The 57,671-nt window shown below is 39.0% G+C and carries 41 protein-coding genes (2 of these 41 cut by a window edge); 30 read left to right on the top strand and 11 right to left on the bottom strand.

Translation table 11 applies throughout. From position 1 onward, the window contains the following. Positions 1-138: the start of a 1-deoxy-D-xylulose-5-phosphate synthase gene (gene dxs / locus NF867_RS09660; protein WP_252587632.1), read on the bottom strand. It extends 1,791 nt beyond the left edge of the window; only the first 138 of its 1,929 coding nucleotides appear in the window; it begins with the start codon at positions 136-138; the stop codon falls past the left edge of the window. A 226-nt stretch (positions 139-364) separates the two neighbouring features. Here dxs and NF867_RS09665 point away from each other — a divergent pair, with 226 nt between their 5' ends. From NF867_RS09665 to NF867_RS09675, 3 genes are all read left to right on the top strand, one after another. Next, complete coding sequence (locus NF867_RS09665; protein ID WP_252587633.1) at positions 365-1,132, top strand: segregation and condensation protein A; 768 nt, start codon at positions 365-367, stop codon at positions 1,130-1,132. Between the two features lie 200 nt (positions 1,133-1,332). Continuing rightward, a complete protein-coding gene (glyA, locus tag NF867_RS09670) occupies positions 1,333-2,604 on the top strand; it encodes a serine hydroxymethyltransferase (protein WP_252587634.1) in 1,272 nt (423 codons plus the stop codon). A 254-nt stretch (positions 2,605-2,858) separates the two neighbouring features. Beyond that, positions 2,859-4,097 (top strand): S8 family peptidase, encoded by a 1,239-nt coding sequence (locus NF867_RS09675; RefSeq protein ID WP_252587635.1) that lies wholly within the window; start codon positions 2,859-2,861, stop codon positions 4,095-4,097. A 274-nt stretch (positions 4,098-4,371) separates the two neighbouring features. On the opposite strand, the gene NF867_RS09680 is transcribed toward NF867_RS09675, so the two are convergent. Together NF867_RS09680 and rlmN are read right to left on the bottom strand one after the other, a co-directional pair. Beyond that, complete coding sequence (locus tag NF867_RS09680) at positions 4,372-5,070, bottom strand: ComF family protein (RefSeq protein WP_252587636.1); 699 nt, start codon at positions 5,068-5,070, stop codon at positions 4,372-4,374. A 62-nt stretch (positions 5,071-5,132) separates the two neighbouring features. Beyond that, entirely contained in the window at positions 5,133-6,197 is a 1,065-nt protein-coding gene (rlmN, locus tag NF867_RS09685) for a dual-specificity RNA methyltransferase RlmN (protein WP_252587637.1), read from the bottom strand. Between the two features lie 127 nt (positions 6,198-6,324). Between rlmN and NF867_RS09690 the strand changes: the two genes are divergently transcribed. The 19 genes from NF867_RS09690 (at position 6,325) to NF867_RS09780 (ending at position 32,123) form a co-directional block, all read left to right on the top strand. Beyond that, positions 6,325-7,479, top strand: a complete 1,155-nt coding sequence (locus tag NF867_RS09690; RefSeq protein WP_252587638.1) for an amidohydrolase family protein — start codon at positions 6,325-6,327, stop codon at positions 7,477-7,479. A 35-nt stretch (positions 7,480-7,514) separates the two neighbouring features. Further along, complete coding sequence (idi, locus tag NF867_RS09695; protein ID WP_252587639.1) at positions 7,515-8,030, top strand: isopentenyl-diphosphate Delta-isomerase; 516 nt, start codon at positions 7,515-7,517, stop codon at positions 8,028-8,030. A 16-nt stretch (positions 8,031-8,046) separates the two neighbouring features. Next, positions 8,047-8,334: an acylphosphatase gene (locus NF867_RS09700; RefSeq protein ID WP_252587640.1), complete on the top strand. Its 288-nt coding sequence runs from the start codon at positions 8,047-8,049 to the stop codon at positions 8,332-8,334. Positions 8,335-8,349: 15 nt separating this feature from the next. Further along, positions 8,350-9,807 (top strand): lipopolysaccharide biosynthesis protein, encoded by a 1,458-nt coding sequence (locus tag NF867_RS09705; RefSeq protein WP_252587641.1) that lies wholly within the window; start codon positions 8,350-8,352, stop codon positions 9,805-9,807. Between the two features lie 26 nt (positions 9,808-9,833). Next, positions 9,834-10,268, top strand: a complete 435-nt coding sequence (dut, locus tag NF867_RS09710; RefSeq protein ID WP_252587642.1) for a dUTP diphosphatase — start codon at positions 9,834-9,836, stop codon at positions 10,266-10,268. A gap of 100 nt (positions 10,269-10,368) precedes the next feature. After that, positions 10,369-12,069, top strand: coding sequence for a tetratricopeptide repeat protein (locus tag NF867_RS09715; protein ID WP_252587643.1), 1,701 nt, complete (start codon positions 10,369-10,371; stop codon positions 12,067-12,069). Then, complete coding sequence (gene lolB1 / locus NF867_RS09720) at positions 12,047-12,838, top strand: lipoprotein insertase outer membrane protein LolB1 (protein WP_252587644.1); 792 nt, start codon at positions 12,047-12,049, stop codon at positions 12,836-12,838. Before NF867_RS09715 ends, lolB1 begins: the two co-directional genes overlap by 23 nt. A 60-nt stretch (positions 12,839-12,898) precedes the next feature. After that, positions 12,899-14,143, top strand: coding sequence for a murein hydrolase activator EnvC family protein (locus NF867_RS09725; protein ID WP_252587645.1), 1,245 nt, complete (start codon positions 12,899-12,901; stop codon positions 14,141-14,143). Positions 14,144-14,267: 124 nt separating this feature from the next. Continuing rightward, positions 14,268-14,486, top strand: a complete 219-nt coding sequence (locus NF867_RS09730; protein WP_252587646.1) for a Sec-independent protein translocase subunit TatA/TatB — start codon at positions 14,268-14,270, stop codon at positions 14,484-14,486. 52 nt (positions 14,487-14,538) lie between these two features. Beyond that, complete coding sequence (gene gatA / locus NF867_RS09735) at positions 14,539-15,978, top strand: Asp-tRNA(Asn)/Glu-tRNA(Gln) amidotransferase subunit GatA (RefSeq protein ID WP_252587647.1); 1,440 nt, start codon at positions 14,539-14,541, stop codon at positions 15,976-15,978. Positions 15,979-16,172: 194 nt separating this feature from the next. After that, a complete protein-coding gene (locus tag NF867_RS09740) occupies positions 16,173-17,624 on the top strand; it encodes a lytic transglycosylase domain-containing protein (RefSeq protein WP_252587648.1) in 1,452 nt (483 codons plus the stop codon). A gap of 230 nt (positions 17,625-17,854) precedes the next feature. Next, positions 17,855-20,134, top strand: coding sequence for an NADP-dependent malic enzyme (locus tag NF867_RS09745; RefSeq protein WP_252587649.1), 2,280 nt, complete (start codon positions 17,855-17,857; stop codon positions 20,132-20,134). Positions 20,135-20,329: 195 nt separating this feature from the next. Further along, positions 20,330-20,929 (top strand): Holliday junction branch migration protein RuvA, encoded by a 600-nt coding sequence (gene ruvA, locus NF867_RS09750; protein WP_252587650.1) that lies wholly within the window; start codon positions 20,330-20,332, stop codon positions 20,927-20,929. Positions 20,930-21,035: 106 nt separating this feature from the next. Next, positions 21,036-28,010, top strand: a complete 6,975-nt coding sequence (gene sov, locus NF867_RS09755; protein ID WP_252587651.1) for a T9SS outer membrane translocon Sov/SprA — start codon at positions 21,036-21,038, stop codon at positions 28,008-28,010. 53 nt (positions 28,011-28,063) lie between these two features. Continuing rightward, positions 28,064-28,444: a glycine cleavage system protein GcvH gene (gcvH, locus tag NF867_RS09760; RefSeq protein WP_252587652.1), complete on the top strand. Its 381-nt coding sequence runs from the start codon at positions 28,064-28,066 to the stop codon at positions 28,442-28,444. Beyond that, positions 28,437-28,844 (top strand): VanZ family protein, encoded by a 408-nt coding sequence (locus NF867_RS09765; RefSeq protein WP_341870042.1) that lies wholly within the window; start codon positions 28,437-28,439, stop codon positions 28,842-28,844. The genes gcvH and NF867_RS09765 overlap by 8 nt, the downstream gene beginning before the upstream one ends. A gap of 238 nt (positions 28,845-29,082) precedes the next feature. Then, positions 29,083-29,301, top strand: coding sequence for a FeoA family protein (locus NF867_RS09770; protein ID WP_252587654.1), 219 nt, complete (start codon positions 29,083-29,085; stop codon positions 29,299-29,301). A gap of 12 nt (positions 29,302-29,313) precedes the next feature. Beyond that, entirely contained in the window at positions 29,314-31,428 is a 2,115-nt protein-coding gene (feoB, locus tag NF867_RS09775; protein WP_252587655.1) for a ferrous iron transport protein B, read from the top strand. 68 nt (positions 31,429-31,496) lie between these two features. Next, positions 31,497-32,123 (top strand): SprT-like domain-containing protein, encoded by a 627-nt coding sequence (locus tag NF867_RS09780; protein WP_256471386.1) that lies wholly within the window; start codon positions 31,497-31,499, stop codon positions 32,121-32,123. A 1-nt stretch (position 32,124) separates the two neighbouring features. Here the strand turns inward: NF867_RS09780 and NF867_RS09785 are convergent, their stop codons facing one another. Beyond that, the gene (locus tag NF867_RS09785) at positions 32,125-33,057 is read right to left on the bottom strand and encodes a nuclear transport factor 2 family protein (RefSeq protein ID WP_252587656.1); all 933 of its coding nucleotides are present in this window, start codon (positions 33,055-33,057) and stop codon (positions 32,125-32,127) included. 104 nt (positions 33,058-33,161) lie between these two features. Between NF867_RS09785 and NF867_RS09790 the strand changes: the two genes are divergently transcribed. Then, on the top strand, positions 33,162-33,848 hold the full coding sequence (locus tag NF867_RS09790; protein ID WP_252587657.1) for a hypothetical protein: 687 nt from the start codon (positions 33,162-33,164) through the stop codon (positions 33,846-33,848). Here the strand turns inward: NF867_RS09790 and cysS are convergent. The 5 genes from cysS to mutL form a co-directional block, all read right to left on the bottom strand. Continuing rightward, positions 33,845-35,305, bottom strand: a complete 1,461-nt coding sequence (gene cysS, locus NF867_RS09795) for a cysteine--tRNA ligase (protein WP_252587658.1) — start codon at positions 35,303-35,305, stop codon at positions 33,845-33,847. The genes NF867_RS09790 and cysS overlap by 4 nt on opposite strands. Before the next feature lie 142 nt (positions 35,306-35,447). After that, on the bottom strand, positions 35,448-36,560 hold the full coding sequence (locus NF867_RS09800; RefSeq protein ID WP_252587659.1) for an endonuclease/exonuclease/phosphatase family protein: 1,113 nt from the start codon (positions 36,558-36,560) through the stop codon (positions 35,448-35,450). Then, a complete protein-coding gene (locus NF867_RS09805) occupies positions 36,557-37,450 on the bottom strand; it encodes a rhomboid family protein (protein WP_252587660.1) in 894 nt (297 codons plus the stop codon). The genes NF867_RS09800 and NF867_RS09805 overlap by 4 nt, the downstream gene beginning before the upstream one ends. Positions 37,451-37,452: 2 nt before the next feature. Next, positions 37,453-38,139 (bottom strand): rhomboid family intramembrane serine protease, encoded by a 687-nt coding sequence (locus tag NF867_RS09810; protein ID WP_252587661.1) that lies wholly within the window; start codon positions 38,137-38,139, stop codon positions 37,453-37,455. A gap of 120 nt (positions 38,140-38,259) precedes the next feature. Continuing rightward, a complete protein-coding gene (gene mutL, locus NF867_RS09815) occupies positions 38,260-40,125 on the bottom strand; it encodes a DNA mismatch repair endonuclease MutL (RefSeq protein WP_252587662.1) in 1,866 nt (621 codons plus the stop codon). 260 nt (positions 40,126-40,385) lie between these two features. On the opposite strand from mutL, the gene NF867_RS09820 reads away from it, so the two are divergent. Further along, complete coding sequence (locus NF867_RS09820) at positions 40,386-43,325, top strand: serine hydrolase domain-containing protein (RefSeq protein WP_252587663.1); 2,940 nt, start codon at positions 40,386-40,388, stop codon at positions 43,323-43,325. A gap of 143 nt (positions 43,326-43,468) precedes the next feature. Next, positions 43,469-44,617 carry an N-acetyl-alpha-D-glucosaminyl L-malate synthase BshA gene (gene bshA / locus NF867_RS09825; RefSeq protein WP_252587664.1) on the top strand — a complete coding sequence of 383 codons (1,149 nt, stop codon included), beginning with the start codon at positions 43,469-43,471 and terminating at the stop codon, positions 44,615-44,617. Between the two features lie 69 nt (positions 44,618-44,686). Here the strand turns inward: bshA and NF867_RS09830 are convergent, their stop codons facing one another. Continuing rightward, positions 44,687-46,414, bottom strand: a complete 1,728-nt coding sequence (locus tag NF867_RS09830) for a pseudouridine synthase (protein ID WP_252587665.1) — start codon at positions 46,412-46,414, stop codon at positions 44,687-44,689. Between the two features lie 357 nt (positions 46,415-46,771). Here NF867_RS09830 and NF867_RS09835 point away from each other — a divergent pair, with 357 nt between their 5' ends. The 3 genes from NF867_RS09835 (at position 46,772) to NF867_RS09845 (ending at position 49,827) form a co-directional block, all read left to right on the top strand. Then, positions 46,772-47,698 carry a lytic transglycosylase domain-containing protein gene (locus NF867_RS09835; protein ID WP_252587666.1) on the top strand — a complete coding sequence of 309 codons (927 nt, stop codon included), beginning with the start codon at positions 46,772-46,774 and terminating at the stop codon, positions 47,696-47,698. 208 nt (positions 47,699-47,906) lie between these two features. Further along, a complete protein-coding gene (locus tag NF867_RS09840) occupies positions 47,907-48,662 on the top strand; it encodes a lytic transglycosylase domain-containing protein (protein WP_252587667.1) in 756 nt (251 codons plus the stop codon). Between the two features lie 91 nt (positions 48,663-48,753). Then, a complete protein-coding gene (locus NF867_RS09845; protein ID WP_252587668.1) occupies positions 48,754-49,827 on the top strand; it encodes an alkane 1-monooxygenase in 1,074 nt (357 codons plus the stop codon). Between the two features lie 167 nt (positions 49,828-49,994). Here NF867_RS09845 and NF867_RS09850 read toward each other — a convergent pair whose 3' ends face one another. Then, positions 49,995-52,604, bottom strand: a complete 2,610-nt coding sequence (locus NF867_RS09850; RefSeq protein WP_252587669.1) for a TonB-dependent receptor — start codon at positions 52,602-52,604, stop codon at positions 49,995-49,997. A 551-nt stretch (positions 52,605-53,155) separates the two neighbouring features. Between NF867_RS09850 and uvrA the strand changes: the two genes are divergently transcribed. Both uvrA and NF867_RS09860 read left to right on the top strand, forming a co-directional pair. Further along, entirely contained in the window at positions 53,156-55,999 is a 2,844-nt protein-coding gene (gene uvrA, locus NF867_RS09855; protein WP_252587670.1) for an excinuclease ABC subunit UvrA, read from the top strand. A gap of 1,231 nt (positions 56,000-57,230) precedes the next feature. Then, positions 57,231-57,671, top strand: partial view of a tyrosine-type recombinase/integrase gene (locus NF867_RS09860; RefSeq protein WP_252587671.1) — the beginning only. 1,170 nt of this gene lie beyond the right edge of the window; only the first 441 of its 1,611 coding nucleotides appear in the window; the start codon lies at positions 57,231-57,233; its stop codon lies beyond the right edge, outside the window.

A 57,671-nucleotide genomic window follows, 5' to 3' on the forward strand; every position in this document is an offset into this window, starting at 1 on the left:
GCCACCGTTTACCGAAACGATATCGATAATGTACTGTCTTAATTCTTTGCAAACTTCCTGAAGTTGCTCTTCCTTTAAATTTCTTAAGTCGGAAGGATAATTTATTGTTTTTAACAATGTTCCCGCTTCAACCTGCATTGTTCGATATTAAATAAACACTAGTTGTTTAAGCCAGCAAATATATGATTTAAACGCTACAAAAGAGCTTATGTTTCTGTAGGTAGTTGAAAATGACATTATAATAATCATAATCAAATTAATAAATACAAATACTTAATTACAAACTACTTATCCTCAATGGTTGAAAATTAGTCCATTGATAATTAATGTGGAACTGTATTTTTGCGACAAACCGATAAATGTTTTGAGTTTCGAGATAAAGTTAGCACAGTTTGAAGGTCCGTTTGATCTGCTCTTATTTTTTATTGAGCGGGATGAATTAGATATTCATGATATTCCTATTGCACGAATTACCAATGATTTCCTGGATTATATTCACGCCATGCAGGCGATGAACATAGAGTTAGCTAGTGAGTTTATATTGGTTGCTGCTACTTTAATGCGTATTAAAGCCAAGATGCTTATTCCTCGACCTGAATTGGATGAAGAGGGAAATGAAGTTGACCCTCGACTAGACCTTGTTCAACAGCTGTTGGAATATAAAAAATACAAGGCTGTTCTTAATGAGTTTCAATACCTCGAGGACGAACGACTTAAGCAGGAAAAGCGTGGAAATATAGCGCAGGAGCTCGAGCAGATTGCGAGCCAGGCGATGCCAGGTGAAGAATTACAATCATTAGATTTATACCGCTTGCTTACTGTTTATGAAAAGGTTTTGCAGCGTTTTGCCGCAGGTAACCAACAAGTAGTGCATACCGTTGTTCAGTATCCTTACTCGATAGAAGAACAAAAAGAAGCGGTAATGAAACTTTTTGAGAAAGAAAGCCGGGTGAGTTTCGAGGATGTTTTGGCGATAAGTAATGATAAAGTTCAGCTTGTTTACAGTTTTCTAGCTGTTTTGGAACTATTACAACAACAAATACTCGATATAAATATTGGTCTTGGTTTTAATAATTTTTGGCTCTCAACAAAAACAGATGTTGAAGAATCTGTAGAAGAAATGGAAAAATAATTTGAAGTCAGAAATTCAATATCCTTATCTGCCCTCAATACTTATTGGTATTCTATTAACAATCTTCCCGCTATCTTATTAATTCTAAAAAAGAGTTAGTAAATTCGCGGCTCCTGAAATTCAAAGTGGTAGCTATATGAATTCTATCTGAAATGAATAAATAAGCACCTACTTAAACATTCTAAACAAATTATTCTCGTATGAACAGAGATACCGTTCTATTTGATCTTATCGCTAAAGAAGCAAATCGCCAGGAAGAAGGCATCGAATTAATCGCCTCAGAAAATTTCACTAGCAAACAAGTAATGGAAGCTCAAGGCTCATGTTTAACAAACAAGTATGCCGAAGGGTTGCCAAATAAACGTTACTATGGAGGTTGTCAGGTTGTTGATCAAGTTGAGCAACTGGCTATTGATCGTGCAAAGGAGCTTTTCGGAGCTGCATGGGTGAATGTTCAGCCGCACTCAGGTGCTTCTGCAAATGCTGCAGTATTTCTAGCGTTATTGCAAGCTGGTGATAAGATTTTAGGTTTTGATCTGTCTCATGGAGGACATTTAACTCACGGATCTCCGGTAAACTTCTCTGGTCGTTTATATCAACCTAATTTTTATGGTGTTGAGAAAGAAACCGGTTTGATTGACTACAAGCAAATGGAAGAAGTTGCCATGCGTGAGAAACCAAAAATGATTATTTGTGGAGCTTCTGCTTACTCACGTGATTGGGATTATGTTAAAATCCGTCAGATAGCTGATCAGGTTGGAGCTTTAGTTTTAGCTGATATTTCTCATCCTGCAGGTTTAATTGCTAAAGGCTTATTAAACGATCCATTGAAACATTGTCATGTGGTTTCAACTACTACCCATAAAACTTTACGTGGTCCTCGTGGTGGTATGATAATGATGGGTCAGGATTTCGAGAATCCATGGGGACAAAAAACTCCAAAAGGTGAACTGAAAATGATGTCGGCAATTTTGGATGGCGCTGTTTTTCCTGGAACTCAGGGTGGTCCTTTGGAACACGTTATCGCCGGTAAAGCAGTTGCTTTTGGTGAGGCTTTAACAGACGATTATTTGAACTACATTACACAGGTTAAGAAAAATGCTAGCCGTATGGCGCAAGCATTTGTTGATCGTGGTTATCAGATTATTTCAGGAGGTACCGACAACCATTTAATGCTTATCGATTTGCGTAATAAGAATGTAACAGGTAAAGCTGCTGAAGCTGCTTTAGTTGCCGCCGATATTACCACCAATAAGAATATGGTTCCTTTCGACGATAAATCACCGTTTGTGACCTCAGGTTTCCGCGTGGGAACGGCAGCTGTAACTACTCGTGGGATGAAAGAAGAACACATGGACACAATTGTTGAGTTGATTGATCGCGTGCTAATGAACATTGATAATGAAGCGGAACTTAAAGGTGTGAAGAAAAAAGTAAACGCTTGGATGAATGACTTTCCTTTGTATAAGTAGTATTTATATAGATATATTGAAAATGGCAGTGATTTTATCGCTGCCATTTTTGGTTTAAAGGAATTGGGAGTCCTAGTATGAATTCAGTTTTCTTAAATTGAAATAATCTGTTATGTGGAGACAATTATTTTCTTATTGTTTAGTGAAAGTAATTATCAAGTACACTTAAGATAGATTGTAATAAAAGGCGCAATAAAGACCGATTAAGGCATATTTTTAATGTATTTTGTGTTATGAATTAAATAAAAACTAATATGAAAATAAAATTTACGCTCACTCAACTCTTTATCACCATTGCTCTTTTAAGCTTTACTTCTTTTATAGAAGGATGTTCGAAGAAGGAGGAGATTACAGGTGTCGCTACCGATCTTTTTCAAAAAATTCCTAAGCCATCAATAGACCTTTCTGCAAAACATCAAGGAGATGAAATTGCTGGTAGATATATCGTTTTGTTCGAAGATCCTTCGGTTACAATTGAATCTACCAATGAATCGTTAACGTATGAGCAGTCCACTGAAAAGTCAATTGAATTGGCGCGTCAACTTGTTGCTGAAACTGGATTAAAGGCAGCTAAAGTTGAAATGGCTTTTGGCTCTGTTTTAACGGGTTGTGTGCTTAGTGGCATTTCGAAGAGTGATCTTAAAATGCTTGAGGCCAGTAAGAAAGTTAAAATGGTTGAATCTGATAAGGTCATCGCCTTAAAACCAATGAAGATTAAGAAATGCCACACTGCGAGTGAATCTGTTCCATGGGGTGTTCAACGTATTGGAGGAAGTCGCAATGGTAAAGGTAAAACTGCATGGGTTTTAGACTCTGGAGTAGATCTAGGTCATACAGACTTATATGTCGATAAAGTTTTAGGGAAAAATTTTGTTGATGATGGTGCTGATGAACAAGACTATTTTGGACATGGAACACATGTAGCCGGTATAATTGGTGCGAAGAGGAATCATGTCGGCATTGTTGGAGTGGCTGCTGGTGCTAAAATAGTGCCGGTGCGGGTGCTCGACTTTGAAGGTATTGGGGTACTCTCATGGGTCATTGGAGCTGTAAATTATGTTGGGGCTAAGGCTAAAAAAGGAGAAGTTGCAAATTTAAGTTTAGTCACCCCTGCATCCAAATGTCTCGATTGTGCAGTTTTAAGAGCCTCTTCCAAAGGAATTAAGTTTGTTTTAGCTGCAGGTAATACCACTGAAGATGCCAATTTGTATTCTCCCGGTCGTGTGAATGGCTCCAATATTTATACTATCAGTGCTTGTGATCAAATGGATGGATTAGCATGGTTTTCTAATTATGGCAATCCACCAATTGATTTTGCTGCACCTGGGGTTGATATTCCTTCAACCTACCTTAATGGTGGATACGCGACTTTAAGTGGTACATCCATGGCCGCACCGCATGTAGCAGGTATTCTTTTATTGGGTTCAGTAAAAGCAAACGGAGTTGTTAGTAATGATGTGGATGGTGAGCCTGATAAAATAGCACATTGGTAATAGGAGTAATGTAATAAAGTGAGTCTGGAATTTTTAAAGAAAATTATCAAGGGAGGTTGAGAAAGATTAAATTAGCGGACTTAAAACCTCTGTAAAAAAAGAAAGCAAGATTAACTAAGTTAATCCCGCCTTCTATCTAAATTTACGCTCTCTTTGTCTTTTTACGCAGCCAACAGCAAAAGGTTACAAAAAAAATAAAAAATTTATAGTGTAGTTGTAACACACAGATTTACAGCCATAAAAACTGTTCAAACATTTAAAGTTTGAACAGTTTTTATTTTGCATAAGCAATTGCCGCCACGCTTATTCTTACTCCCTCAATTTTACTTAAGCATTCAATGCATGCTATTAGCGTAGATCCTGTAGTAATAACATCATCAACCAATAAAATATGTTTGCCTATTAAGGTTGTTGGATTGTTTACTTGAAAAATACTTTCAACGTTCTGATGCCGTTGGAATCTGCTTTTTCTTGTTTGGGTTTCATTAGAAGATTCTCTGCTTAAAGTATGGGTATCTATAGGAACTTGCATGCTTTCTGACAAACCTAATGCAAAACACTCACTTTGGTTATAGCCCCTGCTTTTTAATTTCTTTTTATGCAATGGGACTGGGATAATAATATCAGACGCGTTAAACGGGGCAGAGTATGAAAGCTGATAGCCATAAATCCGGCCTACTTTTCTTCCTACTTGCTCTTGGCCTTTATATTTAAGTTGATGCAGAAGATTTTGAACCTTACCTCCTTTCCTGAAATGAAAGCAAGCGCTTGCTCCCTCAATTAATGTTTTACCCCAAAATTGTTTGGCCACAGGATTTTCTTTATCCAAATGAAAATTGGTATAAGGCAAATGTTGTTGGCAATACAAACAAATGGTTTCCTCGCCTTTAAAAAGGTTATTGCCACATGCCTGACAAATTTCAGGGAATACCAATGATAAGAAATCATGGAAATATTCAATTAAAAAATTCATAAGTAGGAGGTAGATTATCCTAATTTAGAATTTTTAAAGAATAGTTTAGCTTCAGCTAAGGATTAGTTCTTGAGTTCTTGGCCCTCTTTTACTGCCAACTGTCCGCAAGCGGCGTCAATATCTTTACCCCTACTTCTACGAATATGTACGTTCACATTGTTCTTGCGCAAGTAATTTGCAAATGCTTCCAGTTTATCCTCTTCAGTGTTTACAAAATCAGCAAAAGCAATCGGGTTGTACTCAATGATATTTACTTTACAAGGAACATGCTTACAAAAAGCTGCCAGTTCTTTCGCATCTTGTAAACTGTCGTTAAAGTTGTTGAATACAATGTATTCGTAGGTTACAGGATTCTTGGTTTTTGCGAAGTAATACTTTAAAGCGTCTCGTAGCGCAATTAATGAGTTTTGCTCATTAATCGGCATAATTTCATTTCGTTTGATATCATTGGCAGCATGAAGAGATAAGGCCAGATTGAACTTAACGTTATCGTCGCCCAGCTTTTTGATCATTTTGGCAATGCCGGCGGTAGAAACTGTAATACGCTTTGCTGCCATATTCAATCCATCCTCGGCGGTTAAACGCTCAACTGATTTCATCATGCCACTGTAATTAAGCAAGGGTTCTCCCATGCCCATGTATACAATGTTGGATAAAGGAATGCCATAGTTCTCACGGGCCTGTTTGTCGATTAACACTACCTGATCATAAATTTCATCAGCATTCAGGTTGCGTTTACGGTCCATATAGCCTGTTGCACAAAACTTACAAGTTAAACTGCAGCCAACCTGAGATGAAACACATGCCGTCATCCGGTCTTCAGTAGGAATCAATACACCTTCAATAATGTTTCCATCATAAAGGGAGAAAGTGTTTTTTATGGTACGATCAGAGCTGATCTGTTGTTTATGAATTGTTACCGCGTTAATGGTGAAGTTTTGGTTGAGTTTTTCACGCAAATCTTTCGAAAGATTGGTCATTTCCTCAAAACTCCATGCAGATTTTTTCCAGAGCCATTCATAAACCTGTTTAGCCCTAAAAGCCTGCTCTCCCATTTCGGAAAACAATTTTTTTAAATCTTCATGCGAATAAGCGCGTATATCCTTCTTTACCAAAGCCTTTTCCATGGCGCAAAGATACGGTTTTTGTTAATTTCAGATTTTATATTTTGGATAAGGTTGTGAGATATAATAAATCATCGATCATAAACCTGAAATCCTCAATTTCTAAAATCTTCTGTTTTATCTTTGATCCATGCGAAAAATATCAGCCGATTGGATTTTTACATTGTCATTACCACCAATTAAGAATGGTGTTGTTGTTATTGATGATATGGGTAAGGTTTTAGATGTGCTGAGTTCTAAAGATGGATTGGAGAATGTAGAGGTTGTTTCAGGCGTTATTTGTCCGGGATTTATCAACGCCCATTGTCATTTGGAATTGTCTCATTTAAAAGGTAAGCTGCCACAAAAGACCGGTCTGGTTGACTTTATCCGTAATGTACAACAATTTAGGAATGCCTCTGAAGAGGAAGTTCTAAATGCTATTGAAATTGCCGAAAACGAGATGGTCGCTAACGGTATTGTAGGAGTGGGTGATATTTCGAATACTGCTAATACTTTTAATCAGAAGGCGAAGCATAGACTTAACTACCACACGTTTATTGAGGTTTTTGGTTTTAATCCAGATAACGCCGGGATAATTTATCATAAAGCTGAACAGTTGCTGCAGGTGGCTCCTCAAACTGCTTCAATTACGCCACATGCGCCTTATTCGGTATCGGCTAAACTCTTTAGTTTGATTGATCAGTCGAGTTTGCTTTCAATTCACAACCAGGAAACTATCCATGAAAATGCTTTTTACAAGGATAAATCAGGAGATTTTCTAAAACTTTACGAGGGCTTTAATTTAGATCTGTCTTTTTTTCAGCCACATGGAAACAACTCGATAAAAACATATTTGGAATGGATGGGTGAAAGTAAAAAGCTATTAGTGCACAATACTTACACTGACTCAAATGATGTTGATTTTGCGGAATCGATAAGTTATAATTTTTGGTGTTTATGCCCCAATGCTAATTTATATATAGAAAACAAGTTGCCGGATGTTTCCATGTTGATTAACAAAGGGGTTAAAATGGTACTGGGTACCGATAGTCTTGCTTCAAATTTTCAGTTGTCAATTTTGGAGGAAATGAAAACGATTTCTCTCCATTTTTCGTCAGTTGATTTAGAGCAATTATTAAAGTGGGCCTGTAGAAATGGCGCTGAGTTTTTTGGTTGGTCAGAATTGGGAAGGATAGAAAGAGATAAAAGTCCTGGATTAAACTTAATTGAAGGGTTTTCGATTGATGAATCAACCGGCAAAATATTCTTAAAGCCTCAATCAACCGTCAAAAAAATTTGTTAAGTAGATATTTGATAGACCTAAAATCTCAATTTGTAATGCAACCACAACTTTTATTAGTAGACGAAAATGATAATGTGATAGGTTATGGAGATAAACTTTCGGTGCATGAGCGAGGTGACTTACATCGGGCATTCTCAATTTTTGTTTTTAATGAGAAGAATGAACTTTTAATTCAACAGCGCGCACTGGAGAAGTATCATTCGGGAGGTTTGTGGACAAATACCTGTTGTAGCCATCCAGTTAAGGGTGAAGACCTTGAAATTACTCTTCATAAAAAATTGGAGCAAGAAATGGGTTTTGATTGCCCATTATCGTTTCAATATAAATTTATTTACAAAGCTGCATTTGATAATGGTTTAACGGAACACGAATTGGATCATGTTTTCGTTGGGAAATATAATGGAGCAGTGAAGCCAAATCCAGAAGAGGTTGCTGATTTCAAGTGGGTGTCAATTGATTGGCTTAGATCTGATGTACAGCTTTACCCCGAAAATTATACCGAATGGTTTAAAAAGATTATTCCTAATCTTTTGTCGTTTACAAGTGTGTAATTAAATCTGTTACAATATGAAAAATTTACGAATAACGGTTAAAGGAAAAGTTCAGGGCGTTTATTACCGTGCTTCGGCAAAAGAGGTAGCTGAACAACTTGGTCTTTACGGATTTGTAGAGAATCAGAAAGACGGTTCGGTTTATATTGAAGCAGAAGGACTAAATGAGCAACTTTACCAATTAGTTGAATGGTGTAAACAAGGTCCCTCAAAAGCGGTAGTTGAGAAAGTTGATATTTTAGAAGGTGAACTAAAAGATTTTAAAACTTTCGAAGTTCGAAAAAAGACTATTTTTGGCTTCTAAAATTTAAAAGCAGCTTTGTCAGTATTAAAAAAATTTGTTGGTCAAACGGCCATTTACGGTCTTAGCAATATTGCTACCCGCATCTTAAACTTCTTCTTAACTCCATTATATACCAAAATTTATTCACAGTCGGTGTATGGTATTTTTACCACACTATATAGCTGGGCTTCGATTATTAACGCTATTCTGGCTTTCGGAATGGAAACTACCTATTTCCGTTTTTTAGGTAAGGAAAAAGATAAAGACAAAGTTTATTCAAATTCGTTTTGGGGTGTTACTGCCGTGGCAATTGCTTTTTTGTTACTGGGTTTGTCATCATCTCAGTATATAGCCAATTGGCTTCAATCTGAAGGTTCCACAGTAAATTATCTTCCTTTTGTCCGTTATTTCATATGGATTTTAGCAATTGATGCCATTTGTGTAATTCCATTTGCTAAACTTAGAGCTGACGATAAGGCTACTCGCTATGCTCTGGTTAAAGTTGTAAATATTCTGACATTTATCGGTCTTAACCTTTTCTTTATTTTCATCGTTCCCATATTGTTAAAGAAACAGCTGCCAGGTTATCAGCTTTTTGTAAGCCTTGAAACTAATTGGGTTGGATATGTTTTTCTGGCTAATTTAATAGCAAGCATTCTCACATTCCTATTGTTATTGCCCGAAATTATAAAAGTGAGATTTAGCTTTAGTACAGAACTTTTAAGTACAATGCTAAGCTATAGCTGGCCAATTTTAATTGCCAACTTATCGTTTATTATTAACGAAAATCTGGATAAAATTTTACTCGACAGATACCTCTCCGCCAAAGAAGTGGGGATTTATGGCGCTTGCTGTAAGCTATCCATTTTTATGAATATTTTCATTCAGGCTTTTAGGTTGGGAGCTGAGCCATTTTTCTTTAGCCATGCTAAAAATGCCAATGCCCCGAAAACATATGCCACCATTATGCATTATTTTATTATAGTGGTTTGCCTTATAAATGTTGGGTTAATGGCCAATATTGATATTCTCAAACATTTTATTGGATCGAAGTTCTGGGTAGGACTTTCGGTAGTGCCAATTTTACTCTTCGCCTATGTATGTTTGGGAATTTATATGAATCTTTCAGTATGGTATAAATTGTCAGATCAAACTAAGTATGGATTATATATTTCTGCTGTTGGGGCGTTCCTAACAATTGTCTTAAATGTGTTGTTTATACCTAAATTCAGCTATATGGCCTCGGCTTGGACAAGCCTGATCGCTTATTTGTCGATGATGATCCTTTCCTATATTTTAGGACAAAAAAACTATCCCATCCCATATCAGTTGAAAGAGGCCCTAATTTATATTGCGCTTTCGGTACTTGTGGTTGTTGTTTTACAGTTAGGGTTTCATAACAATATTTTTATTGGAAATCTGCTTGTGATTCTCTTTATAGGTTTTGTAGTTATGAGAGAGAAAGATAATTTTAGAAGACTTATTAAAGCATAAATTAATTGTTAAAAGGAGATAAAAGCGTGCAAATTAAATTAATAAATCAATCGAACAATCCAACACCAGGTTACGAAACTGTTGCCTCAGCAGGCATGGACTTACGTGCATTTGTTGAAGAAAAAGTAATACTAAAACCATTCGAACGTAAACTAATTCCAACCGGATTATTTATGGAGTTGCCAGTTGGTTTTGAAGCTCAAGTTCGTCCTCGTAGTGGCTTGGCATTGAAGCATGGAATTACGGTTCTGAACTCTCCTGGAACAATTGATGCAGATTATCGTGGTGAAGTTAAAGTATTATTGATAAATTTATCTGATACAAACTTTGAAGTTAATAATGGCGATCGAATTGCTCAAATGATCATTGCCAAACATGAGCAAGCCGAATGGCTGGAGGTTGAAATTCTTTCATCTACCGAGCGTGGCGCTGGTGGCTACGGACATACAGGACTTCAATAATTTGCGACTCAGGCAATAGTCTGATTTTTATTACGTTATTGCTAAAATGATGGGTTTCGAGAAGAGAATTATTCTATCTATAGTAACTTTAACAGTGGCTATGAATGCTTCTTTTGGCCAAACGGTCAGAAAAGGTTCATCGCATCATAATGTGTCGGCCGCTGGCAGAGTGCTCACATCATCCGATAGTGCCAAAGTAAAATACTATTTCTTAAATGGATTACGTGAGAAAACATTAGGCGAGACCAATAATGCTATTCGTAATTTTCTCCTTTGCCTTGATATTGATAATACAAATGATGCCGCTTATTATGAGTTGGCATTGGCGTATCAGATCTTGGAGCAAAATGAATCGGCTATTATTGCTATTGAAAAGGCTATCCAGTATAATAAAGAACAATTATGGTATTATCAGCTTAAAGCCAGTTTGCAGCAACAGCTTGAAATGTTTGGCAAGGCTGCCGATACCTATTCAATGTTAATTAGCTTAAGCCCTAAAAACGAAGAGTTTTATTATAACCAGGCTAATGCTTTAATATTTGCCGATCGCATCGATGAAGCATTATCGGTTTATTATAGAATAGAAAAACTATTTGGCTACAGCGATGAATTAGTATTGCAACGGCAGCGTGTTTATTTGAAAAAGGGTGACCTTCATGATGCTGTAAAGGAGATGGAAGAACTCATCAAGCGCAACCCGGATGATATTAGGTATTATTTGATGACTGCTGAGTTATATGAGTCGAATAATTTATACGATAAAGCACTCGAAAAATATCAGCAAGCAATGAAAGTTGCTCCTGACAATGGTTATTTACATCTTGCTTTAGCTGATTATTATAAAGTAAAAGGAAATAAGACCGCTGTTTTTGAAGCCGTTAAACGGGCATTTGTGTCTGATGAAGTTGATTTTGAATCGAAAGTCAGAATACTTTATAATAATTACACCGATCCTAATCAGCAATCGGTTCGTAATGAAACGCTTATTCTTTCGAACATATTAATAGACAAATACCCGCATAATGCACAAGTGTATTCTATTCGTGCAGACTTAATGCTGATTCAGGATAAGAAAAAAGAAGCGTGTGTATTATATAAAAAGTCTCTAGAGAATGATAAAAGCAATTATGCGGTTTGGGAACAATTGGCTAGGGTACAACTAGGACTTGGTGACTTTAAGGAAGTTGTCGCTACTACAACCGTCGCTTTGGGCTATTTTCCGGATAAGGTTTTATTATACCTATTTGACGGAATAGCTAAGGCGCAAACCGGAAATAACAAAGGAGCTATTGAATCTTACACAAAAGGGCTTGTCTTGTCAAAGGATAGTAAGGAATTATCTGCTCAATTTTATGGCAATATAGGGGATTCGTATCATTCGATTGGGAATTATCCCGAGTCAGATAATGCTTATGAAAGCTCTCTTCTTCTAGATTATAATAATGCGTTAGTATTGAATAATTACGCATATTACTTAAGTTTGCGCGGAAAAGACCTATTGAAGGCCGAAAAGATGGCCCGTCGGGCAATTCAACTCGAGCCTAATAACACTTCATATGAGGATACCTATGGTTGGGTGTTGTACCGTTTAGAACGGTATCAGGAAGCGAAGATGTGGATCGAAAAAGCATTGAGCAATAATATGTCTAAAAGTGCCACCCTGGTTGAACATTATGGTGATGTGATGTTTAAACTTGGGAATAAAGATGAGGCTTTATCATACTGGAAGAAAGCTAAAGAATACGGAAGTAAATCAGAGTTGTTAGAAAAAAAAATAAATGATCAAGCCTTACACGAATAAATTTTTCGTTTTATTAACTGTTTTAGGGTTGTTTTCCACCGCCTGTCGCCCAAAAAAAGCAATTGTTGAAACAGGTCCATTAAATAAAAAAGAGCTTACAGAGCTTGAAAAGGCCAAGCTTAAATTTGAATACCAAACCGATAGTACTGAACTTTCATTCGATTATTTTAGTGGAAAGGCTAAGGCCGTAATTTCTACTGAAGGAAGAGAGGATAATGCTACCATTAATTTGCGGATAAAGAAAGATGAGATTATCTGGGCCTCAGTTTCAGCATTCGGTTTTGAAGCTGCCCGGGCCTATATCACTCCTGATAGTATTAAGGTATTGGTTCGTTTGGGCAAAAACTCATACATCAACAAAGGCTTTGACTATATCCAGCAAATGACTAATAAAAAGGTCGATTTTAAAACGCTGCAAGCAATTTTGGTGGGTAATAAAGTGAGAAACTTTGTTAATCCAAAGGATGATTTTAAAGTGGAAGATCTGTTTTATATTATTACTGGCGAAGATGAGGGGCTGAAGTATAAATTCAACTACAACAATCAATTCAAAACGGATAATTTTACTATCGATAATAGCTCTCCCGATCAGCATCTGATCGTTTCGTATGGTAACTACTCAACTTTTAATTCGCGTTTGGTGCCACTGGAATTATCTATATCTTCGCAAACGGGTGATAAAAAATTAGGAGTTTACTTACGATACAATAAAATTACGGTAAATGAACCCCTAGAGTTCCCTTTTTCTGTACCTAAACGATTTAATTAAATTGTTATAATGGAGTTGCTTTTTTCTAAGAAGAATTTTTATTGTGTTTTAATATGCCTCATGCTTGCTGGTGTGAGTACTGTTGCTTTTGGTCAATCAAGAGAAGAACTTGAAAAACGTAAAAAGCAGTTGAATCAGGATATTGAGTATACCAATAAAATTTTAAAACAAACTCAAGAGAAAAAAGCCGTTTCTCTAAAGGGGTTGCGTGTTTTGAATAGTCAGATTCAAACACGTGAAAAAGTAATTACTACTATTAATACCCAGATTAAAGTTATAAGCAATCAAATTGTTGAGAAGAATAGAAATATATCTTCATTGCAACAACAACTTGAGCTATTGAAGAAGGAGTATGCGGCCATGGTTTTGTTCGCCTTCCGTAATCAAAGTGCATATAACAAGCTTATGTTCATTTTTGCTGCCAATGACTTTAATCAAGCTTATAAGCGGATGAAATATCTGCAGCAGTTTGGTACCTATCGTAGAAAGCAAGCCGAATATATTGAGCGTACAAAACAAGCCTTAAATGTTAAGGTAATGGAACTCAATACCGATAAAAAGGATAAGAATACACTCTTAGGAGAAGAGCAAAAAGAAAAAGTGACGCTTACAAAAGAAAAGCAGAAGCAAACGCAGGTTGTTGGTCAATTGCAAAGTAGAGAGAAAAATTTAAGACAAGAGATTGCCAAAAAACAGCGAGAGGCCCAAAAACTAAATAAGGCAATACAAGATATTATTCGTCGCGAAATTGAGGCGGCTCGTAAAAAGGCAGAAGAAGAAGCTCGACGTAAGGCAGAGGCGGAAGCTAAAGCTAAAGGAACCACTGCTCCTACAGCTACGCCTAAAACAGCTTCCGGATCATCCGTTCTTTCTTCTACACCTGAAGGAGCAAAATTAACTGCTGACTTTGAAAGTAATCGTGGTCGTTTGCCATGGCCGGTTGAAAAAGGTATTATCGTGGAACGATTTGGTATTCATCCTCACCCTGTTTTAGAGAAAGTTGAAACCAATAATGACGGTGTTGATATTAAAACTAATCCAGGTGCCTCTGTAAGGGCTGTTTTTGGTGGTAAGGTAGTTGCGGTAACTGCGTTGTTTGGAGAGTATGCGATCTTGATCAATCATGGAGAGTACTTTACTGTTTATTCAAACTTGCGTTCAGTTTCAGTTTCCAAAGGACAGATGATAGGTGTTAAACAAGCTATAGGGACGGTTTCTACAGATGCAGATGGAAACTCCGAATTGAACTTCCAAGTGAGAAAAGGAGCAACTGCTTTAAATCCGGAGTATTGGTTAGCAAATTAGTAATGAAGATCTATTTGAAATTCATTGAATCTTCATAATGTGGCTTTACGTTTGTCTTATAGAAATGTCTAAAAATAAGGACGTAAAAGAATAATTGTAGTATATTTGCCAAAAAATTAAAGAGATGTTAAATCACAGTTTGTTGTTTTTGAACCTAGGTACAGGAGAGCTTATTCTTATCATGTTTGCTATACTATTATTGTTTGGTGGCAAAAAATTACCAGAATTAGCTCGTGGCTTGGGCAAAGGGATTCGTGAGTTTAAAGATGCTTCAAGTGGCATCAAGCAAGAGATTGAGGATAGTATGAATAATCCTGAACCTTCAAAAAAAGAACAAAACTAGTTTCTTCTTAAAGCTTTAATTCTCCCAGTTTAAAGATTATATTTTTTAGACCTTGCAATCTTACGATTCTTTAAAAGCTGTTCAGGCAGCTATTAGTGCCAATGCATTAACACTTGAACAGCTTGTAAATAATTATCTTAACCGTATTGAGGCAACTCAGCATTTGAATGCATTTGTTGAAGTATTTGCCAATGAAGCTATTGAAAAAGCTCAGCTAATTGACCAGAAAATTAAAAATGGTACAGCAGGCAAGCTTGCCGGAATGGTCATCGGAATAAAGGATAATATTTGTTTTAAAGATCATAAGGTTTCTGCCGCTTCTAAAATCTTAGACGGTTTCACTTCTATTTATTCTTCAACAGTTGTAGACCGATTATTGGCAGAAGATGCCATTATAATTGGCCGTTTAAACTGTGATGAATTTGCAATGGGAGGGTCTAACGAAACCTCTTTTTATGGACCGGTTTTAAATGCAGCCGACAATACGAAAGTTTCAGGTGGTTCATCAGGCGGTTCCGCAGTAGCTGTTCAGGCTGATCTTTGCCTTGCGGCATTAGGTACCGATACCGGAGGTTCTGTTCGCCAACCTGCCGCTTTTTGTGGAGTTGTGGGATTGAAACCAACTTATGGACGTGTATCGCGTCATGGAATTATTGCTTTTGCCTCTTCATTTGATCAGGTTGGTCCCATCACCAAATCTATCGATGATGCTGCCTTGATCCTGGAAGTAATTGCAGGAAAAGACGATTACGATGGAACCGCATCTTCTATTCCGGTGCCGTTGTATTCAAAAAAATTAGAGTTTAGCGGGAAAGCACGTATTGCTTACCTTGACGAAACCCTAAATAGTGAAGGCCTTGATCCGGAGGTAAAAGCATTGATGCAACGAAATATTGATCTTTTGCGAGCAGAAGGTCATGTTGTTGAAGCGGCTCATTTCCCTCTGTTGGATTATGTTGTTCCTACCTATTATATTTTAACAACAGCCGAGGCTTCATCAAACCTTGCCCGTTATGACGGGGTTCATTATGGCTATCGTAGCGATAAGGCCACTGATCTGGAATCCACGTATAAAAAATCACGAACTGAAGGCTTTGGGCTTGAGGTGAAACGCCGTATAATGCTGGGTACTTTTGTTTTAAGTGCCGGATATTATGACGCATATTATGCTAAAGCTCAAAAAGTCCGCAGGATGATACGTGATAACCTGAATGAGATTTTAGCTAAATACGATTTTATTATTCTTCCAAACGCCCCAATAACCGCATGGAATTTAGGTGAGAAACTTAAAGATCCGGTGGTAATGTATCTCGAAGATATATTTACTGTTCAGGCTTCGCTTGCAGGTTTACCTGCTATTTCTGTACCTGTTGGCGAACATTCAAATAATTTGCCTATAGGATTACAGCTGATCGGTAAAAGATTCGATGAGTCTGGATTGCTTTCTTTTTCAAAACTTCTTTTAAATATTAATAAAAAAAGCTTAATTTAAAATAGCTGATATTTAACAAGTTGAAGTTTATTGTTTGTTCAGTGACGATTTTTGTCAAAAGAGACGTAACAAACGGTTAACATTCATCGTTTTACAATTTGTTTTGTGCTTGAAATTTTTAAGCACTAGAGTGTGAACCATCTTTCGTTTTTTGCCTATGGCAATAAATGATGATAAAACAAATGAAATTACAGATGAAGAAAAATCTACTTTCACTCTGCTTTATTCTCTTGTCATCTGCTGTTTGGGCAAATGGTTTGACTCCAAAGCTGCTTAAAGTGTTAAAGTCATTGCATCCTGTCGGGCGTGATACTGGTGCTGTAGCTGAAACAATGGCATGTTCTACTATCGATACCTTATTTGTTCTACCTTCCGATCCTTCTGAAATTCCCTTTTTCGAAAATCATATTTATAAACTTCGCCTTGATTCTATTAAGAGCGAGATTCCTCTTGATTATAACGAACTCGTTCAAACTCACATTGATTTGTATGCCTTTAAAAGACGTGAGTTGGTTTCTAAAATGATGGGAATAGGTCGGTACTACTTTCCTATTTTCGAGAAATTTTTGAAGGAAGAGGGCTTGCCGCTTGACCTTAAGTATCTGCCAATAATTGAATCTACATTAAAACCAACAGCAGTTTCACGCGTGGGTGCTACCGGTTTATGGCAGTTCATGTATGGAACGGGGAAGTTTTATGATCTTGATGTTAACTATTATATTGATGAGCGTCGTGACCCTATTGCCTCAACCATAGCAGCTGTTCATTTTTTAAGTGATTTATTTGATAGATACAATGATTGGTTATTGGTTATTGCTGCCTACAATTGCGGGCCCGGAAATATAGATAAGGCTATTGCAAAGGCAGGAGGCAGTACTGATTTTTGGCAGATTAGACCTTTTTTGCCTCGTGAAACAGCCAATTACGTTCCGGCGTTTATTGCAGCTACTTATATTATGACATATGCTCCTCAGCATAATATTACTTTAACTGAAACTGATTTTAGTAATGAAACAGATACCGTAATGGTTGATAAAGCAATATCGTTGGCGAAAATTGCTACAGTATTAAATGTATCTAACGACGTACTCACTTTCTTAAATCCGAAATATCGTAAACATATAATTAATGCGACTGCTGATAGCCCGCAAGAGTTGATCCTTCCAAAGCAGTCAAAGGATTATTTCGCTTCTTTAAGCTCGGCTCAGTTTGAACAGTGTGTGATTAAATTGTCGAAAGCCTCAGTAGCGAACGAACGCTGGCAGGCGGATGACGAGTTTGTACGGTTACTTCAAAAAAGAAAAAAGAGCCATTCTATAAACTACTATAAGGTTAAACGTGGTGATAACTTAGGTTCCATTGCGACTAAGCATAAATGTTCTGTTGCCGATTTGAAAAAATGGAACGGTTTACGTTCAAGTAAAATTGCTTTTGGTCAACGGATAAAGATTTATTCTTCGAACAAAAACTATCTGTCGTCAACTAAATCAAAAGGAAGTTTAAAAACTTATAAAGTTAAGCCTGGAGATACATTATCGACTATCGCTGAGAAGTTTGACGGTATGACAGTTGAAAAACTGAAAAAGTTGAATAAGATAAATAATGCGAAAAGTATTCGACCTGGAACCACATTAAAGGTCGGTTAAGAATGTTTTCGAATAAGATATGAAATTTCAGGCCCATATAGGGCCTTTTTTTATGATCTGTCCATGAAATAAAATGATTGTCATACTTTTTAAATTAAATTATTATAAAGGATGTTAATTAAAGTCGATCGAAATTGAAAATTTTAAAAAAAATCGGATTATAAAATATAAATCTGTGATTTTTTAGCTTATTTTTTAATTTTGGCGATTCACCATAAAAACTGACTTAAATGAGTAAGACCACTCGTAAACAGGATGCGCTGGATTACCACGCAATTGGCCGTCCTGGAAAAGTAGAAGTAGTTCCTACGAAAGCCACAAACTCTCAACGCGATTTATCGTTGGCCTATTCACCAGGTGTGGCTGAGCCTTGTTTAAAAATTGCTGAGAATGTTGACGATGTTTATAAATATACTGCCAAAGGAAACCTTGTAGCCGTTATCAGTAATGGTACAGCCGTATTAGGTTTAGGAAACATTGGTCCGGAAGCCGGTAAGCCGGTAATGGAAGGAAAAGGAGTTCTCTTCAAGATCTTTGCCGATATCGATGTGTTTGATATTGAATTAAATGTAACTGACGTAGATGAATTTGTACGCACAGTAAAGGCTTTAGAGCCAACTTTCGGCGGAGTTAACCTTGAAGATATCAAAGCACCTGAGTGTTTCGAAATCGAGCGCCGCTTAAAAGAAGAACTGAATATTCCGGTAATGCATGATGATCAGCACGGGACAGCTATTATTTCGGCTGCAGCGCTATTGAATGCACTGGAATTACAAAATAAGAAGATTGAAGAGGTAAGAATCGTTGTTTGCGGAGCAGGTGCTGCGGCTATGTCGTGTACTCGCTTATATGCTTCGTTAGGAGCCCGGAAGGAAAACATCGTAATGACCGATTCAAAAGGAGCTATCCGTGCTGACCGTCCGGGATTGGATGATTCAAAGAAGGAGTTTGCCACTCAGCGTACAGATGTTAATACATTGGAAGAGGCTATGGTAAATGCTGATGTGTTCATTGGTTTGTCGACAGCTGGAACCGTTAGTCCTGAGATGTTGAAATCAATGGCCGCAAATGCGATTGTTTTCGCAATGGCCAACCCTGATCCGGAAATTGGCTATGAGCTGGCTCTTCAAACCCGTAATGATATCATTATGGCTACTGGTCGTTCTGATTATCCTAACCAAGTGAACAACGTTCTAGGTTTTCCATATATTTTCCGTGGAGCTTTAGACGTACTTGCCAATCAGATTAATGAAGAAATGAAACTGGCGGCCGTTGTGGCCATCGCTGAGTTAGCTAAAAAGCCAGTTCCGGAAGCTGTAAACCTAGCCTATAATCAAAGTAACATTGTTTTTGGAAAAGATTACATCATTCCGAAACCATTGGATATGCGCTTGATAACCCATGTGGCTCCTGCAGTAGCTAAAGCGGCTATAGCCTCGGGTGTGGCACGCAAACCAATTACTGATTGGGACGCTTATGTTGAGGGATTGAAGAAACGCTTAGGGCTTGATGATAAGTTAATGCGTAATGTCGCTCAGCGTGCTAAAATGCAGCCTAAACGAGTGGTATTTGCTGAAGCCGATAATTATAAAGTGTTAAAAGCAGCTCAGATAGTAAAGGATGAAGGCATTGCTATTCCAATTCTTTTAGGAAATCTTGATAAGATTAATTCAATTATTGAGGAGAATAATCTTGATTTAGGAGGAACTGTAATCATCGATCCAATTAAAGACGAGAATAAACTTCAAGAATATGCAGACATTATCTACAAGAAACGTCAACGCAGAGGAGTAAGCCTTAGCGATGCTCGCAAATTAGTGCGCGATCGTAATTACTTTGGATCTGTTATGGTTGAGTTGGGCGAAGCTGATGCGATGATCTCAGGTTTGACAAAAAGTTATAAGAACGTAGTAAAACCTGCCTTGGAGGTTATTGGAACTCGTCCTGGAGTTAATCGTGTTGCGGGTATGTACATGATGCTTTCGAAAAGAGGTCCTATTTTCTTTGCTGATGCAACAGTAAACCTGGATCCAACCGCACAACAAGTAGTTGATATTACATTATTAGTAAATGAAGCGGTTGAAGCATTAAACATTAAGCCTCGTATTGCATTGTTGTCATATTCGAACTTTGGCTCTAATGATGGCGTTTCAGCAGTGAAAATGCGTGATGCTTCAGCTATTCTCCGCGAAAAATATCCAAAATTATTAGTAGAGGGTGAAGTACAGGCAAACTTTGCAATGAATCCGGAATTGATGAAAGCCAACTTCCCATTCTCTCGTTTAGCTGATGAGGCTGCCAATACGCTTATTTTCCCTAATCTTGAGTCTGGTAATATTGCTTATAAATTGCTGCAAGAAGCAGGGGGAGCAGAAGCTGTTGGTCCGATTTTGTTAGGATTGAACAAGCCGGTACACATTCTTCAGCTTGATAGCTCTGTTCGTGAGATTGTTAACATGGTTACAGTTGCAGTTGTTGATGCACAAAGACACGGACAAAAGGTAAAATAATCAGTACTGATATATAATCCCGGTAGCTAATTGGGGCTCTTTTAAGTAAGAATCCCTAAATTAGCTACCGGTTTTGTTTTTATTCATTTCCGAAGTAACCTTTAAGCCTGTATTAAAGTATAATCAATATTCTTACTAAGTTAAGGTTCATGTAATTACCGTAAGTTTTGCGCGTTATTACTCCAATAAACTACTATGATTGCCTACATTCACGGAAAATTAGCATACAAATGTCCTACCTACGTAATTGTTGAAACAACAGGCGTAGGCTACCATATTCATATTTCCTTAAATACCTATTCTCAAATTGCAGATGTTGGTAATAATGGTTCTTCTCTCGTTAAACTTCATACCTATTTAAGTATTAAAGAAGATGCTCATACATTGTATGGTTTTGCTGATGAGGGAGAAAAACGACTTTTTATTCATTTGATCTCTGTTTCAGGCATTGGGCCAAATACTGCCCGAATGATGTTGTCGTCTATTACTCCGGTTGAAATTGAAAAGGCAATCGTAAACGGAGACGTTCCCCAAATTCAGCGGATAAAAGGTATAGGTCCAAAATCGGCTCAGCGTTTGGTGCTGGAACTGCAGGATAAGTTGAAAAAAGAAGTGGGCAATTCGCTGATTCAGCTTCCACAAAATAATGGAGTGCGAGATGAGGCATTAACTGCTTTAGTGATGCTTGGGTTTGCGAAGGCTTCTGCCGAAAAGGTAATAGATAATCTATTGAGAAAAGCCGATGGAGAGCTATCAGTGGAGGGTCTGATTAAAGAGTCATTAAAAAATCTTTGATAAATTTTTAAATTAACGGCTTCTAATTCAATACTAAACTAATTTGGTACGTAAACATTTACTGTGTGTTTTAATATTTTTTCTGTATTGGGCTTCATCTGCTATTATGTGCTCTAAATCCTGGGCGCAAAATGCTCAGCAGCTGCAAAAAAGCACCGATACAGTTAAACTACGTTACCCTATTAAACAGCAGGGAGATGCACTTAATCGTTACAATAATATCATTGGGCTTAAAGATCCTTCGAATGTTGTACGCAGGGTGGAGTATGATCCCGTAACGAATACATATGAGGTTATTGAAACCATTGGCGGAAGAATCTATCGCTTGCCTCAAAAATTAACATTTGAAGAGTTTAAAAAATATTCATTAGAGGAAGCAAAAAAGAATTATTGGCTTCAAAAGGCAGGGCAATCAAATGAAATTGTTCAGAATCGGGGCCTATTGCCTAAACTGAATTTCCAAAGTAAAGCGTTAAACGACCTTTTTGGTGGCAGTTATATCGACATTCGTCCTCAGGGCTTTGCCGAAGTAAGTCTTTCTACTCGTTTCAATAAAAATGAAAACCCCTTGTTCAATACTCGTCAACGTAAACAAACCAGTTTGGACTTTGATGAGCGGCTTCAAATTAACCTGATGGGGCAAATAGGTGAAAAGTTGAAAATCAACACCAATTTTAATACACAGGCACAATTTGATTTTGAAAATCAACTGAAATTTGAGTATACCGGCAAAGAAGACGAGATCGTTCGGAAAGTGGAAGTTGGTAACGTAAGTATGCCGATTGCGGGTACTTTGATCAATGGTAGCCAGAGTTTGTTTGGTATAAAAACCCAGTTGCAATTTGGGCGCTTGGGTGTTACAGGGCTCTTCTCGCAGCAGCGAAGTGAGATGAAAGAGATCAACATCACCAATGGAGCACAAGAAAATGAATTCAGTATCCAGGTTGATAATTACGAGGCCAACAAACATTTTTTCCTGGCAACTTATTTCCGTGATCAATACAATACCGCTTTATCAAGGCCTCCGATTGTAAACTCTGGGGTAGTAATTAATAAAGTTGAAGTTTGGGTTACTAATAAAACGAATAATAATGCTGATTCGCGAGATATCCTGGCCTTCCTTGATTTGGGAGAGCATCAGCCATATAATTCTACGCTGTTTCAAAGCGGGGCTTCTGTGTATCCTTCAGGTTTTAATGATGGGATTACTCCTCAATCAAATAACCTGTTGACGGTGATCCCCCAGCAAACGAGATTAACCAACGATAATACGATCAATACCTATTTCCAGCCAACCGGAGGAAGTGATAACTATGCTAAGCTTACTTATGCTCGCAAGTTAAATGAACGGGAGTATAAGGTAGATCCGGTGTTGGGATATATTTCACTAAACCAACCTCTTAATAATGATGAAGTATTGGCGGTGGCCTACCGTTATACGGTAGGGGGCTCTCAATATCAGGTGGGGGAGTTTTCAACAGATGTGCCTCAAGACCCTGCCCAGCCAGTGGTTTTATATGTAAAGCTCTTAAAAAATGAATTGCTTAAAACCTATTTGCCTAGCTGGGATTTAATGATGAAAAACATTTATAGCTTAAATGCTTATCAGGTGAGTCAAGAAGGATTTCGGTTAAATGTAATTCGGTTAGATGAAAAATCGGGAGTGGAGCAGCCTGTAATGCCCGAAGGTGTAAATACAAAGGGAAAACCATATATATCATTGGCCAATCTCGACAGGATAAATACCCAGCAGGATAACAAGCCTGATGGAGTGTTTGATTTTATGCCGGGTGTAACAATAGATGCAGTAAACGGAAGGATCATGTTTCCCGTTGTTGAGCCCTTTGGTAAGGATCTGGCAGCAAACTTTCTTCCATCGGAGCAAGCGCTTAAGGATAAGTACGTGTTCCAACCACTATATGATTCCACTAAGTTCGTCGCACAACAGTTTCCGGCGCTTAATCGATATTACTTGAAGGGAATTTATAAATCGAGCACAAGTTCTGAATTCAACCTTAATGCGATCAATGTTCCTCAAGGATCGGTAATTCTAACAGCCGGTCCAACCCAAATGGTAGAGGGTGTTGACTATACAGTGGATTATAACTTGGGGCGTGTTAAGATCTTAAATGAAGCTTTGTTAAACTCAGGACTGCCAATTAAAATTAAACTTGAAAGCACTGAGTTGTTTGGTATTCAATCGCGAACCATGATGGGTGCACGTTTTGATTATAATGTGAGTGATAAGCTGAATTTAGGAGGAACGATTCTTAGCCTTAGCGAGCGTCCATTGACTCAAAAAGTAAATATTGGCGATGAGTCGATTTCAAATATTATTTACGGTTTTGATGCCAATTACCGCTCCGAATCGAAATTCCTAACCAAACTTGTCGACAAAATTCCTTTCATCTCCACCAATGAAACTTCATCGATTAGCTTTAATGGAGAGTTTGCGCAGTTTATGCCAGGTCATGCCCGGGCATTGAATATTGCGGGCGATAACGGTGGAGTTTCCTACCTGGATGATTTTGAGACAACGCGAGCTATTATCGACTTAAAGAATTATAACAATTGGTTTATTTCAGGAACTCCTCAGTTGTTTCCTGAAGCGCAGTTAAGTAATGATTTGAGCTACGGTTTTAATCGTGCTCAATTAGCATTTTATACGATCGATCCAATATTTTATGCCACTAGTAATAGCTCAACACCATCAAATATCCGCAATAATAAAGAAGAGCTTTCAAACCCCTATGTACGTGAAGTAACGGAACAGGAGGTGTTTCCGAATAAGCAATCGGTAACTGGTACTCCATTATTACTGCCAACCTTCGACCTTGCATTTTATCCTCAAAAAAGAGGTCCATACAACTTCTCAACAACAGGGCTATTGTCAGATGGAACCTTGTCAAATCCACAGAGCCGCTGGGGTGGAATATTCAGAAAGCTTGAGCAGAATGATTTTCAGGCCTTAAATGTTGAATATATTGAGTTTTGGGTAATGGATCCATTTCTTGCGAATCCTAATTCAGCTGGAGGGGATTTGTATTTTAACTTAGGGAATCTTTCGGAAGATATATTAAAAGACGGATCTAAAAGCATTGAAAATGCCTTGCCTGCGAGTGGTGATCCTACGCAGGTGAGTCTTACCAATTGGGGTGCCGTTGGTAAAAATCAACCGGTAACGCAAGCATTTAATAATGACCCCACTTCCCGCCAACGACAGGATGTTGGTTTAGATGGATTAAGCTCCGAGCAGGAAAGTGCGTTTTTTCAATCATACCTTAATCAGCTAAGAAGTGTGTTGCCGGGTGGTTCTCCTGCTTTGGTACAAGCCGAGAAGGATCCATCCAATGATGATTTTATTTATTTTCGTGGTCCTGATTTAGATGCCAGTGATGCATTGATTCTACAGCGTTACAGTCGTTTCAACGGAACGGAAAGTAACTCTAAAACCTCTCAGCAGGCGCAACAAGCTATTGGAATTGAAAATGCTGCTTCTACTTCAAATCCCGATGGTGAGGATATCAACCGGGATAATAATATGAGTACTGCCGAAGAGTACTTTCAGTATAGAGTCTCAATGCGTCCACAGGATCTGGTGGTAGGACAGAATTTCTTAAATGATAAAGTAACCACCAATGTTAAACTGCAGAACGGTAAAGTACAGCCTACTACCTGGTATCAGTTCCGAATTCCAATTTCAGAGTTTCAATCGAGAGTGGGTAACATCCAGGATTTTCGTTCTATACGTTTCATCCGTATGTTCATGACCGGTTTTGCCGATTCGGCCGTAATGCGTTTTGCTAAGTTGCAATTGGTTCGTGGTGAATGGAAAGAGTTTAATCCGACGAATGCGCCTTCACAGGCCTTGCGAGAGCAAGGGGTTCCGGCCTCAAACGTTGATAACTCAACCGTTAATTTGGCAGCAATTAACTTGGAAGAGAATGGAAACCGTGAACCTATTCCTTATGTAATTCCGCCGGGTATTGAGCAGCAACAGGTGCAAGGTGTTTATCGCGAAAATGTACGTTTGAACGAACAGTCATTGCTTTTAAAGGTTGAAAACCTTGCCGACGGTTTTGCTCGCGCGACCTATAAAACAATCAATTTTGATTTCCGCTCGTACAAAAAGCTGAAAATGTTCATCCACGCAGAAGGTCCTTTGGCTACGGGCGATGTGCGAGCTATTGTACGTTTGGCTACCGATTATGATCAGAACTATTACGAATACGAAGTTCCGCTGACAGTCACTCCTCCAGGAACCAAAGATCCTGATGGAATTTGGCCATCAGAGAACAATCTGGATATTGCATTTGAAACGCTTCAAAGGCTTAAACAAGACCGGAATGCCAATAACTTGCCGGTAAATGAACCTTATACCGTTCAGGATGGAACATTCAGGATTACGATAAAAGGAAACCCTGATTTAAGTAAAACTAAGGTGATGATGCTTGGGGTACGAAACCCATATCAGGCAAACAATCCTCCTCCAAATTTTGACGATGGACTGCCGAAGTCGGTAGAGGTTTGGTTCGACGAGTTGCGTATTGCCGAGTTTAAAGAAGAGGGTGGAATAGCCATGACCGGTTTAATGAATGCTAAATTGGCCGATTTCGCTACCGTAAGCTTAGCAGGTAGTATGAGTACCTTTGGTTTTGGCTCATTAGACCGTAAAGTAAGCCAGATAAACCGAACAAAGAATGCTACTTATGATATTTCTTCGAATCTTGAGTTAGGCAAATTCTTTTCAAAAAAGGCAAATTTGTCAATTCCGATGTATGTTTCATATGCTAGAGATACCAAGAAACCGGAGTACAGTCCTATATCGCCTGATTTGTTATTAGATGATGTGCTTAATTCATTGTCAGGTGCCAAAAGAGATTCGTTGGAGAGTGTGGTAAACGATGTAACTTCTCGTAAAAGTATCAACTTTACAAATGTTAGGAAGAATAGGAATGCCGGCGATAAGATTAATTTCTACGATATAGAAAACTTCAACTTCACCTATGCGCATACGCAGTTCAAAAACCGTTCGTATACGGTGGAGAACAATGAGGTGAAAACCTATAAAGCCATTATTGCCTATAATTATCAAAAGGAATCTAGAAATGTGAAACCTTTCAATAAGATGTTTAAGAAGGGATGGAGCATTATTAAGGATATAAATATTAATCTTGCACCGCAAGTGGTGGATGTTCAGTTTATGCTCGACCGGTACTATAGCGAGAATACCTTGCGCGCTACAGAAGAATCCTCTTATTTTATTGCACCAAGTACATTTAATAAGTCATATTACCTTACGGGAATTTATAATATCGGTTGGGACTTAAGTACCGCTTTACGTATTGACTATAGTGCCCGAAGCCTTGCCTCAGTTGATGAACCGGATGGTCCTATCAACTCACATGTTCGCGATTCTATCAGAAGTAACTTGTTTAAGTTCGGCCGTCCGGTGGAGTTTAGTCAAAGGGTAGGAATAACCTATAACGTACCGCTGAACAGGATCAGGCCTTTGCAATGGACCTCTTTAAGTATGCGTTATGCGGTGGATTATAACTGGCGTTCGGAACCGTTATCGACGTTAAGGAGTGATACGGCACGTTTTGGTAATACTATTCAAAATGCGCGTACGGTTAACTTTACAGGTCAGTTGAATTTTGCGCAATTGTTCGGCAAAGTTAAATTCTTAAAAGACCCGGAACCTAAAGATTTTAATGCGGGGGATATTTATCGAGGCTTTATAACCATGATAAAGAACTTAAACGGTTCATATACCATAGGTGATGGAACATTTTTGCCTGGTTACCTGCCAACCACCAACATCTTTGGATCAACTCCGGGATTAGGATTTATGTTGGGGAGCCAAAAGGATATCCGATATGATGTTGCAAGCAAAGGGCAGTTGACTGCTTATTCAAACATGAATAGTTTGTATGTTCAAAATCGTAAGGAAGATTTGAATTATAGGGTGATTGTGGAGCCGTTTAAAGATTTCAGGATTGAACTCTCTGGTACGCGTGGAAAACAGCTTAATGACCAATCGAACTTTAGATATGATGCACTTACAGGTACTTTCCAAGAGTTTAGTCCGGTTACAACGGGTATGTATACTATTAGCACTATTTCACTAAATACGGCCTTTGAGGGAGAGAATGATGTTAACCATATTTCTTCAACCTTTACGCAGTTCGACGAAAGCCGTAAGGTTATCTCAGAAAGGTTAGGAAATGGTAATTCGAATTCAGTAGGTGTTGATGCCGATGGATATTCGGACGGTTATGGAAGGGCACAACAGGATGTGGTGGTAAATGCATTTCTTTCGGCCTATTTACGTAAAGACCCGAACTCAATGTCGTTGGAGCCTTTTCATGGATTTCCATTGCCAAACTGGCGTATTACGTATAATGGCTTAACAAAGATTCCTTTTATTGCTGATGTTTTCTCTTCCATCAACTTAAACCATTCGTATAAATCAGTTTATACGGTTACAAGTTTCACAACACTGATCAACTACGAGGAAGATGCCTCAGGGAATGTAACCAGCCGTAATGCCATTGCGGATGATAATGGAAACTTTAACTTCTTACCAAAGTATCAAATGGGTTTTGTAACACTTTCAGAGGATTTCCTGCCACTGATAGGCTTGGATATGAAGTTTAAGAATAATATGACAGGTAATTTTGAGTTTAGGAAGAGCCGTTTGTTGAGCTTTAGTTTGGCTAATGCTCAATTGTCGCAGATGAAAGATAATCAGGTTACTTTCGGATTGGGTTATCGTACGCAGAAATTTAAACTTCCGTTCAGAATAGGTAACCTGAACACCACTAACAATGATCTTAACTTTAGACTGGATTTCAGTATAAGAGGCAATAAAACAATTATTTACCAGCTCGATAACACAGTTGCACAGGTGGCAGGAGGAACAACAACCTTGTCATTACGTCCATCAGTTGACTATGTAATTAACCAACGGTTTAATTTTAGGATTTTTGTGGACCGGAATGTAACCAAGCCCGAAACCTCAAATACCTATAAAACTTCATATACTAATGTTGGAGTGGGTTTAAGACTTACTTTATAGGTTTACATTTTGAAAAAAGAACTGTACTTTTGAGCACTAAAATTTTAACACTTATGAATTTTCCATCAGAATTAAAGTATACTAAAGATCACGAATGGGTAAAAGTTGAAGGAAATGAAGCAGTAATTGGCATTACTGACTTTGCTCAACGTGAATTAGGTGATATCGTTTATGTTGATATCAACACCGTTGGTCAAACTGTTAACAACGGAGAGATTTTTGGTACAGTAGAAGCCGTTAAAACTGTTTCTGATTTATTTATTCCGGTAACTGCCGAGGTTTTGGAAATCAATCCAAAACTTGATTCAAATCCTGAATTAGTAAATAGCGATCCTTATGGCGATGGTTGGATGATTCGTGTTAAAATAGCTGATGCAAGCGAATTAAGTTCTCTTCTTTCAGACGCTGATTACAAACAACAAATTGGTGAATAAGATATTTCCTAAGCAGCTGCGTTTAGCACTTATATGGATTATCGTCATATTTATATTATGTAATATGAAGCCTTCGGAATTGCCGAAGGCTTCATATTTCTTTAAGGATTTCGATAAGTTTGTGCATGGGGTATTTTACTTTGTTTTAACATTTTTATTGGCGCGCGGCTTTTATCTGCAGTCCCGGTTTAGGTTGTTGAAACTTTTGCCGGTAACTTTTGCCACTTTTATTTGTTTATTTTACGGAGGATTAATAGAATTGATCCAACTTAAAGTATTTACATATCGATCAGGCGACTGGTCCGATTTTATTGCCGATGCCATTGGAACTGCTTTAGGGATAATACCATTTTATATTTATAAACAGATAACAACCAAACCATATGAACAAGTTTCTTAAACCTGCCCTAATTGTTGCATTAGCCCTGATTTCTTTTTCAGTTGGGTCATGTGCTGCTAATCGTTGTCATTGCCCATCGGTAAAATACAGCGTTAGATAACTTTCTGCCCTGATCTTCATCAGTATTTTTTAAAGACTTAATTAATAATTGTAATACCGTTGGTACATTAAATGTGCTTACTTGGAATTATTATAAATAAGGGGTATCTTGCCCAAGTTTTATTGATTGAGTTACGTTATGAATTTATCAGAGTTAGCTGTTGGCGATTGTGGCACCATACTAGATTTTACCGATCAGGAAATGTCGGTGAAGCTAATGGAAATGGGTTGTTTACCTGGTGAACAAGTGAAACTTGAGCAGGTTGCTCCCCTGGGTGATCCAATTGCAATTACGGTTGCCGGCTACAAACTTAGTCTCCGTAAACAAGAAGCAGCAACCATTTTGTTAAAAAAGTAACGACAAAATAGTGTGAGTGAACAACTGAAAGTTGCCTTAATTGGCAATCCTAATACCGGAAAATCAACTTTATTTAATGATCTTACAGGATTAAACCAAAAAGTAGGGAATTTTCCGGGCGTTACCGTTGATAAAAAAACGGGAAATGCAAAGCTTCCCAATGGTCACTCTGTTGAAATCATTGACCTTCCAGGGATTTATAGTCTTTATGCCAAATCTCGCGACGAACAAATTGCTTTTGAAGTTTTATATGATCGTAAAGGAAAATTAAGGCCAGACCTAGTTATTGTTGTTGCTGATGCTTCTAATTTAAAACGTAATCTCCTCCTTTATACTCAGGTTGCCGATTTAAATATCCCGGTAATTTTGGTGCTCAATATGATTGATGTTGCCGAAAGTAATGGGCTGAAAATCGATATTAATAAACTGTCAAATAAATTAGGGATACGAGTTGTTGCGGTAAACGCCCGTCAAAACAAAGGCGTTGACGAGCTGAAACAAGCTATTGCTGATGCAACGCGAGTGGCTACTCAGTTAAGAACGATTAAAGTTGAAGAACTTGCTCCTGAACTTATTGGAGAGATAAGTGAAAAATTTGCAGTAAGCAGTCCTTATGAAGCGCTCCAATTAGCTCATCAGCATGAAAACCTCTCGAGTTTAAGTTCTGAGCAAAGTGACCTTATTGAATCTCTCGAACAAAAGCATTCGTTTCACTCTTCAAGTAATCAGGCTAAAGAAACTGTAGCCCGATATAATTTCATCAACGATCTATTGTTCGATTGTGTTAAGCAAGATGAGTCGGCGGCCGGAGAAACATTTAGCAATAGAATCGACAAGGTTTTAACGCACCGTTTCTTTGGACTAATCATTTTTGTTCTCATCCTCTTCCTGGTTTTTCAGTCTATTTTCACTTTTGCTGAGTATCCAATGTCGTTTATCGAAACATTGTTTTTAGATATCGAGCAAGGGCTTGCGAAAATACTTCCTGACGGCGTATTCACAAATTTGCTGATCAATGGCGTTGTAGCAGGTTTAAGTGGAGTGTTGGTTTTCCTGCCTCAAATTGTTATTCTTTTCTTCTTCATATCTGTTTTAGAAGACACCGGCTATATGGCAAGGGTCACCTTTATGATGGATAAGTTGATGCGGAAAGTTGGTCTTAACGGTAAATCAGTAGTCCCATTAATCAGTGGTGTTGCTTGTGCTGTTCCGGCTATAATGGCTACACGTACTATTGAGAGCTGGAAAGATAGAGTTATCACTATTTTGGTAACTCCCTTAATGAGTTGCTCGGCTCGATTACCTGTTTACACGCTTTTAATATCATTAGTTGTTCCTGAAACTAAAGTATTAGGTTTTTTAAGTCTGCAAGGGCTGGCTTTGTTGAGCATGTATCTTATTGGCTTTTTTGCCGCCATTGGAGCCGCCTGGGTGATGAAGCGTATTGTTCGTAGTCGCGAACGTGGTTATTTTATCATGGAGCTTCCGATCTATCGTATGCCTCGGTGGTCGCACATTGGCTTGCAGATGTACGAAAAAGCAAAAACATTTGTCACCGAAGCAGGGAAGGTTATTATTGCTGTTTCGGTTATTCTTTGGGTTCTTTCAACCTATGGTCCTTCGGATTCGATGAAAGCCATTGATACTAAATATGAAACCTTAGCGAAAACAACGAGTAACAATGCTAAACTTCTTGAACAGGAGAAAAGTGCAGAGAAACTGGAAGCTTCTTATGCCGGAATTTTAGGTCGAACAATTGAGCCTGTAATAAAACCTTTAGGTTACGACTGGAAAATCGGTATTGCTCTTATTACCTCATTTGCAGCTCGTGAAGTATTTGTTGGCACCATGGCGACCATTTATAGTGTGGAAGGAGAAGGAGATGACCTGGTCTCTGTACGTCAGAAATTAGCATCGGCTAAAAATCCGGAAACAGGCCTACCTGTGTTTACTGTGGCAACTGCCTTTTCGCTCATGCTTTTTTATGCCTTTGCCATGCAATGTGTTAGTACCATAGCGATTGTTTACCGTGAAACAAAAAGTATAAAATGGCCCCTGATTCAGTTGACATACATGACTGTGTTGGCTTATGTGGCTAGCTTAATTGCGTTTCAATTGCTTAAGTAAACCCTCAAATCACATTTGTTGATTTCTTTCCGTTTGTAGCCCGATTTTTTAGATAGATATTTAAGTGCTTGAGAGATAATAACGTGGATAAAGTAAGCATTCTTCAAAAATATATACCTGCTCCGGCTGCTCCTTTAATTGTTAAATGGATCGATCATTATCAGGCTGAATTAAAAATCAGCCGAAGCCGAAGCACTAAACTGGGAGATTACCGTCATCCGTTTGATGGTAAGGGCCATCGGATTTCAGTTAATTATAATCTTAATCAGTATTCTTTTTTAATTACGTTGGTTCATGAGTTTGCTCATTTGTTGACTTATAACCGACATAAAAATAAAGTGAAGCCGCATGGTGCTGAATGGAAAACCGCATTTCAGGAAATGATGAAGCCTTTCTTCGAAATGAAGATATTTCCGGGGGATGTTGAATCGGCGTTAGCAGCTTATATGCAAAATCCTGCCGCCTCCAGTTGCAGCGACATGAATCTGCTGCGGGTTCTTAAAAACTACGATAAAAAGAAAGAGGATCTGTTGACAGTAGAAAAGCTGCCGTTTAATGCGTTGTTCGCGCTTCCTAATGGCCGGAAGTTTCAAAAACTCGACCTGATTCGAAAGCGTTATCGCTGCCTTGAACTTAGCACCAAACGAATGTATCTTTTTAACCCACTGGCAGAGGTTGTTAAGCTAGGGGAATAAGTTACTCCTGCTCCTCTTTGGCCGGAATTGGTGCTTCAATATCCAATACCACCCGCCAATAACCAGCATTTTCTTTCCGCCAAATACGCACATAGTTATATGAATTGACAACCTGTTTGTCATTTACCAAAGTGGTTATCGCAACGATGCCAATCGTATAGCCAAGATCTCGGGAGGGTGCCGCATACACCTTTGTGCTTTTGTAATTGTACATTGCGGTTTGATCCAATAAAAATTTCATAGCTGCGGCTTTCCCTAAAATAGGAAGCGAATTGTTTCTCAACAGTCGTACTTCTCTACTCAGATATTCTTTATAAGAGCTTTCTGTTTTGTTAATATTTAAAGCCGAACAGTATAACTCATCGGTTGCCTTTAAAACTTCCATTGTGTTTTTTTGCTGTTCTTCAGCCACAAAATCAAAGGTTGAACGCTTCATGCCAAATGTCATCGGGTTGGCATAAGCAAATTGAGGAACAAAGGAAGGTTTTGAATGTGCTATGCCCAGGTCGACCATTAGTTCCCATTTCTTTTTAGGTTTAATCCAGATAGAAACGTATTGCCCATAGTTTACATTGGTGACGCCATTGCTTTCATTTTTATATTCGAATGGCCCGGTAGTATAACCCAAGGTTTGATCATTTGAAACATCGGCAAAAACGGGCTCCCATGAGAGTATTCCATCAATTCCGTCAGGCAGTTGTTTGAAATAATTCAGGCCATTTACTGGTTCAGGTCTGAATACAATACCGTCTTCATACAAAACGGACATAAACGAGGCTTTTATGCCTTTCTCAGCAGCCAATTGTGCAAATTGTTTTTCCCTGTCTGTCAGTTCTTTAATATAATCGGGTACACTTTGGCTAAAGCCGTTTGTAAAAGTTAAAAGTAGATTAAATACTATAAATAGGATTTTAAAATAGCCTGAAGACGTCATTTTCAATGATTAAACATTTCTTTAGTAAAAATAATCTTAGCGATTAAAACTTCGCAAGAAATGTGATTAATTTCATATATTAATTTATCATCTATTTTGAATATATGAAAAAGGTAGCATTTACTTTGGCGTGTGTTCTTTTTGCTATCAATATAACTGCCCAAGATTTGGACGGTTATCGGCTAAGTGGGGGTGCATACATATCACCTAAGGAGTATGTTTTATATCTTAAACTCCCTTTTTTCAAAGAAACTTTTCTCAAGGGGAAAATAACTACTGCAAAAGGACGTGTTGTTACTCCAATTGATTTGAGGTTTGATATGTTCACAAATGAACTGCAATATTTATATAATAAGCGAGTATATCTGGTTAGCGAACCAGTTTCAGAATTTATATTGTTTGAACCCATTGGAGACAGTATTGTTGAATATAAATTCAGGAAATATCAACTTGAGAATCACGGAAAGGTAGAGCCGGTATTTTGCGAAGTTTTATACGACGGTAGCATAAAACTGCTAAAGTATGTCAAAAAAAGCGAAATGAATGTTTCCGAGATGACCCAAGCTACCACTAAGAAAACCTTTATTGATTATGAAGTGCTATATCTTCAACAAGAAGATAAGCCTTTGTTGAAGCTTGATAAAAATGTAAAAAACCTGTTGTCGTTAATCCCATTTAATAAACAACAACAGGTTGAAGATTATATTAAGCTAAATAAAATAAAAATAAATAATAAAGAGCAGTTAACTAATGTACTTATCTTTTATGACAGCCTTAACCCAAAGTTTTAAACCGTAGTCCAGCTTGTTCCTTCTTTACTATCTTTTAACTGATACCCAATTTCCAGAAGCTTGTTTCTGATAGCATCAGAAGTAGAATAGTCTTTATTGGCCTTGGCACTATTTCTTATGTCTATCAAAAGGTCAATTACTTTACCCACGTTATTAGTGGCGTGTTCTTCAGTTAACAGCCCGAAAATGTCGAATAAGAAATGTTGAAATAGATCTGTTAAGGTTATTAAATCAGTTTCAGTAATCGACTCGGTACCAGCCTTCACTGAATTGATGATTCTTACACCTTCAAAAAGTTCAGCTATTGCTACTGGAGTATTAAAATCATCATTCATCGCATTGTAGCACCTTTCTTTAAGCACATTAATATCAGAAGTTGAGCTATCGGATGGTGTAAGTTGTTTCAAAACATCGTAAGCAGCCATCATCCGTTTAAAGCCCTTTTCCGAAGCGTCAAGTGCTTCATTAGAAAAATCGAGTGTGCTTCGATAATGCGCTTGTAACATGAAGAAGCGCACTACCATTGGTCCATAGCCTTTATCCAATAAAGGATGATCTCCTGTAAATAACTCATGCGGTAGAAAGCTATTGCCAAGTGATTTCGACATTTTTTGCCCATTAACAGTTAACATATTGGTGTGAATCCAATAATTTGCAGGATGTTTTCCGCAGAAGGCAATGTTTTGAGCTATTTCATTGGTGTGATGGGTTGGAATCAGGTCCATGCCACCCCCGTGAATATCAAATTGGGCTCCTAAATATTTATTGCTCATGGCCGAACATTCGAGGTGCCAGCCCGGGAATCCCATGCCCCATGGCGAAGGCCATTGCATTAAATGCTCAGGTTTAGCCTTAATCCATAGTGCAAAATCCAACTGGCCACGCTTTTCGTCCTGTCCGCCTAACTCACGGGTGTTATTTAGCAGGTCCTCTATATTGCGACCACTTAGGGCTCCATAATTTTTCTCTTTATTGTATTTCTCAACATCAAAGTAAATGCTGCCATTTACTTCGTAAGCAAAACCGTTTTCGAGCATTTTACGGGTCATTTCAATTTGCTCAATGATATGGCCGGTTGCTGTAGGTTCAATGCTAGGAGGTAATGCATTAAATACTTCCATTACCTGACGAAATCCAACGGTGTATTTCTGCACAATTTCCATAGGCTCTACCTGTGCAAGTTTTGCTTTTTTAGAGATTTTGTCTTCTCCTTCATCGGCATCGCTTTCAAGGTGTCCTGCATCAGTAATATTTCTTACATAACGCACTTTGTAACCTAGATGGCTTAAATACCTGTAAATAATATCAAAAGAAATAAAAGTGCGACAGTTACCGAGATGAACATCACTGTAAACTGTAGGGCCACAAACGTACATTCCTACAAACGGAGGATTTATAGCTTTAAATTCTTCTTTGCTCCGACTGAGCGTATTGTAAATATTCAGAGATTGCTGCATTAGCGTTGTACTTTACTTCTTGGTTGAAACGACACAAAATTAACAATCTTTATGCCAACGAACTAGCGTTTAATTTCTCAAAAATGCTGAAATGACAATAAAAATAATGAATGTGTTCCGCTATTTAACTAACAAATAACACTTATTGTTTTATGATAATGTCGCTTCGTATAGGGAAATGATCTGACAATTTTTTTGCTGTGATCTTATAGGTTTTTGCCTCAAAAGTGTTGTCGAATAAAATAAAATCAATCTGAAAATTTGGAAAAGCTCCTCCATAGGTCTTTCCAAAACCAACCCCCCGCTGTGTAAAAGCACTGTTCAACCCTTCAGAAACTTTATGGAATGCATAGGATAAAGGAGTGTCATTAAAATCGCCACATAAAATTACAGGATAGGGGCTGCCTTGTACGGCCTCTGAAACCAGCTTAGCTTGAATGCTTCGACGCTCAAATGCTTTTTTTAGCATGCGGGCAATACGACGGGTTAAAACCGGATCAGTACTTAATGAATCCCGTACCTTTTGGTAATATTCGTAATCCTGTTGTTGGAAGCTAATAGATTGAAGATGGATGTTAAATACACGAATAATCCTTCCGTTTATCTCCAGATCGGCATAAACACATGTATTATCACTCTTGACTCCAGAAAACGGAATTTCTTTGCTGCTTTGAATTGGGTATTTAGAAAATATTGCTAATCCGGTTGATTCGTAGTCATCGCCAATAATTCTTTTTACAAACACATTTCTAGTGCCCATAATTTTAAGAATACTGTCTTTTATATTGAATTTACCTTTGCGGCGACTATAAAACTCCTGAACACATAAAATATCTGGATGTTCATTTTTTATAACCTCAATAATTTTATGCCTGGTTGAGTCATCGTTGCTTTTTTTATTAATAGGCCTGAAATAATGAGTGTTATAGCTCATTATGCGGATAGCATTTTCAGGTTTTTTATTGATGTCGTAAGGGAAGTTTAATCCGAAACTGTTTTTATGGAAAGGCAGACCAATTAGAATGACAATAAAAGACAGCCATGCCGGTCGACGCCACATTAACAGCCAGAAAAACAAGAAAAGGATATTAATAAGTAGTACAAAAGGGTACGCCAATCCAAAAAAAGCGATTGGCCAGAAATAAACCGGATCAATAAAAGGTGCCGAATAACAAATTAATAAGAAAACGGCAGCAACAAAGTTAGCGGTAACTACAAACTTATGGGTTAAACTACGTTTTTTCAGATGATTCATTCTTTTTCCTGGCTGGCTCTGAACAAGGTTTCTTTCTCTTCTTTGGTTAATCCTTCATAGCCATGTTTAGAGATCTTGTCGAGAATCCGGTCAATGATTTCTTGCTTATCTACTTGTTTTTTAACGTTCTTGCGGTCGTTTCCAGTATTTTTATAAGCCACTTTTAATTTAGGTTTTCGTTTAAAAAAATTCGCTATTTTTTTGCCTAAGGCACTAAATGGAGAGCCAAAATCACGGCCTTTATGCAGCTGTTTTATGTAAATAAAGCCGAGAATGGCTCCTCCTAAATGAGCAATATGGCCGCCGGCATTGCTACCGGTTATATTTATCAGGTCGAGTAAAACAAATAAGACTGCTATATATTTAAGTTTTATCAATCCGAATAAAAACACCATAAGTTGATAGTCAGGCAGTAGGGTTGCCGTTGCGACAATAATGGCTAAGACACCAGCTGAAGCGCCCAAAGCCTGAGCTTTAGCAACAAACGGGTCATAAGCTGGTAACAAATTATATAAGGCAATAAATAATAAGCCGCCAGTTAGACCGCCAAGAATATAGATTATTGCAAATTTTTTCCCTCCCAGATATTCTTCAAGCAATTGTCCAAACCAATAAAGGCCAATCATATTAAATAGCAGGTGAAAAAAATCGGTATGTAAGAACATGTAGGTAAAAAGCGTCCAAGGACGTTTGATCAGTATATCTAACGATGCCGGAAGCATAGAATATTCCACCACCTTTGCCGAAATATTGATAGGGAGTTTAAAGACAAACTCAACGGCAAAGATTAGTTTGATCACAAAAAAGACGAAAACGTTGATGGCGATAAACTGATGAAGTTTTCGTCTCGGACGGAATAGCACCTGTTTTAACTCTTCAACTAAGCTCATGATTAATAGTAAGAACCGGGTTTACGAATTTTCCAAACTTTTAATAATATGAATCCAAATAGCATGCCACCCAAGTGTGCATAATGAGCAACATTGTCATTTGGATTATTCTGAACTGCATAAAATAATTCAAATGCACCATATGCTATTACGAGGTATTTAGCTTTAATCGGAAATAAAAAGTAAAGATACAACAGCATGTTAGGAAATAACATACCAAATGCAATCAAAATTCCAAATACAGCTCCTGATGCCCCTATTACCGGAGGGTAGGGGAGTTCTTGTGCAGAAACTATCCCCTGATGAATTGGAAAGAAAGTTCCTGCAACTGAATAAACCTGATAGCCCGTAATAATTGATTGAAGTAAAATTGCACCAATTGCCGTAAGCATATAATATGTTAAAAACCGTTTCGAACCCAAATAGTTTTCAATTGGTGGCCCGAAAACAAATACAGCGAACATATTAAAAAACAAATGCGTACTACTGCCGTGTAAGAAAGCGTAAGTAAATAATTGCCAGATTCTGAAGTTGGGGGAATCAAAATAGAAGGCTGCTCCATTATGGGTAAGCCATCCATTCATCATAGGATTTAACTGGGCCAGAAAACAAATCACATTAATAATTAAGATATTCTTAACTACGGGAGGTATCATTCCAAAAGCAGAAGGAGGTCTGTATTCACTCATTTGCAGGGTAAAATTTTCTAATTAATGTATTACTCGTATTCCGAAGAGTTACCTAAATATTCAATAATTTAATCAAATAAATTCGAAATCTTATTTCTATGAAAGGCTATTTCATCAAGATCAGGAAGTAAATCTTTTCAATAATTCATCTAAACCAATCGTAATAAATGTAGGCTTGCCCGATACTGCTACTTTAGGCATCTGGCAGGCAAACAACTCATCTATTAACAAGCTCATTTCATCTTTGTTTAGAGCTGTTCCGGCTTTTAAAGAAGCATTTCGGGCTAATGAGCGCGCAAGATTATCTCTTTTATTTAACTTTAAAACCGTTGCGTTTTGTTTGAAACTTTCGATAAGGTTTTCTAATAACTGAGCTTCATTGCCTCCTGCAACGTCTGCCGGAGCTCCATCAACAACAACAGAATTTCGTCCAAACTCCCTAATATCAAACCCCAGTGCTTTCACTTCTTCAAACATTTCTTTCAGGAGTTCAAAGTCGGATGGCGCCAGCTCCAGCGTTTGTGGAAATAAGCTTTGCTGACTATTACCCTTATGGGTTTCCAATGAATTTAAGTAACGTTCATAAAGTATTCTTTCGTGCGCCGCCTGTTGATCAATTACAATAAATCCCGATTTTATTGGAGAGATAATGTACTTGTTATGTATCTGAAACGCGTGGTTTTCACTGAGCTTAAACTTCGGAGTTTCTTCCTTTTCTTCCGGTAAGCTGAACAATGGATGAGTATGAACTTCCTGTTTAAGTTCATCCTCCTGAACAATTTTATACAATTGCTCCCAGTTACCAAGGTTAACATTCGCCTTTTGAGGTGCAGAACGAAACGATGAAGAGCTTGGGGTGCGGTCAGTTGATTGCTCAAATGGATTAAAATCAGGGTTGAAGTTAATGGTCGGCATTTTGAATGAGGCTTCCGAAGGTACGAAATCCCGCAGGGCAGTACTTTTTGGTGCCGCATCAAAATCAATAGCCGGGCTAATATTATACTGACCTAATGAACGTTTCACCGCCGAACGTATGATGGCATAGATCACCTTTTCATTGTCGAATTTGATCTCCGTTTTAGTAGGGTGCACATTGATATCGATATGAACAGGGTCGATAGTAATAAACAGCACATAAAACGGAAAAGAATCGGCCGGCAGCAACTCATCATAAGCTGTTGTTACCGCATGATTTAAGTATGCATCTTTAATAAACCGGTTGTTCACAAAGAAAAACTGATCGCCACGGGTTTTCTTAGAATATTCAGGTTTTCCGATGAAGCCTTTAATGTTAATGATGTCCGTATGTTCCTCCATGGGTACCAGGCGTTCATTATAGCTGTTACCGAAAATATGAACGATACGCTGCTTTAATGTTCCCTTCGGAAGATGAAATACCTCCTGCCCATCATGATGAAGGCTAAAAAATATGCCCGGATTGGCCAAGGCTACTCGCTGAAATTCATCAATGATGTGCCGCATTTCTACAGGGTTGCTCTTTAAGAAATTACGACGCGCCGGGATATTGAAGAAAAGGTTTTTAGCTGAAAATGAAGTGCCTGGACTAGAGCTGCATGCTTCCTGCGATTTGATCTCCGAACCCTCGATAATTATTTGCGTCCCTATTTCATCTTCATGACGACGGGTCTTAAGCTCAACCTGGGCAACAGCCGCAATTGATGCTAATGCTTCGCCCCGAAATCCCATGGTTCTAATGGCAAATAAGTCTTCGGCCTTTCGAATCTTGGAAGTAGCATGTCGTTCAAAAGCCATTCGACTATCCGTTGGGCTCATGCCACAGCCATCATCAATTACCTGAAGGAGGGATTTTCCGGCATCCTTTATAATAAGTTTTATCGACCCGGCGCCGGCATCAACCGCGTTTTCAATCAGTTCTTTTACCGCTGATGCCGGTCGCTGCACTACTTCTCCCGCCGCTATCTGGTTGGCTACCGAATCTGGTAATAGTTGTATGATGTCTGACATGTGTTGAATTTAAATATTAGCAGGTTGGCTACTCCATTAAAATAGATGGACTGGAACTTGCTTAATCGATTTTATATCTCAATATATGGAGATATACTCTACGGCAAAATACTTAGTTTTGCTGCGGCCAACTATTTAATAGATGAAAGTGCAAGATTACATTGCTAACTATCAAATGGTTGCCAAGTTTGCCGGTTACGAATATGGTTTCCGTAAAAGTATAAAATTCAGGTTTAACAATTAAATATTCCTTGAAATCGATGTCAGTGCGTTTTTGGCAAGTAATTTCCTTTTTTGCGGCGGCCCTAACAGTCGCTTGTTCTAACGCTCAAACCCCTCCAAAAGTTTCGGTAAATGAGTTAAATTCTTCTTCTCACTGGGTAGATTCTGTTTTTAAAACCTTAACGCCTGACCAAAAAATTGGCCAGTTAATGATGGTTACAGCCTACTCCAACGCCGACAGAACATCAGTTAGTCGCGTTACCGAATTGATCAAGTATTACCATATTGGTGGGTTAATGATGGCGCAAGGTGGTCCGCAACGTCAGGTTAATTTGGTGAATTACTACCAGTCTATTTCTTCAATTCCTTTATTTATTTCGATGGATGCCGAATGGGGACTATCCATGCGTTTGGATAGTACAATGAGTTTTCCTCGGCAAATGACCCTAGGAGCATTGAATGACGAAAAGCTTATTTATGAATTTGGACGAGAAATGGCTCGTCAACTGCGTAGAGTTGGTGCTCAAATGAGTTTTTCACCGGTGTTAGATATTAACAGCAATCAGTGGAATCCGGTAATTAGTACCCGTTCTTTTGGCTGTGATAAACGTGAAGTTGCGAAACGTTCTATTCAATACATGATGGGCCTTCAGGATGGCGGTATTTTAGCCTGCGCTAAGCATTTTCCGGGTCATGGAGATACAGATGATGATTCACATAAATCCTTGCCTTCATTATTCAGAAGCAAAGCAACACTCGATTCAGTAGAGCTTTATCCTTATAAGCAATTAATTTTAGCAGGGTTGACGGGAGTAATGGTGGGTCATATAGGCGTGCCGGCAATCGATGCATCTGGAACACCCGCAAGTCAATCTTATATATTAAGCTCTTCGTTGCTTAAAAGTCAAATGGGCTTTAAGGGTTTGGTAATTACCGACGATTTAAGCATGAAAGGCGCCAATGGCAACTTCTCGACTACTGAGTCGGCCATTAAGTCATTGATCGCCGGTAATGATATTTTATTGAACCCCGAAAGTGTCCCTGCTACCTTAATCGGAATCAAAAACGCTATCGCTAAAAAACGTATTTCCTGGACAGAGATCGATACTAAGGTTAGAAAGGTTCTTTCCGCAAAATACATTACAGGTTTAAATGCGACTAAGTTTGTACCTGCAAAAAATGTGGCGGCCGAATTAAGAACGGATGATGCACGTTACCTGAATTATGAGTTGGTTAAAAATTCGTTAACATTGGTTCGAAACCAACGAAACTTGTTGCCAATTATTGATGTTGAAAAGCAGAAAATCGCAGCTGTAAGTATTGGAGCTGAACTTGATAACTCCTTTTTGAATACCTTGGGGCGTTATGCTCCGGTGAGTAAGTATTCTGTGTGGCTTGGTGATGAAAGTTCGGAGTATGAAAAGCTCTATCAGCAATTAGCTGGAATGCAAACAGTGATTATTGGTTTGCATAGTATTGATACTAATGTTAAGGATAATTTTGCCATAACCGAGAATGCACGAAAACTGATTGTTCGCTTAAGTCAAACCAGCAATGTAATTCTTACAGTATTTGGTAACCCGTATTGCATCACTAATTTCGATTATTTACCGGCTATTTTAGTTGGATATGATGATAATCCAAATGCCCGAAGCCTGGTTGCTCAGGCTATTTTTGGCGGCATTGGTGTTTCGGGAAAGCTCCCGGTAACTGTTGGTGCGAGTTTTAAGAAGGGAGATGGAATTACCACAAACGCTATCCGTTTAGAATATGCCATGCCGGAGGCGGTGGGCCTTAAATCATCTGATCTAATTCGAATTGATTCGATTGCCCAGGATGGGGTGAATAAGAAAGCTTATCCGGGGTGTGTTGTATTGGTTGCTAAGGATGGGAAAGTGATCTATGAAAAAGCCTTCGGGACACATACATATGATAGTAAGACCGCCGATAAAGCCAGTGATGTTTTTGATATAGCTTCGATCACTAAAATTGCAGCTACAACGGTTTCGGTGATGCGTTTGTATGAACAAGGCCGAATTGACGTGGATACGACTTTTGGAACCTATGTTCCGGAAGCTCGGGGATACAATAAATCAGGAATATTGCTGAAAAATTTAATGACCCACCAGGCTGGCTTAATTCCAATGGTTGGATATAGTACCCATTTAAGTTCTTCCGACTATCAGTATGACTCTTCTGCTGCGTTTCCGGTTCGTGTGGCGCAAAACTATTATATCCGTAAGGGGTATTTCGATCGTGTGTTGTTGCCGGCTATGTTTGCATCCCCATTACATAAGCCGGGAAAATACGAGTATAGCGATATTAGCATGTATTTTATGCAGCAGGTGATTCAGCATGTAAGTGGAGAACCAGAGCAGGATTACGTGAAGCAAAACTTTTACAAACCATTGGGTTTAACTACAATGACCTACAGTCCTCGGAATTTCCTCCCTTTAGATCGTATCATCCCAACAGAGAACGATAAATGGTTTCGTCATCAGTTATTGCAGGGTGATGTTCATGACCCTGGGGCTGCTTTGGCAGGAGGAGTTGCGGGTCATGCGGGTTTGTTCTCCAATGCCAACGACCTTGCTGTACTCATGCAGATGTTGGTGAACGGTGGAGAATATGGTGGGTTACGTTACTTCCGGCCGGAAACTATTAAAAAGTTTATTGCCTATCAGAATACGGATATCAGCAGACGAGGCTTAGGATTTGATAAGCCCGATGTGAGTATGAGGGAACGGTCGTTTGGTGCAACAGCGATAGAGGTGTCGAACGAAACTTTCGGCCATACGGGCTTTACCGGAACGTGTGTTTGGGCCGATCCTCAAAACAAAGTAATCTATGTTTTCCTATCGAATCGGGTTTGTCCTGATGCGGATAATAATAAGTTGGGAGGAATGCGCATTCGCCCCAAAATTCACCAGGTGATATACGATGCAATTATAAAAGCTGAAAAAAGTGCCAAACAATAAGGCACTTTTTTTCTTTATGTAATTGGTATCAGGTGTTAGTTTATAAATCAATAACCTTTTGCCAATAACGAATAAATAAAATATCTGTAATTTAGAACAATCAACATTTAAGGTTGATTCACCAGCTTAGACAAAATACATTTATGAAAATCGGGATAGTTTGTTACCCTACCTTTGGGGGAAGTGGGGTTGTTGCCACCGAGCTAGGGAAGGCTCTGGCCGAAAAAGGCCATAAAGTGCATTTTATTACCTATAATCAGCCGGCAAGGCTCGATTTTTTTTCCGAAAATCTTTTCTACCATGAGGTTTCCGTTTCTAATTATCCATTATTCGATTATCCACCTTATGAATTGGCATTAGCCAGTAAGCTGGTGGACGTGGTTAAATATGAGAAACTGGATATTTTACATGTTCACTATGCTATTCCACATGCTTCGGCCGCTTATATGGCTAAGCAAATTCTTGCTTCAAATGGTATTTACATTCCGTTTATAACCACCTTGCATGGTACTGATATAACTCTTGTTGGTCGTGATATTACTTATAAACCGGCTGTGACCTTCTCCATTAATCAATCAGATGGGGTAACTTCTGTTTCTGAGCATTTAAAAGAGGATACCTATCTGCATTTTGAAGTTGAAAATGATATCAAAGTAATTCCCAACTTTATTGATTTTCGTCGCTTCAGCCTAAAGCCGCGCGATCATTTTAAAAAGGCAATTGCTCCATCGGGTGAAAAAATTATTACTCACACCTCTAACTTTCGTAAAGTAAAGCGCGTTACAGATGTGGTGGAGGTATTCGCCAAATTGCTAAAGGTGGTTCCTGCAAAATTACTAATGGTAGGTGATGGTCCGGAACGTGTAAATGCCGAGCAACTTTGCCGTCAACTGGGGATTTGTGACGATGTTCGATTTTTAGGTAAGCAAGAAGCAGTTGAAGAGATCCTCTCTGTTTCCGATTTGTTCATTATGCCATCGGAGAACGAAAGTTTTGGCTTAGCCGCATTAGAGGCAATGGCCTGTCAGGTGCCGGTTATTTGTTCGAATGCAGGAGGAATGCCGGAATTAAATGTACATGGAGTAACCGGCTTTATGAGCAATGTGGGAGACGTGGACGATATGGCTAAGAATGCGATTTATATTTTAGAAGACGAAGAGCGATTGAAAGAATTTAAAGCGCAGGCGCTTGCAAGAGCAAAAGAGTTCGATATCAATTTCATTATGCCAATGTATGAAAAGTTCTACCTCGAAATAATTGAGAAGAGTAAACATGCGGTTCTTTCGCACTAATGATAACAAATAAAATGGCGACTTAATTTCTTAGGTCGCCATTTGTTTTTATTGTGTATGTGTATCAGCTTATTTTACCAAGCGCTTGATGAACAGCAACTCTTCTTTGGTTAAATGTCTCCAACGTCCGCGAGGTAAATCCTTCTTGGTTAAGTTAGCATATACCACTCGGTCAAGTTTTTCAACCTCATAACCCATTTGTTCAAAAATACGACGAACAATACGGTTTTTGCCGCTATGAATCTGGATACCTACTTCCTTTTTGCTTGCTCCTTCAACATAAGCTAAATCATCAGGCTTAATAAATCCATCTTCTAATTCAATACCGACTTCCAATTTTTCAAAATCTTCTTTTCTGAAGCTTTTATTTAAGGTAGCCTGATAAATTTTAGGGATCTGGTTTTTAGGATGAGCCAGTTTCTCTGCTAAGTCACCATCATTCGTTAATAGCAACAAGCCTGTCGTATTTCTATCTAAACGACCAACCGGGTAAATACGTTCTCTCGAAGCCTTTTCTACCAGGTCCATTACTGTTTTACGTTCACGAGGATCGTCAGTGGTAGTGATATAATCTTTGGGTTTGTTTAATAACACATAGGTCATTTTTTCACGACGAAGTAATTGCCCATTGAAATGAACCGTGTCACTCACATGCACTTTATAACCTAATTCAGTTACTACTTGTCCGTTTACCGAAATTTCACCTAATGCAATCAGCTCATCCGCTTTACGACGCGAGCATACACCTGCATTAGCGATATAGCGGTTTAAACGAACCTCATCAAGATTGGCTTTGCTATCTAAATCTTCAGTCTTTTTGCTTGAAGGTTTTCTGTCTCTATAGCCTCTGTCTTTAAATGTTTTAGAAGGATGTTGTTTCTCGTTATAGCCTCGCTCACTAAAATCACGGCTGCGGCCATCACTTTTTCTGCCCTCAAATTTTTTTGGGCCGTATGATTTTCTTTCTTCACCACCTCTTTCGCGGTCTCCACCGAATGATTTTCTCTCATCCGAACGGCCTGCTCCATAAGGTTTACGCTCTCCTCTGTCAGAACCGAATGACTTTCTATCGTCTGAACGTCCCTCTCCGTAAGGTTTGCGTTCTCCTCTGTCTGACCCGAATGATTTTCTATCGTCAGAACGTCCGGCTCCATAAGGTTTACGTTCACCTCTATCTGAACCGAAGGATTTTCTCTCGTCCGAACGACCTGCTCCATAAGGTTTACGCTCTCCTCTGTCTGAGCCGAATGATTTTCTCTCATCCGAACGCCCAGTGCCGTAAGGTTTACGTTCTCCTCTGTCAGATCCGAAGGATTTTCTATCATCAGAACGTCCGGCTCCGTAAGGTTTACGCTCGCCTCTGTCAGAACCGAATGATTTTCTGTCGTCAGAACGTCCTGCTCCATAAGGTTTACGCTCGCCTCTGTCAGAACCGAATGATTTTCTGTCATCCGTACGATCTGAGCCATAAGGCTTGCGATCTCTGTCTCCAAATGTTTTACGTTCATCTCTATCTGAGTAGGATGATCTTCTATCATCGGTACGGCCTGCGCCGTAAGGTTTACGTTCGCCCCTGTCTGATCCGAATGATTTTCTATCGTCGGAACGATTAGGGTTAAAAGAGCTGCGTGCATCAGAGCGACCGGCACCATATGGTTTGCGTTCGCTTCTGTCAGAGCTGTATGGTTTCTTTTCATCACGGCTGGTTCCAGCCGGTCTGCCTGGTCTTCTTGCTGCACCTTCTCCTTGTCCACGTTTAGCGGAAATGTCTTCACGACTTGTCCTTGGTCTTTTCATATTTATAATCTTATAATATATAGTGTTTACAAAATGCTATAATTGTTATTTGCTCATTATCAATGAGTTCATTTTGTAAAACGTCGCAAAGTTACATTTTTAATTTTCAACACTCGGAATAAGTTGATTTTAAATTTTTTCAAAAAAAGTCACCGGTTCAAAAATAGCCTTTACATTTTTTAAACAGCGATTTAGCTTGTTTTTAAGGGGTTGGTAGAACAGGTTGAGAACGTGTTTTTCTTGCAAAAGCTTGTCAGTCAACAAAATAAGCCTTACTTTTGCCCTGAATTTTTGTGGGGGACTGGTGTCAACAACCATCCCAAGTGTTAATCAACTGAAAGGAATTAAGGATTAGGAATGAAGAAACACTTTAGTTTGTGCGCATTGTTGATTGCGTTTTCAGGGACTTTATTTGCGGCCGGAGAGAAGCCCGGCAAAGTGGATGATCCAAACAGTTCGGCTTTAATGAAGCCTTCGGAGTATAAAACTTCACAAAGTTATCTGACATCAGCTCTGACCTTTTCGGGCGAAGCGGTGCCATTTGATAATGATGATGTTTATCAAAAATTCCTCACGAATTTAAATAAACGTATCTCATCAAGTTTTATTGAAAACCTTCAAACCATATCTTTGTCTTGGTTTCCAGTTATTGAGCCAATTTTGGCCAAATATGGAATTCCCGAAGATTTTAAATTTATTCCGGCAATTGAATCAGGCTTCGTAAAAAACGCCCGTTCAGTTTCGGGAGCGGTGGGTTACTGGCAGTTTATGCCTGCAACCGCCAGAGCTTATGGTTTAAGAGTGAGCAAAAAAGTAGACGATCGGAAAAACCTGGAAAAATCTACTATTGCTGCTTGCCGTTATTTGAATGACTTATATGAGCGTTTAGGTTCATGGACCTTGGTGGCTGCTGCCTATAATGTAGGACATAACGCCTTGGAATCAGCAATGGACCGTCAGAACGAAGATGGTTATTTTGATCTGAAGTTGAACAAGGAAACCGGTAACTATGTTTACAAGGTTTTAGTATTCAAGCATATTTTAGAAAATGCGGCCGACTTTGATCCGTATTTCAATTCATCTGTTGTTCGTTATGCTAACCTACAGGATATTAGTAGCATAGGATTGTTAACTTTGGGAGCGCTAAGTGGAATGGGAGCCCAAAGTAATTCGGCTTCGGGTTCGAAAGTTCCTAAGCCAGCGGTCAATCCAATTACTCCTAAGCAATTAGGGTCAAAAAAGAAATTGATAGCCAAAGCCGGCAAGGTATTTAACTGGCTTTAGAAAATATTAACTGGTATGAATGTTGAGCGCCTACCAGTAAGTAAAATATAAATTTCAATATCGATCAATGATTTATTGATCGTATTAAATTTTAAAAACTATGATTAGAAAGCACCTAATTACGTGTGCTTCTGGTGTTATAGTGTTCGCTCTAATCAATTTATTGTTCTTTAATTCTAATTCTGGGTTTTCCATTAACAAGGAGCCCTTGAGCACAACACCAGCAAGTGCAAAGACAACGGCAGTTAAAACAAAAATAGACTTCGCCGGTGAAGAAATTCCGCTTCACGATGTCTTGGTAAAAAAGCGGTTCATCGCTACACTTCGGCAAACTAAACTTTCACTTCGTGAGGTTGGTGACGCCAAAGCAAGAGCGAAACGATGGTTTAAGATCATTGAGCCAATTCTCGCCAAAAACGGGATTCCTCAAGATTTTAAATACATCCCGGTGATCGAGTCAGGCTATGAATTTGGCACTGACGTCTCTTCTAAAGGGGCCGCCGGCTTTTGGCAGTTCATGCCGGCCACAGCAAGAAGCTATGGTTTGGCGGTAGGAAACGGCGTTGATGAACGTTACGATCCTATCAAATCAACAAATGCTGCTTGTCGTTATTTAAAAGATCTCTACAGAGAGTTTGGATCTTGGACGATGGTAGCTGCAGCGTATAACATTGGGTCTACAAAGCTCCAACGACATACGAAGCAACAAAAAGAGGATGACTACTTTAAGTTAAATCTGAATCGGGAAACCTCTGTTTATGTTTACAAATTAATCGCTGTTAAGACAGCCATAAACAGAACTCCAGTGAATGCATTTAGTCAGGAAACTCCAAAGGTTGTAACAGCAGGTTATTCAATTAATTTAAGTAACCTTTACACCTACAGCCCTGAGTTTGTAACTAACATTCTGAAACGATTTGGTTATTCATCCCTGAAAAGTGTGGAACGGAAAGCTGTAAAATAATTACAGCGTTGAAAATTATTAAGCCGGCAGTAAACCAACTGCCGGCTTTTTTTATGCATTTAGAATTGCGCTTTATTAGTTACTTTAGAACATGCAACTGATCAAAAAACTCGGCTACTTTTGCGCTTTCTCTCTGCCTTTATTGTTGCTTGCCGGATATTATTTAGGTACAGGATGGCTGTTTATGCTGCCGATATTTGTGTTTTTCATTGTACCGCTAATTGATATCCTGCTTGGCACAGATACCTCCAATATTGCAGAGCCGCCTTCGGTAGCCGCTGAATTCTATTATTTGTTTCTACTCTACTTTTGGGCGCTGATTCAATCCGTATTACTTATTTGGGCTTGTTATGAAGTAACTTTCGCAAATTGGAATTTGTTCCAGTGGGTCGGGATGGTCTTAGGTATGGGAATTATAACCGGAGGTATAGGAATTACGGTAGCCCATGAACTCGGACATAAGAAATCTGCTGCTGAACGCTTCTTATCGAAAGTACTGCTCTCGGAAGTTTGTTATACCCAGTTTTATATTGAACATAACCGTGGACATCATGTGCATGTGGGTACTCCTTCTGATCCGGCTACCAGCCGTAAGAATGAAAGTTTTTATAGGTTTTGGAAGCGTTCGGTGTTTGAGGGTTTTTCTCACGCCTGGAAAATTGAGAACGAGCGCTTAGCAAAAAAAGGACAAGCAACCTTCAGTTTTTCTAATGAAATGCTTGGTTTAACACTGGCACCATTGGTTTTAGCTGCTGTATTTACGCTTGTATTTAGCCTGATGAGAGCTGACTTTGTTTGGGAGGTGCCGGTTTTCTTTTTTGCTCAAAGTATTTTTGCCTTTAGCTTATTGGAAGGAGTAAATTATATAGAGCATTATGGATTGATGCGCAAGGAACTTGCTCCTAATAAATATGAAAAGGTGAACACCTTGCATAGCTGGAATTCCAGTCAATTGTTAAGTAACTTCTTTTTATTTCAATTGCAGCGACATTCTGATCACCATATTTTTCCTGCAAGAAGATATCAGGTTTTAGATCATCATGACGAAAGTCCACAGTTGCCAACCGGTTATCCGGGGATGTTATTGTTAGCCATGATCCCGCCAATTTGGTTCAGGGTGATGAATAAAAAGCTGGAAGAATGGGAAGGGAAAGTTAAAAGTTAGAAGTACGAAGTACAAAGTAAGAAGTGAAGAGTAAAAAGTAAGAAGTACGAAGTGGAAAAGGTGAAGTACAAATTGAAAAGTACAAAGTACAAAGGGGCCCTCCGTATCTTAAATTTTCAATCCGAAATCCTACCTTGTACTTTGTACTTCTGACTTTGTACTTCTAATTAACGTCTTTGCATTGGTCCGCCTGCCAGGTTAAATCCTCCGAAATTATAATTGATTCCGAAACGGATTACACGGGAGATAGTTTGGTTTTTACTGGTTTGAACAAAGCTCGCGGAGGTGATACGTGCTGCATTACGGGTATTGAACAAGTCATCACCGCTGATGGTAAAGTTTAACTTACGGTTTAAGAAGCTCTTTCTAAGATCCATTCCAGCTGTAAAATAACCTTCGGTATATCCCTGAATAAAGGCTTGCGGGCCGAAATAGCGAATGTTTCCCCCAAAGTTCCAGTTTTGTGGCAGGTTTAAGCGGGCATCCACATTGGCGTTAAATGTCAGACGGTCTCTGTTAAGCTGACTTTGTAAGCGATTTACAAAGTTGTTTTTATTTAAGTTGGCTCCTGCATTTACATTCAGTTTTCCTGCAAATAGCATAATGCTTCCGTTTAACTCAACTCCGTACGCACGATTTTCGCCTATATTTTCATAGAAAGTAAAAGAGGTGTCGCGTTCTCTTACAATGGTGTAGCTGGTAATCATATTGTCAGTTTGGCGATAATAAATAGAGGAACCAATGCTTCCCAACGCAGTAAATCGGTTATAGCCTAATTCAAATGAATTTCCACGTGAAGGTTCAAGGTTTAAGTTGCCGGACTTAATATTCAACTGATCAGCGGTATTAATGTATGGATTGAGCTGGTCCATTGTAGGACGGTTAACACGATTGCTATACGAAAAGCGCAGGCTTTGCACATCGTCCATCTTAAATAAGGTGCTGAAACTTGGGTGCAGTGTTAAAAAAGGTTTGTTGAATCCAATATCACGAGAAATAAGATCTGCATTTAAATGATAGTTTTCTAAACGTAAACCTCCAACAAAGGTGAATTTACCGGTGGTATGGGTAAACTGTGTGTAAACCGAGTTGATCATATCTGTTTTATTGAAATCATTTGCCAGCAGATTGTTTTCCACAAAACCCTCCTCGGCTAAGGTATCGATATTATAACGGTTCTGATCCAGACCAATGTCAGTACTCAAACCTGCTTCAAAGCGACTTTTATTCTTATTAAATGGCCAGTTTAGGTCGGCTTTAAAGTTGATGGTTGAACTGTAATTTTTAGTATAAGCTCTTTGTAAGGTAGTGTCTACTTGAGGGAACGTGAAGAACTGATTGTAGGCACTGTTGTTCTGCATGTTATTTCTAGAGAAATTCAACTCAGTTCTAAGTTCTTTCTGATTCTGAAAGTCGAAACCTCTCATTCTTCCGCCGCCACCAGATCCACCGGGGCCACCCGGCATAGTAATGCCAGCTCTTTGAGCCATTGCCTTCAGACCTTCAGGGTTTTGAATCGTGTTGCGTATTGAATCAGCAAACTTTGGATTTTTGGCCGCCTTGAGCGCAATGGAATCACCAATCTTCATCATTCTATCGAAGTTTTGTTGCTGGCCTTGTGGCATGAAAACATGTCTGTAGCCCACACCAATCTTAGCTGTAAAATTATTGCTGTTCGAATTGTTATCCCTGATGAAGTTTTTATATGGCTGCTGGCTTTCATTCATCAACGTGTTTAGTGATGAATTGATGTTATCGTTGTTACTGCTGGTAACGGCCAGGTTAAAGCTCATGCTGTTGGCCGTGTTAAACCTTAGCGTATTGTTTGAAAAGAAATTATGGTTTTGTGAGTTAACATTCCCTGAACTACTCTGATTCAGGTAGCTAACACCTCCCTGCTCAAAATTTTGGCGGTAAAGCTCACTAGCTGTAGAATTGCTGTAGGGACTGTAATTATAATTGTTAAAGCTGGAGAACTTGCGGTTGAAGTAATTATACCCAAGACGACCGCTATAGCGGTTACGTGTATTGGCATTGGCTCCAACAGTAAAGCTGCTTCCTCTTAATCCTGAACGGTTTTTGGTAACGATGTTAATGATCCCTCCTGAGCCTTCAGCACTGTATTTTGCTGATGGATTAGTTAACACCTCGATCTTTTGAAGGGCGCTGGCCGGGATCATATCTAAAACTTTAGATAGTTCGGTAGGTTCTCCATCCACTAACACCTTAATATCGCTACTTCCACGAACACTAACTTTTCCCTCGGCATCAACCTGAACGGAAGGAATGCGTTGCAGCGCTTCAACTGCCGTTGCACCAGAGTTTTGTAGACTTTCCTCAACGTTGTAGGTTACTCCCTCTGTTCCCACTTGAAAAGGACTGCGGGGAGCAGTTACAGTCACTTCATTAAGTTTGTTTGATGTTTGTTTCAGTTTTAAATCATCGTAATTAACTACAGGCTTCTCTGCTGAAAGAACAATATTACTTATTGTGAGTGTTTCATAACCCACAAAGCTGACGGTGATCTTATAGCTTCCGAAAGGAACTTTCTGAAATAAAAACTCACCACTTTCATTTGAATAAGTACCTTTTGAACCTGCGGTTTCGGTAGCTTTTAATAATGAAACGGTTACAAAATCTAATGGCTGTAGTGTTTTAACATCAATCACTTTTCCGGTAATTTTTCCGGAAGTGGGCGCTTTGTTGCTGCTTTGTGCAAAGGAAAAGGTTGCTGTACTTATAATAATTGCTAAAAGGATTCCCAGGGTCCTTTTCAAAAATGTCAGGTTAAAATTCACGATATGTCGTCTAGATTAGTTTCAAAGATAGATTAATATGAAACGCAGGGGTTTAATGTTGGTCTGCAACAATACGGTTACGGTCGACAAAAGAAGTACAAGGGTAGAAGTACAAAGTACAAAGTACGATTTGGGATCTTAGATTTCAGAAAAGTACAAGGTTAGAAGTACAAAGTACAAGGGATTTAGATTTCGGATTTTAGATTTCAGAAAAGTACAAGGTTAGAAGTACAAAGTACAAGGGATTTAGATTTCGGATTTTAGATTTCAGAAAAGTACAAGGTTAGAAGTACAAAGTACAAAGGGGAGGTAATAAAGTACAAAGTACGAAGGGGAACGTACGAAGTTAAAAGGATGCCCATTTTTAGAAGAGCGAGGGGCCAAACTTCGATCCGAAGTCTTCTTAGATTGTACTTCTAACCTTGTACTTTGTACTTTTTCCTTCGTACTTTATTATCCTTCGTACTTCCATACCGGCTACAGTTTAACTTTGCTTATCTTTGCTGCCTTGATCTTGTACCTTGGTCTTTATGAGTGAGAAATTTACCGATTTGGGTGAGCAGTCTGAAGTTGAAGTGTTTGGCGCCCGTGTTCACAATCTTAAAAACATAGATGTTTCCTTTCCCCGCAACAAACTGGTAGTAATAACTGGTTTAAGTGGTAGCGGAAAATCGTCGTTGGCATTTGATACGATCTATGCTGAAGGACAGCGACGTTACATGGAAACATTCAGTGCTTACTCACGGCAGTTTATGGGAGGTATGGAACGGCCCGATGTGGATAAGGTTTCGGGCTTAAGTCCGGTGATCGCTATTGAACAAAAAACCACTTCAAAGAATCCCCGCTCAACCGTTGGTACCATTACCGAGATCTATGACTTTTTGCGATTGCTTTATGCACGTATTGCGGATGCTTACTCCTACAATACCGGTGAGCTGATGCAGAAAATGTCGGAAGAGCAGATCATCAACAGCATTATGGAGCAATTTGATGGAAAGCCCATCAATATTTTGGCGCCTATTGTAAAAGGACGTAAAGGGCATTACCGCGAACTGTTTGAACAAATTCGTAAACAAGGATATACCAAGGTTAGGGTTGATGGAGAGATACAAGATGTAGCTCCCAAAATGCAACTCGACCGTTACAAGATCCACGATATTGAGGTAGTGATTGACCGCGTGGAGGTTCGTGCCGATAACCGCAAACGCATAGTTGATTCGGTGGCATCAGCCATGAAACAAGCCAAAGGCATTATTAAAATTGCCGATAAGGAAGGAAATGTTTCCCACTTCTCTAAGTTTTTGATGTGCCCAACGACAGGTATTTCTTATGACGAACCTCAACCCAATACATTTTCATTCAATTCACCCTATGGCGCTTGTCCAAAGTGTAGCGGTTTGGGTTATATTTTAGAGATCGATGAGCATTCGGTGATTCCGAATCCGAAGCTGAGCATTATGGAAGGCGGTTTGGCTCCTTTGGGCGAATACCGAGAAACATGGATGTTTCAGATACTGAAAGCCCTGTCGAAGAAATATGATTTCTCACTTTCGGCACCGATTGAAAAATTGAAGCCCGAGATAAAAGATATTATCCTTAACGGAGCGCCTGATATTATCACGGTTCCGGTGAAATATGGCTCTTACAATACCCAAAACTACCAGGTAACGTTCGACGGTTTAGTTAAAACGCTGGAAGAACAACAGGAAAACCGCAAAGAAGATGAAGACGGTGCCGATTTGGAAGGCTTCCGGACATTAAAGGTTTGTCCTGAGTGCCATGGTGCCCGCTTGAAAAGAGAGGCATTGCATTTTAAAATTGCCGACAAGAATATTTTTGAGCTGAGTATCATGGACATTAACACGCTAAAAGCGTGGTTCGAGGATATTGAAAAGCAATTGAGCGAGCGTAAAAATGTAATCGCCAAAGAAATACTGAAGGAAATTCGTGCCCGTATCGGCTTTTTGCTCGATGTAGGTTTATCATACCTCACTTTAGACAGAACTTCCCGCACCCTTTCGGGCGGTGAGGCACAACGTATCCGTTTGGCTACGCAAATTGGTTCACAACTGGTAAACGTGCTGTACATTTTAGATGAACCAAGTATTGGTTTGCACCAGCGCGACAATAACCGTTTGATAGAAGCCTTGAAGAGATTGAGAGATGTGGGTAATACCGTTTTGGTGGTGGAGCATGATAAAGACATGATCGTGGAATCGGATTATGTGATTGATATGGGGCCGGCTGCCGGGGTTCATGGTGGACAGGTGGTGGCACAAGGTGCTCCTGATCAATTGCTGAGTTTCCATACGATAACTACTGATTATATCAATGGAATTAAAGGTATTGAAGTTCCGCAGAAAAGAAGGGAAGGAAACGGGCATGAACTGAAGTTGATGGGAGCCCATGGGAATAACCTGAAAAATGTTTCGGTGTCGTTTCCTTTGGGTAAGTTCATCTGCGTTACCGGGGTTTCGGGCAGTGGGAAATCAACCTTAATTACCGAAACTTTATACCCTATTCTGAACCAATACTTCTTCAACGCTAAGAAGAAACCTTTAGATTATAAAAAGATCGAAGGACTGGAGCATGTCGATAAGGTGATTGAGATCGATCAAACGCCGATTGGCCGTACACCACGTTCCAATCCTTCCACTTATACCGGTGTATTTTCGGATATCCGTAACCTGTTTACACAGCTGCCTGAATCAAAGATACGGGGCTATAAACCCGGACGTTTTTCGTTTAACGTAAAAGGCGGTCGTTGTGAAACTTGCCAGGGTGCCGGGATGAAGGTGATTGAAATGAACTTTTTACCCGACGTGATGGTGAACTGTGAGGAGTGCAACGGCAGGCGCTATAACCGCGAAACATTGGAAGTGCGTTACAAGGGAAAATCGATCAGTGATGTGTTGGATATGAGTGTGGAAGATGCTGTGCCGTTCTTCGAAAATATTCCGGCTATCTACCGTAAAATAAAAACCCTGCTGGATGTTGGCTTGGGTTATATCACACTAGGACAATCGTCGGTAACACTTTCGGGAGGTGAGGCGCAACGTGTGAAACTGGCTACTGAACTTTCTAAAAAAGATACGGGTAAAACCTTTTACATATTGGATGAGCCAACCACCGGTTTGCATTTCGAAGACATCCGCATTTTATTGGGCGTGCTGAACCGACTGGTTGAAAAGGGGAATACTGTATTGGTAATTGAGCATAATTTGGATGTAGTTAAAGTAGCTGATCATGTGATTGATCTTGGTCCGGAAGGAGGAAAGGGAGGCGGAGTAATTGTTTTTGAAGGCACCCCTGAAGGACTTACCAAATGTAAGAAAAGCTTTACCGGTGAGTTTTTGAAGAAGGAAATGAAGTAATGGAATACGGTTGTATTGTTAAACTGAAATAACGAAAAGGGAGCTTTAGGGCTCCTTTTTTTATGGCTATTGGAAACGGTTGTTGGATTGACTATTTGCAGTTTCATGGATAAGTTATCAGCGATCGTTTATTTGCCGATCCTTGTAATACTGAATTACGCGCTCCGTTGTTTATCATGCAAAGTTCTGGTTTACTCTTACAGTTTAGATAACAAGGGTGGATTATTATAGAGAGATCGCACGTATTCGATACGCATTTGATACGGCTTTAACTCGACGTATACTCGACGTATACTCGACGCATACTCGGCGTATACTCGACGCATACTCGACGCATACTCGGCGTATACTCGACGCATACTCGGCGTATACTCGACGCATACTCGACGCATACTCGACGTTGATACGGCGTTGACCCGTCCTGAATAACTTACAGGTTAGTGAATAAATCCTGTTGGAGATCGGGTTAACAATTACAACTACTGAACAGAAAAGTCTATGGTTTTATTTATTTCTGGAAGTAATGCTGTGTAAAATACTTTGGGTAAGGGAGGTTCGTTCCAATCTAAGACTTTTCGATCGATTACTTTTCACGAGTAGTTGTTCTCACAAAGTTCTTCTGCTATTGTTGCCCTCCATCCCGGTTGAACCGGGAGCGGACCGAATATTTCCGATCCCGGTTCAACCGGGATCCAATTCGCCTTCAAACCTTACCGCACAAAGCCGAAACTGGCCAAGGTTCCTTACGGAAATATTGAATGATTTTGCAGTATCAAACTTGTAGCAAATTAGGTTGGGTTTTATTAATAAGGAAAATCATCAGACTTTAGGTTTAATTACAATTCGAAATGATGCTGTGTGAAATATTTTGGGTAAGGGAGGTTCGTTCCAATCTAAGACTTTCGATCGATTACTTTTCACGAGTAGTTGTTCTCACAAAGTTCTTCTGCTATTGTTGCCCTCCATCCCGGTTGAACCGGGAGCGGGACCGAGTGTTCACACTCCCGATTCAACCGGGATCTTATCCGCCTGCAACCATTCCGCACAAGCCGGGATAGGCCAAGCTACCTTATGTGAACACTGAATGAAAGGACATGTTAAAAAAATTAACCTGAGCATCTTCAGAAATTGACCCTTTAAGCAAATTGCCTTTTTTGCATTTTTTGTCCCGTTTTCCTTTTAGCAGGTTCGTATATATTCCGTATTTTGATGTATACACGCAACTTCCTTTATGAAAATTTCAAAAATTAATCATCATCAGCAGGATCGTATTAAAATTGAATTTCCATATAACCAAGAGATCGCGACTTTATTAAAGTCGATACCTGATGCTAAGTGGAGCCGAACGCATAATGCCTGGCATATTCCCTATACTAAAAATGCATATCGTCAACTCCTAAGCCTATTTCCAGAGCTTCGATCTAAAGGAACTGAAGAGCCGTCAACAACACCCATTCAACCTATAAAGCAACCGGCAACCGGTGATATCCATATAACCGTAGTTGGCCGAAAAATCATTCTAAAAATGCCCAGGAATGATGCAGATGTGGCATTTGTTTCACAGTTAAAATACAGCCGATGGAATTCCTTTGGCTTTTACTGGCAGTTGCCCAATTATAAAGGAACGTTGGAAATGCTAAAAGCCTATTTTGGCCCTCGTATCAGTTTCCTG

This window comes from Solitalea agri, assembly GCF_023914155.1.
Taxonomy (GTDB): Bacteria; Bacteroidota; Bacteroidia; order Sphingobacteriales; family Sphingobacteriaceae; genus Solitalea; species Solitalea agri.

Bases quoted from the DNA above. Each gene is read 5' to 3' on its own strand.
- glyA (WP_252587634.1), top strand. From the start codon at position 1,333: ATGAACAGAGATACCGTTCTATTTGATCTTATCGCTAAAGAAGCAAAT.
- NF867_RS09675 (WP_252587635.1), top strand. From the start codon at position 2,859: ATGAAAATAAAATTTACGCTCACTCAACTCTTTATCACCATTGCTCTT.
- NF867_RS09680 (WP_252587636.1), bottom strand. From the start codon at position 5,070: ATGAATTTTTTAATTGAATATTTCCATGATTTCTTATCATTGGTATTC.
- rlmN (WP_252587637.1), bottom strand. From the start codon at position 6,197: ATGGAAAAGGCTTTGGTAAAGAAGGATATACGCGCTTATTCGCATGAA.
- NF867_RS09690 (WP_252587638.1), top strand. From the start codon at position 6,325: ATGCGAAAAATATCAGCCGATTGGATTTTTACATTGTCATTACCACCA.
- idi (WP_252587639.1), top strand. From the start codon at position 7,515: ATGCAACCACAACTTTTATTAGTAGACGAAAATGATAATGTGATAGGT.
- NF867_RS09700 (WP_252587640.1), top strand. From the start codon at position 8,047: ATGAAAAATTTACGAATAACGGTTAAAGGAAAAGTTCAGGGCGTTTAT.
- NF867_RS09715 (WP_252587643.1), top strand. From the start codon at position 10,369: ATGAATGCTTCTTTTGGCCAAACGGTCAGAAAAGGTTCATCGCATCAT.
- lolB1 (WP_252587644.1), top strand. From the start codon at position 12,047: ATGATCAAGCCTTACACGAATAAATTTTTCGTTTTATTAACTGTTTTA.
- NF867_RS09725 (WP_252587645.1), top strand. From the start codon at position 12,899: ATGCTTGCTGGTGTGAGTACTGTTGCTTTTGGTCAATCAAGAGAAGAA.
- NF867_RS09730 (WP_252587646.1), top strand. From the start codon at position 14,268: ATGTTAAATCACAGTTTGTTGTTTTTGAACCTAGGTACAGGAGAGCTT.
- NF867_RS09740 (WP_252587648.1), top strand. From the start codon at position 16,173: ATGAAGAAAAATCTACTTTCACTCTGCTTTATTCTCTTGTCATCTGCT.
- NF867_RS09745 (WP_252587649.1), top strand. From the start codon at position 17,855: ATGAGTAAGACCACTCGTAAACAGGATGCGCTGGATTACCACGCAATT.
- ruvA (WP_252587650.1), top strand. From the start codon at position 20,330: ATGATTGCCTACATTCACGGAAAATTAGCATACAAATGTCCTACCTAC.
- sov (WP_252587651.1), top strand. From the start codon at position 21,036: ATGTGCTCTAAATCCTGGGCGCAAAATGCTCAGCAGCTGCAAAAAAGC.
- gcvH (WP_252587652.1), top strand. From the start codon at position 28,064: ATGAATTTTCCATCAGAATTAAAGTATACTAAAGATCACGAATGGGTA.
- NF867_RS09770 (WP_252587654.1), top strand. From the start codon at position 29,083: ATGAATTTATCAGAGTTAGCTGTTGGCGATTGTGGCACCATACTAGAT.
- NF867_RS09785 (WP_252587656.1), bottom strand. From the start codon at position 33,057: ATGACGTCTTCAGGCTATTTTAAAATCCTATTTATAGTATTTAATCTA.
- NF867_RS09790 (WP_252587657.1), top strand. From the start codon at position 33,162: ATGAAAAAGGTAGCATTTACTTTGGCGTGTGTTCTTTTTGCTATCAAT.
- cysS (WP_252587658.1), bottom strand. From the start codon at position 35,305: ATGCAGCAATCTCTGAATATTTACAATACGCTCAGTCGGAGCAAAGAA.
- NF867_RS09800 (WP_252587659.1), bottom strand. From the start codon at position 36,560: ATGAATCATCTGAAAAAACGTAGTTTAACCCATAAGTTTGTAGTTACC.
- NF867_RS09805 (WP_252587660.1), bottom strand. From the start codon at position 37,450: ATGAGCTTAGTTGAAGAGTTAAAACAGGTGCTATTCCGTCCGAGACGA.
- NF867_RS09810 (WP_252587661.1), bottom strand. From the start codon at position 38,139: ATGAGTGAATACAGACCTCCTTCTGCTTTTGGAATGATACCTCCCGTA.
- mutL (WP_252587662.1), bottom strand. From the start codon at position 40,125: ATGTCAGACATCATACAACTATTACCAGATTCGGTAGCCAACCAGATA.
- NF867_RS09820 (WP_252587663.1), top strand. From the start codon at position 40,386: ATGTCAGTGCGTTTTTGGCAAGTAATTTCCTTTTTTGCGGCGGCCCTA.
- bshA (WP_252587664.1), top strand. From the start codon at position 43,469: ATGAAAATCGGGATAGTTTGTTACCCTACCTTTGGGGGAAGTGGGGTT.
- NF867_RS09830 (WP_252587665.1), bottom strand. From the start codon at position 46,414: ATGAAAAGACCAAGGACAAGTCGTGAAGACATTTCCGCTAAACGTGGA.
- NF867_RS09835 (WP_252587666.1), top strand. From the start codon at position 46,772: ATGAAGAAACACTTTAGTTTGTGCGCATTGTTGATTGCGTTTTCAGGG.
- NF867_RS09845 (WP_252587668.1), top strand. From the start codon at position 48,754: ATGCAACTGATCAAAAAACTCGGCTACTTTTGCGCTTTCTCTCTGCCT.
- uvrA (WP_252587670.1), top strand. From the start codon at position 53,156: ATGAGTGAGAAATTTACCGATTTGGGTGAGCAGTCTGAAGTTGAAGTG.